The sequence below is a fragment of the Bradyrhizobium sp. CCBAU 11361 genome (assembly GCF_028128935.1).
In the GTDB taxonomy this organism is placed as follows: domain Bacteria; phylum Pseudomonadota; class Alphaproteobacteria; order Rhizobiales; family Xanthobacteraceae; genus Bradyrhizobium; species Bradyrhizobium niftali.
In genome coordinates this window covers 1-57,164 of sequence record NZ_LBJZ01000194.1, presented here as the reverse complement: position 1 = coordinate 57,164, position 57,164 = coordinate 1, and the positions used below count along the sequence as shown (strand labels likewise).

At 65.9% G+C, this 57,164-nt stretch carries 53 protein-coding genes and 1 tRNA gene (1 of these 54 running past the window's edge); 22 read left to right on the top strand and 32 right to left on the bottom strand.

What is annotated here, in order from left to right:
• The 10 genes from XI08_RS34445 to XI08_RS34400 all read right to left on the bottom strand — a co-directional run.
• On the bottom strand, positions 1-156 hold the 5' portion of the coding sequence (locus tag XI08_RS34445) for a hypothetical protein (RefSeq protein ID WP_027546244.1). The gene continues 57 nt to the left of window position 1, outside the view; 156 of the gene's 213 nt are visible here — the first part of the coding sequence; it begins with the start codon at positions 154-156; its stop codon lies beyond the left edge, outside the window.
• A 387-nt stretch (positions 157-543) separates the two neighbouring features.
• Positions 544-2,394 carry a putative bifunctional diguanylate cyclase/phosphodiesterase gene (locus XI08_RS34440; RefSeq protein WP_271577824.1) on the bottom strand — a complete coding sequence of 617 codons (1,851 nt, stop codon included), beginning with the start codon at positions 2,392-2,394 and terminating at the stop codon, positions 544-546.
• Between the two features lie 238 nt (positions 2,395-2,632).
• Positions 2,633-3,370, bottom strand: coding sequence for a ribulose-phosphate 3-epimerase (gene rpe / locus XI08_RS34435; protein WP_271577823.1), 738 nt, complete (start codon positions 3,368-3,370; stop codon positions 2,633-2,635).
• A complete protein-coding gene (gene cbbX / locus XI08_RS34430) occupies positions 3,367-4,299 on the bottom strand; it encodes a CbbX protein (protein WP_271577822.1) in 933 nt (310 codons plus the stop codon). The genes rpe and cbbX overlap by 4 nt, the downstream gene beginning before the upstream one ends.
• A 99-nt stretch (positions 4,300-4,398) precedes the next feature.
• Positions 4,399-4,803 carry a ribulose bisphosphate carboxylase small subunit gene (locus tag XI08_RS34425; protein WP_271577821.1) on the bottom strand — a complete coding sequence of 135 codons (405 nt, stop codon included), beginning with the start codon at positions 4,801-4,803 and terminating at the stop codon, positions 4,399-4,401.
• A gap of 11 nt (positions 4,804-4,814) precedes the next feature.
• A complete protein-coding gene (locus XI08_RS34420) occupies positions 4,815-6,275 on the bottom strand; it encodes a form I ribulose bisphosphate carboxylase large subunit (protein ID WP_027546249.1) in 1,461 nt (486 codons plus the stop codon).
• A gap of 31 nt (positions 6,276-6,306) precedes the next feature.
• Positions 6,307-7,392 (bottom strand): class II fructose-bisphosphate aldolase, encoded by a 1,086-nt coding sequence (gene fba, locus XI08_RS34415; protein ID WP_271577820.1) that lies wholly within the window; start codon positions 7,390-7,392, stop codon positions 6,307-6,309.
• A gap of 12 nt (positions 7,393-7,404) precedes the next feature.
• Entirely contained in the window at positions 7,405-9,423 is a 2,019-nt protein-coding gene (gene tkt / locus XI08_RS34410) for a transketolase (protein WP_271577819.1), read from the bottom strand.
• Positions 9,424-9,439: 16 nt separating this feature from the next.
• Positions 9,440-10,315 carry a phosphoribulokinase gene (locus tag XI08_RS34405; RefSeq protein WP_027546252.1) on the bottom strand — a complete coding sequence of 292 codons (876 nt, stop codon included), beginning with the start codon at positions 10,313-10,315 and terminating at the stop codon, positions 9,440-9,442.
• An 11-nt stretch (positions 10,316-10,326) separates the two neighbouring features.
• Complete coding sequence (locus XI08_RS34400; protein ID WP_271577818.1) at positions 10,327-11,364, bottom strand: class 1 fructose-bisphosphatase; 1,038 nt, start codon at positions 11,362-11,364, stop codon at positions 10,327-10,329.
• Between the two features lie 120 nt (positions 11,365-11,484).
• On the opposite strand from XI08_RS34400, the gene XI08_RS34395 reads away from it, so the two are divergent.
• Complete coding sequence (locus XI08_RS34395) at positions 11,485-12,462, top strand: LysR family transcriptional regulator (RefSeq protein ID WP_271577817.1); 978 nt, start codon at positions 11,485-11,487, stop codon at positions 12,460-12,462.
• A gap of 257 nt (positions 12,463-12,719) precedes the next feature.
• On the opposite strand, the gene XI08_RS34390 is transcribed toward XI08_RS34395, so the two are convergent.
• The 5 genes from XI08_RS34390 to XI08_RS34370 all read right to left on the bottom strand — a co-directional run bounded on the left by XI08_RS34390 (position 12,720) and on the right by XI08_RS34370 (position 17,925).
• Entirely contained in the window at positions 12,720-12,929 is a 210-nt protein-coding gene (locus XI08_RS34390; RefSeq protein WP_271577816.1) for a hypothetical protein, read from the bottom strand.
• Positions 12,930-13,067: 138 nt separating this feature from the next.
• Positions 13,068-13,487 (bottom strand): DUF4118 domain-containing protein, encoded by a 420-nt coding sequence (locus XI08_RS34385; protein WP_271577815.1) that lies wholly within the window; start codon positions 13,485-13,487, stop codon positions 13,068-13,070.
• Positions 13,488-13,609: 122 nt separating this feature from the next.
• Positions 13,610-14,809, bottom strand: a complete 1,200-nt coding sequence (locus XI08_RS34380; RefSeq protein ID WP_271577814.1) for an MFS transporter — start codon at positions 14,807-14,809, stop codon at positions 13,610-13,612.
• A 51-nt stretch (positions 14,810-14,860) separates the two neighbouring features.
• Positions 14,861-15,415, bottom strand: coding sequence for a TetR/AcrR family transcriptional regulator (locus XI08_RS34375; protein WP_271577813.1), 555 nt, complete (start codon positions 15,413-15,415; stop codon positions 14,861-14,863).
• A gap of 1,550 nt (positions 15,416-16,965) precedes the next feature.
• Complete coding sequence (locus tag XI08_RS34370; protein ID WP_271577812.1) at positions 16,966-17,925, bottom strand: N-carbamoyl-D-amino-acid hydrolase; 960 nt, start codon at positions 17,923-17,925, stop codon at positions 16,966-16,968.
• A gap of 249 nt (positions 17,926-18,174) precedes the next feature.
• On the opposite strand from XI08_RS34370, the gene XI08_RS34365 reads away from it, so the two are divergent.
• Together XI08_RS34365 and XI08_RS34360 are read left to right on the top strand one after the other, a co-directional pair.
• Entirely contained in the window at positions 18,175-18,399 is a 225-nt protein-coding gene (locus XI08_RS34365) for a hypothetical protein (protein ID WP_027547857.1), read from the top strand.
• A 202-nt stretch (positions 18,400-18,601) separates the two neighbouring features.
• Entirely contained in the window at positions 18,602-18,928 is a 327-nt protein-coding gene (locus tag XI08_RS34360) for a hypothetical protein (protein WP_271577811.1), read from the top strand.
• A 9-nt stretch (positions 18,929-18,937) separates the two neighbouring features.
• On the opposite strand, the gene XI08_RS34355 is transcribed toward XI08_RS34360, so the two are convergent.
• Positions 18,938-19,183, bottom strand: a complete 246-nt coding sequence (locus XI08_RS34355; protein WP_027547855.1) for a hypothetical protein — start codon at positions 19,181-19,183, stop codon at positions 18,938-18,940.
• A gap of 306 nt (positions 19,184-19,489) precedes the next feature.
• Positions 19,490-19,566 (bottom strand) — tRNA-Pro (locus XI08_RS34350).
• A 68-nt stretch (positions 19,567-19,634) separates the two neighbouring features.
• Between XI08_RS34350 and XI08_RS34345 the strand changes: the two genes are divergently transcribed.
• From XI08_RS34345 to XI08_RS34320, 6 genes are all read left to right on the top strand, one after another.
• A complete protein-coding gene (locus XI08_RS34345; protein WP_271577810.1) occupies positions 19,635-20,624 on the top strand; it encodes an L-threonylcarbamoyladenylate synthase in 990 nt (329 codons plus the stop codon).
• Positions 20,625-20,645: 21 nt separating this feature from the next.
• Complete coding sequence (locus XI08_RS34340; RefSeq protein ID WP_271577809.1) at positions 20,646-22,073, top strand: FAD-binding oxidoreductase; 1,428 nt, start codon at positions 20,646-20,648, stop codon at positions 22,071-22,073.
• A 2-nt stretch (positions 22,074-22,075) separates the two neighbouring features.
• Entirely contained in the window at positions 22,076-22,510 is a 435-nt protein-coding gene (locus tag XI08_RS34335) for a GNAT family acetyltransferase (protein WP_271577968.1), read from the top strand.
• Between the two features lie 20 nt (positions 22,511-22,530).
• Positions 22,531-23,112, top strand: coding sequence for an NUDIX domain-containing protein (locus XI08_RS34330; RefSeq protein WP_027543580.1), 582 nt, complete (start codon positions 22,531-22,533; stop codon positions 23,110-23,112).
• Between the two features lie 370 nt (positions 23,113-23,482).
• A complete protein-coding gene (locus XI08_RS34325) occupies positions 23,483-24,412 on the top strand; it encodes a glycine/sarcosine/betaine reductase selenoprotein B family protein (protein ID WP_271577808.1) in 930 nt (309 codons plus the stop codon).
• Between the two features lie 37 nt (positions 24,413-24,449).
• The gene (locus XI08_RS34320) at positions 24,450-25,643 is read left to right on the top strand and encodes a CaiB/BaiF CoA transferase family protein (protein WP_271577807.1); all 1,194 of its coding nucleotides are present in this window, start codon (positions 24,450-24,452) and stop codon (positions 25,641-25,643) included.
• Positions 25,644-25,823: 180 nt separating this feature from the next.
• Here XI08_RS34320 and XI08_RS34315 read toward each other — a convergent pair whose 3' ends face one another.
• Positions 25,824-26,588, bottom strand: coding sequence for an SOS response-associated peptidase (locus XI08_RS34315; RefSeq protein ID WP_271577806.1), 765 nt, complete (start codon positions 26,586-26,588; stop codon positions 25,824-25,826).
• Between the two features lie 63 nt (positions 26,589-26,651).
• Between XI08_RS34315 and XI08_RS34310 the strand changes: the two genes are divergently transcribed.
• The 4 genes from XI08_RS34310 to XI08_RS34295 all read left to right on the top strand — a co-directional run bounded on the left by XI08_RS34310 (position 26,652) and on the right by XI08_RS34295 (position 28,561).
• Entirely contained in the window at positions 26,652-27,152 is a 501-nt protein-coding gene (locus XI08_RS34310; protein WP_027543584.1) for a hypothetical protein, read from the top strand.
• Between the two features lie 34 nt (positions 27,153-27,186).
• The gene (locus tag XI08_RS34305) at positions 27,187-27,621 is read left to right on the top strand and encodes an NUDIX hydrolase (RefSeq protein ID WP_271577805.1); all 435 of its coding nucleotides are present in this window, start codon (positions 27,187-27,189) and stop codon (positions 27,619-27,621) included.
• Positions 27,622-27,666: 45 nt separating this feature from the next.
• Entirely contained in the window at positions 27,667-28,044 is a 378-nt protein-coding gene (locus tag XI08_RS34300) for a TIGR02301 family protein (protein ID WP_011085347.1), read from the top strand.
• Between the two features lie 250 nt (positions 28,045-28,294).
• Positions 28,295-28,561 (top strand): hypothetical protein, encoded by a 267-nt coding sequence (locus XI08_RS34295; protein WP_007594892.1) that lies wholly within the window; start codon positions 28,295-28,297, stop codon positions 28,559-28,561.
• A 165-nt stretch (positions 28,562-28,726) separates the two neighbouring features.
• Here the strand turns inward: XI08_RS34295 and XI08_RS34290 are convergent, their stop codons facing one another.
• The 5 genes from XI08_RS34290 to XI08_RS34270 form a co-directional block, all read right to left on the bottom strand.
• Complete coding sequence (locus XI08_RS34290) at positions 28,727-29,047, bottom strand: cupredoxin domain-containing protein (RefSeq protein ID WP_027543587.1); 321 nt, start codon at positions 29,045-29,047, stop codon at positions 28,727-28,729.
• 10 nt (positions 29,048-29,057) lie between these two features.
• On the bottom strand, positions 29,058-29,591 hold the full coding sequence (locus XI08_RS34285; protein WP_027543588.1) for a DUF4142 domain-containing protein: 534 nt from the start codon (positions 29,589-29,591) through the stop codon (positions 29,058-29,060).
• A gap of 87 nt (positions 29,592-29,678) precedes the next feature.
• Entirely contained in the window at positions 29,679-30,368 is a 690-nt protein-coding gene (locus XI08_RS34280; RefSeq protein WP_027543589.1) for an RNA polymerase sigma factor, read from the bottom strand.
• A gap of 106 nt (positions 30,369-30,474) precedes the next feature.
• A complete protein-coding gene (locus XI08_RS34275; RefSeq protein ID WP_271577804.1) occupies positions 30,475-31,344 on the bottom strand; it encodes a sulfurtransferase in 870 nt (289 codons plus the stop codon).
• Between the two features lie 168 nt (positions 31,345-31,512).
• Positions 31,513-32,847 (bottom strand): dihydroorotase, encoded by a 1,335-nt coding sequence (locus XI08_RS34270; RefSeq protein ID WP_271577803.1) that lies wholly within the window; start codon positions 32,845-32,847, stop codon positions 31,513-31,515.
• Between the two features lie 101 nt (positions 32,848-32,948).
• Between XI08_RS34270 and ygfZ the strand changes: the two genes are divergently transcribed.
• From ygfZ to XI08_RS34240, 6 genes are all read left to right on the top strand, one after another.
• On the top strand, positions 32,949-33,830 hold the full coding sequence (ygfZ, locus tag XI08_RS34265) for a CAF17-like 4Fe-4S cluster assembly/insertion protein YgfZ (RefSeq protein WP_271577802.1): 882 nt from the start codon (positions 32,949-32,951) through the stop codon (positions 33,828-33,830).
• On the top strand, positions 33,827-34,453 hold the full coding sequence (locus XI08_RS34260; RefSeq protein WP_011085340.1) for a DNA-3-methyladenine glycosylase I: 627 nt from the start codon (positions 33,827-33,829) through the stop codon (positions 34,451-34,453). Before ygfZ ends, XI08_RS34260 begins: the two co-directional genes overlap by 4 nt.
• Positions 34,450-35,064 (top strand): HD family hydrolase, encoded by a 615-nt coding sequence (locus XI08_RS34255; protein WP_271577801.1) that lies wholly within the window; start codon positions 34,450-34,452, stop codon positions 35,062-35,064. The genes XI08_RS34260 and XI08_RS34255 overlap by 4 nt, the downstream gene beginning before the upstream one ends.
• A 143-nt stretch (positions 35,065-35,207) precedes the next feature.
• Entirely contained in the window at positions 35,208-35,714 is a 507-nt protein-coding gene (locus XI08_RS34250; RefSeq protein ID WP_027543594.1) for a tyrosine phosphatase family protein, read from the top strand.
• 19 nt (positions 35,715-35,733) lie between these two features.
• On the top strand, positions 35,734-36,702 hold the full coding sequence (locus XI08_RS34245) for an NUDIX hydrolase (protein ID WP_027543595.1): 969 nt from the start codon (positions 35,734-35,736) through the stop codon (positions 36,700-36,702).
• 50 nt (positions 36,703-36,752) lie between these two features.
• On the top strand, positions 36,753-39,449 hold the full coding sequence (locus XI08_RS34240) for a DUF2339 domain-containing protein (protein ID WP_271577800.1): 2,697 nt from the start codon (positions 36,753-36,755) through the stop codon (positions 39,447-39,449).
• A gap of 3 nt (positions 39,450-39,452) precedes the next feature.
• On the opposite strand, the gene XI08_RS34235 is transcribed toward XI08_RS34240, so the two are convergent.
• The 8 genes from XI08_RS34235 to XI08_RS34200 all read right to left on the bottom strand — a co-directional run bounded on the left by XI08_RS34235 (position 39,453) and on the right by XI08_RS34200 (position 51,005).
• Positions 39,453-41,141 carry a methyl-accepting chemotaxis protein gene (locus XI08_RS34235; protein WP_271577799.1) on the bottom strand — a complete coding sequence of 563 codons (1,689 nt, stop codon included), beginning with the start codon at positions 41,139-41,141 and terminating at the stop codon, positions 39,453-39,455.
• A 272-nt stretch (positions 41,142-41,413) separates the two neighbouring features.
• Positions 41,414-43,384, bottom strand: a complete 1,971-nt coding sequence (locus XI08_RS34230; protein WP_271577798.1) for a methyl-accepting chemotaxis protein — start codon at positions 43,382-43,384, stop codon at positions 41,414-41,416.
• A 206-nt stretch (positions 43,385-43,590) separates the two neighbouring features.
• Entirely contained in the window at positions 43,591-45,297 is a 1,707-nt protein-coding gene (locus XI08_RS34225; protein WP_271577797.1) for a methyl-accepting chemotaxis protein, read from the bottom strand.
• 179 nt (positions 45,298-45,476) lie between these two features.
• Complete coding sequence (locus tag XI08_RS34220; protein ID WP_271577796.1) at positions 45,477-47,219, bottom strand: methyl-accepting chemotaxis protein; 1,743 nt, start codon at positions 47,217-47,219, stop codon at positions 45,477-45,479.
• A 233-nt stretch (positions 47,220-47,452) separates the two neighbouring features.
• Positions 47,453-47,686 (bottom strand): DUF6894 family protein, encoded by a 234-nt coding sequence (locus XI08_RS34215; RefSeq protein WP_027543599.1) that lies wholly within the window; start codon positions 47,684-47,686, stop codon positions 47,453-47,455.
• Between the two features lie 163 nt (positions 47,687-47,849).
• Positions 47,850-48,449 (bottom strand): hypothetical protein, encoded by a 600-nt coding sequence (locus XI08_RS34210; RefSeq protein WP_135179127.1) that lies wholly within the window; start codon positions 48,447-48,449, stop codon positions 47,850-47,852.
• Positions 48,450-48,561: 112 nt separating this feature from the next.
• On the bottom strand, positions 48,562-49,548 hold the full coding sequence (acuI, locus tag XI08_RS34205) for an acrylyl-CoA reductase (NADPH) (RefSeq protein WP_271577795.1): 987 nt from the start codon (positions 49,546-49,548) through the stop codon (positions 48,562-48,564).
• Positions 49,549-49,754: 206 nt separating this feature from the next.
• Entirely contained in the window at positions 49,755-51,005 is a 1,251-nt protein-coding gene (locus XI08_RS34200) for an MFS transporter (protein WP_027543602.1), read from the bottom strand.
• Between the two features lie 341 nt (positions 51,006-51,346).
• Here XI08_RS34200 and nadA point away from each other — a divergent pair, with 341 nt between their 5' ends.
• The 3 genes from nadA to nadC all read left to right on the top strand — a co-directional run bounded on the left by nadA (position 51,347) and on the right by nadC (position 55,137).
• Positions 51,347-52,465: a quinolinate synthase NadA gene (nadA, locus tag XI08_RS34195; RefSeq protein WP_271577794.1), complete on the top strand. Its 1,119-nt coding sequence runs from the start codon at positions 51,347-51,349 to the stop codon at positions 52,463-52,465.
• A gap of 174 nt (positions 52,466-52,639) precedes the next feature.
• Positions 52,640-54,247, top strand: coding sequence for an L-aspartate oxidase (locus XI08_RS34190; RefSeq protein WP_271577793.1), 1,608 nt, complete (start codon positions 52,640-52,642; stop codon positions 54,245-54,247).
• A gap of 11 nt (positions 54,248-54,258) precedes the next feature.
• Entirely contained in the window at positions 54,259-55,137 is an 879-nt protein-coding gene (gene nadC, locus XI08_RS34185) for a carboxylating nicotinate-nucleotide diphosphorylase (RefSeq protein WP_271577792.1), read from the top strand.
• Between the two features lie 124 nt (positions 55,138-55,261).
• Here the strand turns inward: nadC and XI08_RS34180 are convergent, their stop codons facing one another.
• Positions 55,262-56,716, bottom strand: coding sequence for a cell wall hydrolase (locus XI08_RS34180; RefSeq protein WP_271577791.1), 1,455 nt, complete (start codon positions 56,714-56,716; stop codon positions 55,262-55,264).
• Positions 56,717-57,164 lie beyond the last annotated feature (448 nt).

Below are 57,164 nucleotides of genomic sequence, written 5' to 3'. Positions count from 1 at the left end.
CACATTGCACGCATCGAAATGCGCCTTGAGCGCGAGCTCGGCGAGATATTCGAAATGTTCGGCCTGGCCGAGGAGTTCCCAGTTCTGGAGCGGCCGGTAGGCCGCCTGCTGGCGACAGAGGGACGCCAGCGCACGGTAGCGACGTACGTTCTCCATGAGAATCTCCCTCTCGGTCACACCCGGCTTATTTCTCCGGTTTGCGTCAGGGGCATTGCACTTGTGCGAAACTTTTTCTGCGCAATGCCAGTCGGTCTCGGGAATGTTAACGTGTGCTGCAACGCGGCCGCTTTGCTTTGGCGCAAACTTTACAAATGTTTGGCGATGGATCTCAGCAGCGTACGGCTCAACGCAGAACCAGCCACAAAGTTACGGCATGTGTGAGGCAAAGCACAGCCCCACGTCCTTATCGCGCGTATAAATTTTTGCGTATGGCCGCAAACAAGGTAACGGCGGTACACCACGGCTACGCTATCAACGCAGCCTGCGACTTTGGAGCCGTGCGGGCATGGAACCGGCGGCTCATTTCGTTTCTGGCGGCGATGGCTAGGCGTAGAGGCGGCGCTCCACGGTCACGCCGACCAGGTCGAGATAGCGCTCGATCAGGTCGGGTCTGCCGACGAGATAGCCCTGCATCTGCTCGCAGGCCTCGTGCGCCAGGAAGGCACGCTGCGCCTCCGTCTCCACCCCTTCAGCGATGACCGGGATATTCAGCGCGTGCGCGAGGCTGAGGACGGCGCGGACGATCTCGGCCGATTGCGGCGTCGCCTCGAGGTTGGAGATGAAGCTGCGATCGATCTTGATCTTGTCGAACGGAAACGACTGGAGATAGGACAGCGAGGAGTAGCCGGTGCCGAAATCGTCCATCGCTATGCGGATGCCGAGTGCCTTCAGCCGCCGCAGCAGATTGAGCGCGCGGGTAAAATCGCCGATCAGCACGACCTCTGTGATCTCGACCTCGAGCCGCGTCGGCGTAAGCCTCGTCTCCAGCAGAACCTGGTGGATCGAGCGTTCGAGGTCGCCGGCCTGGAACTGGACCGGCGACAAGTTGACCGCGACCTGCAGCGGCCGCGGCCAGGATGCCGCCTCGCGGCATGCTTCGCGCAGAACCCATTCGCCGATCTGGATGATCAGCCCGTTCTCCTCGGCGAGTGGAATGAACTGGTCCGGCGGCACGAAGCCCCGCGTCGGGTGATTCCAGCGCAGCAGCGCCTCGAAGCCGATGACCTCGCCCTCCATCCGCGCCTGCGGCTGGAAGTAGAGGAGGAACTGGTTCTGCTCCAGCGCCTGTCGCAGATCGTGCTGCAACAGCCTGCGATCACGCAGCTCCTGGTCCGTCTCGGATTCGAAGAAGCAGACCCGGGCCCTGCCCTCGCGCTTGGCGCGATAGAGCGCGGAATCGGCGTTGGCAAGCAGCGTCGCGGGATCCACGCCGTCATCGGGGTAGACGGCGATGCCGACGCTGACGCCCACCTGGGAGAGATAGTCGTCGACCTCGAGCTCCTTGCGGATCACCTCGACCAGGCGCTCGGCCAGCGTCAGGACGTCCTCGCGGCGCGCGTTGTCGGGCATCAGGATCATGAACTCGTCGCCGCCAATGCGGGCGACGAAGGCGCCGTCGGCTTCCGCGGCAAGACGATCCGCCGCTGCCCGCATCAGCATGTCGCCGACGGGGTGGCCTAACACTTCGTTGACCTCCTTGAAGCGGTCGAGATCGAGGCTGAGCACTGCAAAGCCGGTCGATGCCTCCTGCGCCCGCTCCAGCCGCTCGTCCAGCTCCACGTTGAAGGCGCTCCGGTTCGGCAGGTCGGTCAAGGCATCATGATGGGCAAGATGACTGATGCGCTCATGGTTCGTGACGCGTTCGGTGACATCCTCGATCACGCCGACCAGATATTGCGGATCGCCGGCGCCGTCCCTGATCAGCATCTTGCGCGAATTGACGACGCGATCGTGGCCCTTGACGCCGACCTCGAGCAGGTGTTCCTCGAGGAACATCGGCATTCCACTGGCGACGACCCTGCGGTCCTGCTCGTTGACCACGTGGGCAACGTCTGCCGGAAAAATCTCCTCGGGAGTCCTGCCCAGCATCTGTTCGCGGGGCAGGCCGTAATAGTCCTCGCCGGCGCGGTTGAGCAGAATGTAGCGGGAATCCTTCGCGCACTTTGCGAACACGGCAATCGGGATATTCTCGACGATCGTATCGAGGAACTCGCGGGTCCGAAGCAAGTCCTCTTCGACCTGATCGTGCGTCTGGGCGCGCGCGTCGGCCATCCGCTGGCGATCGCGGTCGCTTGCCTCGTAGGCCGCGCTGACGAGTTCGCCCAACTTGTCGAGATCGACCTGTCCGGTCACTTCGGTGGCACAGCGAAGCTGCTCAGCGAACAAGCGATGCATGCTCATGCCACCCCAACTGGCCGAGTGCAGGCCTCATGCCCGCAGATATCTCGCGTTCCTGAACCGCAGATTGAGACTCTTAGCATTGCGCGGGCGTTAATCGAGCGTTCGCCTCGGACGCGGTGGTTACCCCGGCCTGAAGGAATCCGATCGCCTTGTGAGGCAAGTTCCGTGGAACCCCGGAGCAAAGTGGCACGCGTTGGCACAAGCGACACCTGGAGTGCACGGCTCCCGTAGTCTACCGGAGACGCGCGCTTTCGCCGATACGCAGCGGCTGCGCGGAATTATCCTGCGCTTGTGGAACCCGGCCGGCCTCGGCGGCGATGCGAATAGCTGCAATATTGCCGGCATAGTCGGCGCTGCTCTTGCCGCGGAACACCGCGGAACCCGCCACGAGCGTATCGGCACCCGCGGCGGCCACGGCAGCAGCGTTGTCGCGCGTGACGCCGCCATCGACCTCGAGCCGGATCGGCCGGTCGCCGATCATGGTTCGAATGCGCCTGATCTTGTCGAGCTGGGATTCGAGGAAGGACTGGCCACCGAAGCCCGGATTGACCGTCATCACCAGCACCAGATCGACGCGATCGAGCACGTATTCGATCGCGCCTTCCGATGTCGCCGGGCACAGGCTGACACCGGCCTTTTTCCCGAGCGCGCGGATCGCCTGCAGCGTGCGGTCGAGATGCTGGCCCGCTTCGGCATGAACGGTGATGACATCGGCCCCGGCCTTCGCGAACGCCTCGAGATAAGGGTCGACCGGCGCGATCATGAGATGCACGTCGAAGATCTTCTTCGTCACCGGCCGGATCGCCTTGATGACATCGGCGCCGAAGCTGATGTTCGGGACGAAATGTCCGTCCATGACGTCGCAATGGATCCAGTCGGCGCCGGCCGCGTCGATGGCTGCGATCTCCTCACCGAGACGGGCGAAGTCTGCGGCCAGGATCGAGGGCGCGATAAGGATCTCGCTGGTCATGGCTTTGCACTCCGCACGTCGGCCCCGCCGCTGAAGACGCGGCTTGCCAGCACGTCCACGGGATCGATGGTTTCGAGATCGACAATTTCGAGCATCCGGTCGAGATCGGACACCAGGCGATCGGCCTGCCGCAAGCGGATGCGGTCGACGGCATTGCGGATCGAGCGCGCGTTGGAGAAGAACGGCTGGGTCCGGCGCAGCGCGATGTACTTCTCGAACGCCTCGCGCGCGGCCGCCGAGAAGCGATAGCCGCGCTCCTTCAGCATCAGCTCGGCAATGACGAGCAGCTCCGCTTCCGCATAGTCCGGAAATTCGATGTGGTGGGCGATGCGCGAACGGAAGCCGGGATTGGAGGCGAAGAAGCTGGTCATTCGCTCGCCGTAGCCGGCAAGGATCACGACGAGATCCTCGCGCTGGTTCTCCATCACCTGAAGCAGGATCTCGATCGCCTCCTGGCCGTAGTCGCGCTCATTGTCCGGCCGGTGCAGATAATAGGCCTCGTCGATGAACAGCACGCCGCCCATCGCCTTCTTCAAGATCTCCTTCGTCTTCGGCGCGGTGTGGCCGATATACTGGCCGACGAGGTCGTCACGCGTCACGGAGATCACCTGACCGCGCCGCACGAAACCGAGCCCGTGCAGGATCTTCGCCATGCGCAGCGCCACGGTGGTCTTGCCGGTGCCGGGATTGCCCGTGAACGACATGTGCAGCGTCGGCGGCGCGGAGGCGAGGCCCGCACGTTGCCGGATGCGCTCGATCAGCAGGAGCGAGGCAATCTGGCGTACGCGATTCTTGACCGGCCGGAGGCCAACCAGCTCCTGCTCGAGCTGCTGCAGCGTATCCGTGATCCCGGCCGCTTCGGCTTCCTTGCGGAGATCGAAATTGGTCGCGCCGCCTTCGGCGGTCGTCGCATGGGGCACGTCAAGCATCGGCACCTCGAAGAAAAAAGCTTCGCCGCGGGGGGAAGCGGCGAAGCAGTGGTCCGCCAAGGATACGGAGCAGGGAGAGCTCCGCGCGGAAGCGGATGACTAGGACACGTGTGCAGGCGTCTTTCGCACGGTGGTGTAGCGGATCGCGCGCCCCCCCACTTCCTGGCGCACCAGTTCGAATTCCGCTTCCTGCGGCGGCCGGTTGACGAGGAACGAGATTCGCACCGACTCCCAGCCATGGCTGGAATCGAAGCCGCTGATACGGATGTATCGGTCGCCGTACACCCTGCGGCATTGGGCGAGCTCCATCATCACGCCGGCGGCGTCCTGGAGGTCGAACATCGGCAGGCCCCACATCTCCCAATAGGTGTTGCGGGGGTGCGGATCGTCGGTGAACTCGATATTCACCGCCCAGCCGTTTGAGAGGCAATACTGCACCTGCTTGGCGATCTGATCGTCGGTGAGGTCGGGCAGGAACGAAAAGCAGCCCTGGGTGAGTTTCATGTTGCGTCTCCTCAAACGGTTTCGAGCGCAGTCGGCACGAAGTCCGGCGTGTCGGTGGATTGATAGTTGAAGGTGACGTCCTTCCAGACTTCGAGCGCCGCCTTCAGCGGCGTGCAAGTCTCGGCCGCCCTGGCCAGAATCTCCGGCCCTTCATGGACGTAGTCGCGGCCCTCGTTGCGGGCGAGGATCATCGCCTCCAGCGCCACGCGGTTGGCGATCGCGCCCGCCGCGATGCCCATGGGATGGCCGATCGTGCCGCCGCCGAATTGCAGCACGACGTCTTCGCCCAGGAGATCGAGCAGCTGGTGCATCTGGCCGGCATGGATGCCGCCGGAGGCCACCGGCATCATCTTGTTCAGGCTCGCCCAGGACTGGTCGAAGAACAAGCCATGCTCGAGCTTGGTCGGGTTGAAATCCTCGCGGCAGACATCGTAATAGCCGCGCGTGGTGTTCGGATCGCCTTCGAGCTTGCCGACCACCGTGCCGGCATGGATGTGATCGACGCCGGCAAGCCGCATCCATTTGGCGATGACGCGGAACGACACGCCGTGGCTCTTCTGCCGCGTATAGGTCGAGTGACCGGCGCGGTGCAGATGCAGGATCATGTCGTTGCGCCGGGCCCATTTGGCCATGGACTGGATCGCGGTGTAGCCGATCACGAGGTCGATCATGACGATGCACGATCCGAGCTCCTTGGCGAATTCCGCGCGCTCGTACATGTCCTCCATCGTTCCCGCGGTGATGTTCAGGTAGGTGCCTTTCACCTCGCCGGAAGCGGCCTGCGCACGGTTCACCGCCTCCATGCAGTAGAGGAAGCGATCGCGCCAATGCATGAAGGGCTGCGAGTTGATGTTCTCGTCGTCCTTGGTGAAGTCGAGCCCGCCCTTCAACGCCTCGTAGACCACGCGGCCGTAATTGCGCCCCGAAAGCCCGAGCTTCGGCTTCACGGTTGCGCCCAGCAGCGGCCGGCCGAACTTGTCGAGCCGCTCGCGCTCGACCACGATGCCGGTCGCCGGCCCCTGGAACGTCTTCACATAGGCGACGGGGAAACGCATGTCCTCGAGCCGCAGCGCCTTCAGCGGCTTGAAGCCGAACACGTTGCCGATGATCGAGGCCGAGAGGTTGGCGATCGAGCCCGGCTCGAACAGGTCGAGATCGTAGGCGATGTAGGCGAAATACGAGCCCGGCGTGCCCGGCACCGGATCGACGCGATAGCATTTCGCGCGATATTTTTCGGCGGCCGTCAGCCGGTCAGTCCACACCACCGTCCAGGTCGCGGTCGAAGACTCGCCGGCAACCGCAGCGGACGCCTCGATCGGATCGACGCCTTCCTGCGGCGTGACGCGGAACAGCGCGATGACGTCGGTGTCCTTTGGCGTGTAGTCGGGCTCCCAATAGCCCATGCGCTTGTATTCCATGACGCCCGAGCGATAGCGCTCCTTGCCGCGAACCGTGCCGGTATGTGCGTTCATGACTCTCTCCTGTTCTTCTCTCTCTGAATGACTAGGCGGCGACCGACTCTCGGGCGTCGACGCGCGGATCGAGCTCGCCGGCGCGATAGCGCCGCGCCATCTCGCTCAAGGGAACGACCTTGATCCTGCTGGCGTGGCCCGCGGTGCCGAACTGCTCGAAGCGCTCACGGCAGAGCTCGCGCATCGCGTCCATCGCCGGCTTGAGGAATTTGCGCGGATCGAACTCATGGCGGCTCTGCGCCGCGACCTTGCGGAACACGGCAGTCATCGCCAGGCGGCAGTCGGTGTCGATATTGACCTTGCGCACGCCGCTCTTGATGCCGCGCACGATCTCTTCCACCGGCACGCCCCAGGTCTGCGGCATCTCGCCGCCGAACTGGTTGAACATGTCCTGGAGCGGCTGCGGCACCGAGGATGAGCCGTGCATGACGAGATGCGTGTTCGGCAGCCGGCGGTGGATCTCCTCGACCACCCGCATCGCCAGGATATCGCCATCGGGCTTGCGGCTGAACTTGTAGGCGCCGTGCGAGGTGCCCATCGCAATGGCCAGCGCATCGACTTTCGTCGCGCGGACGAAATCGACGGCCTGGTCGGGATCGGTCAGCAGCTGGTCGTGGCTGACCTTGCCCTCGACGCCATGACCGTCCTCCTGCTCGCCGCCGCCATGTTCGAGCGAGCCGAGCACGCCGAGCTCGCCTTCGACCGAGGCGCCGACCCAATGGGCGAGATCGACGACGCGGCGGGTGATCGCCACGTTGTAGTCGTAGTCGGCCGCGGTCTTGGCGTCGGCCTTCAGCGAGCCGTCCATCATCACCGAGGTGAAGCCGTGCGCGATGGCGGACGCGCAGGTCGCCTCGTCATTGCCGTGGTCCTGGTGCATGCAGAGCGGGATGTCGGGATAGGTCCGCTCCAGCGCGTCGATCATGTGGGAGAGCATGAGATCGCCGGCGTAGCTGCGCGCGCCGCGCGAGGCCTGGATGATCACCGGCGCATCGACCTCGGCGGCCGCCTGCATGATCGCGATCCCCTGCTCCATGTTGTTGATGTTGAACGCCGGCACCGCGTAGCCGTGGCTGGCGGCGTGATCGAGCAGTTGGCGAAGGGTGATACGGGCCAAGGGTCGTCCTCCTTATTGGCTTTTGCGGGCGATCGCCCGGCGGGCGGCTGCCGCAATGTTTTGCGGCGTGATGCCGAATTCGCGGTACAGCACCGGTGCCGGCGCCGAAGCGCCGAAGCCGCGCATGCCGACGAATTCACCGTCGGCACCGATCCAGCGCGGCCAATCGCCGGGCACGGCCGCCTCGATCCCGACGCGCGGCGCGGTGCCGAGCACGGCGGTGCGGTAATCCTCCGGCTGCTCCTCGAAGAGCGCGAAGCAGGGCGCCGAGACGACGGCCGCGCGGATGTGCTCGGTCGCGAGCAGGCGGGCGGCTTCCAGTGCGATCGAGACTTCCGAGCCGGTCGCCATCAGCGTCACATCGCGGCCGCCATCCGGCGAGACCACGAGATAGGCACCGCGCGCGACACGGTTTCTGCCGCGCGCATCACTGCGGAACGTCGGCAAGGCCTGCCGCGACAGGCAGAGCACGGAGGGACGATGCTCCGCCGCAAGGGCGCAGTCCCAGGCCTCCAGCGTCTCCACCGCGTCGGCGGGACGGAACACCAGGAGGTTCGGGATCACGCGCAACGCGGCGAGATGCTCGACCGGCTGGTGCGTCGGGCCGTCCTCTCCGAGACCGATGGAGTCGTGCGTCATCACGTGGATGACGCGCAGCCGCATCAAGGCCGCAAGGCGGATCGCCGGCCGGCTGTAGTCGGAGAACGCGAGGAACGTGCCGCCATAGGGAATGAAGCCGCCGTGCAGCGCGAGGCCGTTCATCGCGGCGGCCATACCGTGCTCGCGAATGCCGTAGTGGATGTAGTCGCCGGCGAACGCCCCACTCTTGACGGGAGCTTGCGCCTTGGCATGGGTCAGATTCGAATGCGTCAGGTCCGCAGAGCCGCCGACGAGGCCCGGAATTGTCCCGGCGATGCCGTCGAGCACCTGTTGCGAGGCCTGCCGCGTCGCGAGCTTCGGCCGCTCGCTCGCAAAGCGCTCGCGCAATTTCGCCGCCGCCAGCGCATAGGCGGCCGGCAGGGCGACGACCTTGCCTTCGACGAACAGGTCGCGCTGCTCGGGCGAAGCACTTTCATAGCGATCGAGCCAGGCGAGACGCTCGACCTGTCCCCGCTGCCCGATCATGCGCCACGCCTTGAGGATCGGGATCGGCACCACGAAGGGCTGATAATCCCAGCCGAGCGTCCGGCGCGCCGCAGCGGTCTGCTCGGTGCCGAGCGGCGCGCCATGCGCCTTCTCTGTGCCCTGCCGGTCCGGTGCGCCATAACCGATGACGGTGCGGCAGGCGATCAGCGACGGCCTTGTGGTCTCGCGCTCTTCGGCGATCGCCTGCGCAACTGCTTCGGGATCGTGCCCATCGACGCGGCGCACCGACCAGCCGGAGGCTGCGAAGCGCGCGAGCTGGTCGTCCGATGTCGCAAGCGACGTCGGTCCGTCGATGGAGATGCCGTTGTCGTCGAACAGCACGATCAGGCGGCCGAGCTGGAGATGGCCGGCGAGCGAGATCGCCTCCTGGCTGATGCCTTCCATCAGGCAGCCGTCGCCCGCGATGACATACGTGAAGTGGTCGACGAGCCCATCGCCATGCCGCGCATTGGCCATGCGCTCGGCGAGCGCCATGCCGACGGCCGTGGCAATCCCCTGCCCCAGCGGCCCCGTCGTGGTCTCGACCCCTGGCGTATGGCCGTATTCGGGATGGCCCGGTGTCTTCGAGCCCCATTGCCGGAAGGCCTTGATGTCATCGAGGCTGACGGCGCCGCCGGTGAGATGGAGCAGTGCATAGAGCAGCATCGAGCCGTGGCCCGCGGAGAGCACGAAGCGATCGCGATCCGGCCAGTTCGGGTGCGCCGAGTCGAACTTCAGGAAGCGCGAGAACAGCACGGTCGCGACATCGGCCATGCCCATCGGCAGGCCGGGATGGCCGGACTGCGATGTCTCGATGGCATCGACCGCGAGGAAGCGGACGGCGTTGGCGAGATCGTTATGTGCGACAGCCGTGAGGTCGGCTTCGGCATGGACGGAGATGTTCATCGCATTCTCTCCTTGTTCACTTCAGGTTTCGCTTGCGCTCGATGAGCTGCATGATCAGCGGCGTCAGGATCAGCTGCATCGCGAGGTCCAGCTTGGCGCCGGGGCACACGATCGAATTCGCGCGCGACATCCAGCTGTGGGGCAGCATCGAGAGCAGATACGGGAAGTCGATGCCGCGCGGGTTCTTGAAGCGGATCACGACCATCGATTCGTCCGGCGTCGGGATCCAGCGCGCGATGAACGGATTGGACGTGTCCACCGTGGGCACGCGCTGGAAATTGATGTCGGTCTCGGTGAATTGCGGACAGATGTAGTGGATGTAATCCGGCATCCGCCGCAGGATGGTGTCGGTGACGGCCTCGGTCGAATAGCCCCGCGCGCTGCGGTCGCGGTGCAGCTTCTGGATCCATTCGAGATTGATGACGGGCACGACGCCGATCTTCAGGTCGGCGTAGCGCGCAACGTTGACCTTGTCGGTGACGACGGCGCCGTGCAGGCCTTCGTAAAACAGCAGGTCCGAATTCTCCGGCAGCCGCTCCCATTCCGTGAAGGTGCCGGGAGGCGCGCCGTGCAGCGCGGATTCCTCGGCATCGTGCACATAGTGTCGCGTCACCGCCGTGCCGGTCTCGCCGTAGTCGCGGAAGGCACGCTCCAGCTCCTCGAACAGGTTGGTCTCGGGGCTGAAATGGCTGAAATGCCTGTTGCCGCGCTCGGCCTCCTTCGCCATCTGCGTGCGCATCTCGGCGCGGTCATAGCGATGGAAGGCGTCGCCCTCGATGTAGACGGCGTTGACCTTCTCGCGGAAGAAGATCTGCTCGAACGTCTTCTTGACCGAGGTCGTGCCCGCGCCGGAGGAGCCGGTGATGGAGATGATCGGATGCTTCCTGGACATGTGTCCCCTCCTCACAGCCGGAAGAAGCCGCGCCGCGCGAACAGCGGCGCCGAGACGCTGGCAACCAGCAGCGGATCGCAATGCAACTCTTCGACGCGCCGCACCTCGTTGCTCGAGCCCATGATCAGCGGCACGCGCTGGTGCAGGCTTTGCGCCGACAAATCGAGGATGCGCTCGCGTCCGGTCGAGGCCGAACCGCCGGCCTGCTCGATGATGTAAGCCATCGGATGCGCCTCGTAGGTGAGGCGCAGGCGGCCGTCGCCATAGCCGGGCCGCGCGTCCGAGGGATAGAGGAACACGCCGCCGCGGGTGAGGATGCGATAGGTCTCCGCGACCAGCGAGCCGATCCAGCGCATGTTGAAATCGTGATTGGCGAGGCCTTCGACGCCGGCGAGGCACTCGTCGATGAAGGCGCGCACCGGAGGATCCCAATGCCGGCGGTTGGACGCGTTGATCGCGAACTCCTCGCCCGCCTCGGAGATCTGCACGGCGCTGCGCGCGAGGCGGAAGCAGCCGGATTTGCGATCGAGCGTGAAGATGTCGACGCCGTCGCCGAGCGTCAGCACCAGCGAGGTCTGCGGACCGTAGGTGACGAAGCCCGCCGCGAGCTGCGCCGAGCCGCGCTGATGGAAGGCGAGCGCGAGATCGTCAGGCGCGGGCAGGATCGAGAAGATCGTGCCGACGGTCATGTTGATGTCGATGTTGGAGGAGCCGTCGAGCGGATCGATCGCGACGCAGATCCGGGCCGCGCGGTCGACGATCTGCGGCTCGCGCATCTCCTCGGACGCCAGCGCTGCGATCGGCAGCTTGCCGAGACAGCGGCGCAGGATTGCATCCGCCTGGACGTCGAGATCCCGCTGGACGTCGCCGTCGCTGTTGCGGCCCGTGGTCAGGCCCGAGGCGTCCGCGAGATCGCCGGTGCCGATGAGGTCGGCGATCTCGATCGCCGCCGCCGCGATGGCATCGACTGCGGTCGCCACCGCCAACGCGTGGGGTGCGGTCTCCGAATACCGTTGAAGGTGGTCATCCAGCCTGAGTTGCCCGGTCATCTGCGTCCATCCCCTGGCCGGCGCCGCATCCATTTCCCTCCCCGGTGGAGGCAGGTCGCGGTCGGTCCCGGCATGAGGAGATTGACAGGGGTGGCTTAATAAGGAAAATTTCTATTCATAATGAGCGCTAAAGAATTTTCTTATAATGGCCCTGGCCATGCGGCGGCCCAGCTCCGGCATCTGACGATCCGGCAGCTTCGCTCGCTCGCGGCGCTTTCGGCCAAGGGCAGCGTGACGGCGGCCTCCGGCCATCTCGGCCTGACGCAGCCGGCCGTGACCCAGCAGTTGCGCCAGCTTCAGGACCTCGCCGGCCTGCCTTTGGTGCAGCGGACCGGTGACGGCATGCTGCTGACGGAGGCGGGCAAGGAGGTCCTGGCGCTCGCCGAACGGGTCGAAGCCGCGATCATGGACTGCCAGGGCGCGCTCGACCTGCTCGCCGGGCGGACCGGCGGCACCGTGCATCTCGGCGCGGTCTCGACCGCGAAGTATTTCGTCCCGCATGCGATTGCGGCGTTCACCAAGCGGTACCCGAAGATCGAGATCAGGCTGACCATCGGCAATCGCGAGGAGATCCGCGAGGCCATGCACGGCTACGACCTCGATTTCGCGGTGATGGGTCGGCCACCGGCCGACGTCAGCGTCGACGTCCGTCAGCTCGGGCGCAATCCGCACATCATCGTCGCGCGCAAGGGGCACTGGCTGGAGAAGGATTCCGGCCTCAGCCTGACCGACCTCGTGCACGAGACCTTCCTCACCCGCGAGCCGGGATCGGGCACGCGCACGCTCATGGAGGGCATGTTCCAGAAGTCGGACCTCGAGCCGGTCATCGGCATGGAGATGAGCAGCAACGAGACCATCAAGCAGGCGGTCATCGCCGGGCTCGGCATCGCCTTCATCTCGGCCCACACCGTGGCGCACGAGCTTGCCGAGGGCCGCCTGATCGTGCTCGACGTCGCCGGCCTTCCGATCGTGCGGCAATGGTACGTGATCCGCCGCAGCGACAAGGTGCTGCTGCCGCCGGCGCAGGCGATGTTCGATTTTCTGGGCTCGGAGGGGTCGAACTATCTGCCCGACGTGCCGGAGTTCGGCGAGCGCTAGCCCGCCGATGCTTACCCCATCAGCTTCATCGCAATCGTCGCCGCGAGAATGACGATGATCTGCAGCAGGCGCTCTGTCGTGAAGATGCGGTTGAAGGTGGTCATCGCTCGCCCCCGGCCGACGTGAAGGAGATCCGGGCGACTTGCTATCATACGCAGGCGCCGGGGTAACCCCGTAGTCGCCACGGATTCCGCTCCCGACCAGAACCGGCGATCGCCGATGTTCGCCGCCGATCTCCTTGCGGCGATGGTTAACGATCAGGCCGCCCGCGGAGCGGCGTAATCCATGCGCGTGGCGAAATAGGCTTCCAGCTCCGACAGCGCCCGCGCTTCCCAATCCCTCGCCTGCTCCAGCAGCGACCAGCTCTGGCCCGGGCGGAATGCAGCGGTCTGGCGATAGAGCGATGCGATGCCGCGATAGCGGCGCACGTTCTCCAGGATAGCGTGCCCGTTGACTTGGCCGTTCATGTCCGAAAACTCCCTCGTCATTCCCGGGGGAGAAATTGCGGCCAAATCTTTTTCGAAAAGTTAGCGGCGCGCGGCAAGCGCGCGAATGGTTGCCGGACTGTTGCGCGGGCGCAACGTCGGCGCGCGCGCATCGCCGATTTATTGCGAATTCGTTGCCGCGCTCTCGCCCGAACGCGTCAGCCCGCCGCGGCTGATGATCGACATCGTTTCGCGGCAGAGATCGGCAAGGCCGATCAGCAGCACGGCGAGGAGGCAGAACAGGTTGATGGAATCCGCATTGGCGCTGGATAGCGGGGTGAACTCGAAGAACGGCGGAATGAACGCCCACCACACCAGCGGAACGGTGAGCAGCGCGGCGAATGCCGCCGCCGGCGCACCCGCGACAAGTCCGAGGACGAACAGGCTGGGCAGAAATGCCGCGAAATAGAGTTTTGCGCCGAGCGCGACGCAGATGCCCTGAAGCACCGCCGATAGTCCGACAACGACTAATCCCAGCAGAAACGCCTGCCACGACCATGGCCGTACCCGCGGTACGGCAAACAGCCCCGCACGTCTCATCAGCCTCCCCCTGCCGCCCGTTAACTGGGCCCGCTTGCGACCAAAGTACTACAGCGGCAAGAAAATCGCGAGGCGGAAAACGCACGCCCGGGCGCTTGGTAAACAGCCGCATCGCACAATTTTCACCGCCACTCGGTGGCCGCATAGAGCAGGCCCGCGACGGGCAGAGCGAGGCCGATTCCCGATGCGAGCGCCCAGCCGCCCTGCGCGAAGGCCCAGGCGCCGATCGCGGAGCCGGCAGCGCCGGCGGCGAAGAACGTCGCCATGTAGAGGCCGTTGAGGCGGCTGCGGTGTTCATGCCCGAGCGCGAAGATGGCGCGGAAGCCGAGCACGACGTTGCCCTGGACGCCGATATCGATGGCGATCGCGGCCACCACCAGGCAGGCGAGATTCAGCATCGAGCCGGCCGCGCCGACATAGGTCACGAGGAAGCCCGCAGCCGCGAGCAGCATCGCAATCAGCGTCGCGATACGGCTATGGCCGTGGTCGGCGAGCCGTCCCGCGATTGGCGCGGCGAACACGCCGGCGACACCGGCGAGGGCAAACAGCGCGATGCCGCGCTGGGAGAAGCCGAACTCGGAGGCGAGCTGAAGTGGCGCGACCGTCCAGAACAGGGTGAAGCAACCGAACAGGCTCGCCTGGTAGAGCGCGCGGCGCCGGAGCAGCGGCATGGTGCGCACCAGATGCGGCATCGACAGCAGCAGCGTTCCGTAATGCATGCGCGCGACGGGCTTGCGCGTCGGCAGCACCATCCGGAGCACGGCTGCGAGCACGATCATCAGCGCGGCGGAGCCGAAGAACACCGCATGCCACGACGACGCCGCGGTGACGAAGCTCGACACCGGCCGCGCCAGCATGATGCCGAGCATCAGGCCGGTCGAGACGTTGCCGACGACGCGGCCGCGGATGGCCTCGGGCGCCAGATGCGCCGCATAGGGAATGATGATCTGCACCGCGACCGAGCCGAGCCCGATGAACAGCGCGGCGATCAGGAACGGCAGCGCGTGCGTTGCGAACGCGGCGGCGAGCAGGGCCGCGGCGCCGAGCGTGATGACGGAGCAGATCAGGGTACGGTTCTCGACGAGATCGCCGAGCGGCACGATGAAGAGCAGCCCGGTGCCGTAGCCGATCTGCGTCATGGTGACGATCAGCCCGGCGGCGGCGTGCGACAGGCCGAGCGCAGCGCTGATCGGGGCGATCAGCGGCTGGGCATAGTAGATATTGGCGGCGACCATGCCACAGGCCGCGGCAAGCACGAAGGTCAGGCGCTGCGACACCGCATCCGGCTCGGGCGCGGTCTCGATGGTGGCGTTCATCGTCATCGACACGGTCTCCAAAGATTGGGAACGATCGTTCCCTAATATGACAGGAATTCAGGCGAGCAGTTTCATCGCGACGCCGACGAGGCGCGCCCCGTCCAGCGGCAGGCGCGCCTTGCCGACGACGCGCATTCCCTGCGTGATGCAGATCATCAGCCGCGCGGTGTCGTCGGCCACGACATGGCGGGGAATCGAGCCGTCCGCCTGGCCCTCGCGAATGAGGCCGGCGATGAAGCTCTCGTTGGTGGCGAGCTGCGCATTGACGCGGGCGCGGACCACCGGATCGACCGCGGAGAGCTCGACCGCGCTGCCGACCACGATACAGCCGCGGCGCCCCTCGCTGCCCTGGGAGTGCTCGACATAGGACAGCAGCACATGGCGCAGCCGCTCGCGGCCGTTCGCACCGCGCGCGGCCGCGCCGCGGGTCTGCTCCCGGCGCACCGTGGCGTAGCGCTCGAAGGCGGCGAGGAACACGGCATGCTTGTCGCGAAACGCCTTGTAGACGCTGCCGGTGGCAAGCCGCATCGCGGCGGTGAGGTCTCCGATCGACGTGGCATGATAGCCGCGCTCGCAAAACACCCGCACCGCCCCGTCCAGGGCAGTGTCCATGTCAAACTCCCGGGGACGGCCGGGCGGCTGAGCTATGGCTTGCGATCGGCGTGCGGGTTTTTGCATTGCGGGATAATAGGGAATGATTGTTTCCTAATCAAGACACCTGGTTGTGATTGGGGAAGAGACTGGCCGCATGCCGTTGCGCGGGGGTGACGGTGATGGAGTGGCGCTCATTGTCGCAACGACGGCGTATGAGGCATCGATTTCGTCCTCCAAATACAACTGTCATTCCCCGCGACCCGGCTACGCCAAGGCTTCGCCGGGGTTGAGGTTCAGGGGCGCCGAAGCCTTAGCGTAGGCGGCAGGCGGGGAATCCAGTACGCCGCAGCTTCTCGATTCAATCACCGCCGTCTCGGCGTACTGGATCGCCCGGTCAAGCCGGGCGATGACGCCGAGTGTGGGGCGAACTGTCTCCACACCGTCATTGCGAGCACAGCGAAGCAATCCAGACTGTCCCCGCGGAGGGATTCTGGATTGCTTCGCTGCGCTCGCAATGACGGAGGATGAGGTATGGGCTGGTTCTCCAGATGACACTGTCATTCCCCGCGAAGGCGGGGGATCCAGTACGCCGCGACCTATCGGCTGAACCACAACTGTCTCGGAGTACTGGATCGCCCGCCCCAGTGCGCAAGTGCGCACAAGGCGGGCGATGACAGCGAGGGTGTAGTCGCAGACACGCCTTCGCGATCTCGCGGCGGATTTCGCCCGAGCTTTGCTTGATCTCTTCGCCCTCTAGACCAAGAGGGCGCAGGGAAGGCCGGGTGCCGGCCGGCACCCGCGGTCTGCTGCGCGAAAAGCACACGCAGAAGAAACCGCACAGCAGCATACAGGTGTGGCCAATCACTCGGCCTTCCCTGCGCAATGGTTGGACGGCTTATGCCGTGCTCTCCCGGGAGCCGAGTTCGTTCTGGCCTCCCTCGCCTTCGCGGAATTCACCGGCATCGCGCCGGTTGACGCGACTGCCGCCTCCGCAAGAGCTTGACCGTAGCAACGACGGTCAGGACCACACGGTTTTGCCGTACGCACGGCCCGCCATTTCGCCGCAGTCTTCCCAGCCCTGTCGACTGAGCCGGAAACTTACAGGCGAGACGAACCTGTCAGCGCCGTTCGTCCGCACGAAGTCTTGGGCTCACGGAGAGCAATCCGCCCTGCCCGCAACTCTCGCGCCCGACGCTGCCGCGTCCACCGCAAAGCCCGGCTCGCGAAAATGACGACCACATGATCGCCCCTCAAGGATGAGCCGGGATGGGCGACACATACGACAAATCCGAATTTCGGTAAAGTGGAATATTTTTGCGCGGGCGGGTTGACAGGTTCGCCAAGTGTTTTGCCCGTCGGGCGACTGGGCTGTGGGCATTTGGGAATGGGCTTTCGCGTCAGCCGTCGTCCTGGCGAAAGCCAGGACCCATACCGCGAGGTCTATCGATTTAAGGCAGTATTAGTCCCGCCCAACCAGTCTTCGCCAAACCTCTCCCTGTGGTAATGGGTCCTGGCTTTCGCCAGGACGACGCTGGAGAGACGGAAACGCAAGACAATGGGCGGAAGCATCACCCCTTCGTCGGCACTTGTGTCCCATCCGCCATCGTGGTCACGCCCTTGCGTTCGACGATCATCCCGTAGGCGCGGGGCTGGCGGTGGACGTCGAAATTGAAGGTGGTGCGCTTGTAGGAGTTGCAGAGATCGAGGTCGCAGCGCGCCAGCGCGATCTCGTCGCCCTTGGTGGTGCACGCCGCGACGATCTCGCCCGAAGGCGCGATGATGCAGCTGCCGCCGATGTGGTCGACGCCCTCCTCGATGCCGGCCTTGGCGACGCCGACCACGAAAGTGCCGTTCTGGTAGGCGCCGGCCTGCATCACCAGGTGATTGTGGAACAGCGAGAGATCGTCGTGCTCGGGCGCGGGCGGATTGTGCACCGGCGTGTTGTAGCCGATCATCACCATCTCGACGCCCTGGAGGCCCATCACGCGATAGGTCTCGCTCCAGCGGCGGTCGTTGCAGATCGCCATTCCCATCACGCCACCGAAGGCATTGGTCACGCCAAAACCGCTGCCGGGCTCGAAGTAACGCTTTTCCAGATGCTGAAATTCGCGCCATGGCTCATGCTCGGCATGGCCGGGCAAATGGACCTTGCGGTATTTCGCGACGATCGCACCGCTCTTGTCCACCAGGATGGAGGTATTGTAGCGCCTGGTGACGCCGGTCTCGACCGTCAGCTCGGCATAGCCGAGGTAAAGCCCGATGCCGATGTCGCGCGCGAGGTCGAACAGCGCTCGCGTCTGCGCCCCCGGCATCTCGCGCTCGAAGAAGGCGTCGATCTCCGCCTGGTCCTCGAAATACCAGCGCGGAAAGAACGTGGTCAGCGCGAGCTCGGGATAGACGATCAGGTCGCAGCCGCAAGCCTTCGCCTGGCGCATCAACGCCATCAGCCGCGCCACGACCTCGGTCCTCGTCTCCGCTCGAGCAATCGGGCCAAGCTGGCCGGCCGCAACATTCACAAATCTCGCCACGCGTTTTTCCTTCGCTTCCTCGACCGGCGTCGCCGCGCGTTATCGCGCGGCGCGCCGTCGCGACCGCCGACATGCAGATTCCGCACCTATGGCGCTCGTCGCGCAAGGGCGAGCCGGCTTGCACATCCAGTCGGGGAACCATCGTTGCCGATATGCAACGGTTCCCCACGGTCTGAAGCCGGACAAGAGAAACTCCCATTGCGGCCACGAACCCCGCTCACAACGCCGTGAGACTACAGGGGAACTACGATGCGTGCACAACGCGTTTGGAAAGTGAACGGGGCCGCCAGCATCGGGCAGCTTCAATCGCGACTGGACGATCTGAACAAGCGTCTCAGCCAGCTCGAAAGCCAGCATCCTGAGAACTGGAAGGTCGAAGAGCTCAGATCAAGCGCACTCAGCCTGTCGCGCGAGATCGACGACATCCGCTGTGCCGAGGCGACGGCGGCGCTGAGCGAGCTGCTGCGGAAGTAGGCGGGACGGCGGCGATTCGGCGTTGCGTCGGGAACCAACCTCCGCCGCCGCCATTTCCATCAGAGCATGGAGCAAATCATGACCAGGCACCTGACGCGGGCCCATCTCGCGCGCGGCGTGGCCGGCGCGGTTTCCACGCTGGTCCTGTGCGCGACGGCGGCATTCACCATCGCGCACCACTTCGCGCTGTGAGGGATTTCGCATGACATCCGACCCCGAGGAGTCGGTGAGGCTGCAAGGTTTTGGCGAGATGACGTTGCGCACGGCGATCGCGACGCTGATGGCGCTGGCGCCACGCGCGCGATCGGAGACCGCCATCTTCCGCGTCCGCGACGGCTCGCGTTTGGCCGCGAGCGAGATCGCCGACCTCGCGTCGGATTGGGGCATGACGCCGATGGCGGAAGTCAGGTCGCCAAGGCTGGTGCCGGAGCAGCACTGGTCGGAGATCGTCCGCAGCATGGTGCGCGAGGCGCCGCTGCCGGCGCTGATGGTGGCGTTCCTGGTAGGCGTGCTGGTGGCGCGGCGGTAGTGCCGCGCCTCAAGCGGCGCGCGCCGATTTCGCGCGCTCCTCCAGTGCATTTATCGTCGACACGAGATTGTCACGTCGTACCCGAAGGGTTGCCGCGAGCAACGGATAGGACGGGTGCTGCCTGTCGAACACCCCGGCCTTGGCCTCTTCCTCGAGGATGTCGGAATTCATGAGCTGAACGCGCCACCACAGATCCGCGATCAGCGCGCTAAGCCGAAGCTCTCCAGTGGAGCCGAAACGGGACACTTCTGTCATTGTTTGCCTCAACCTGAAACAGTCCCTCCGCTAGGGGCTGTGTTTGGTCCTGACTGAGCAAACGGAGTGCCAGGGCTGCAGGCGGGTCAGATGCGCCAACCTGGACGATCGCGCGGCCTGCACAGGGGCGATCGCAATCGGCATGGCCAAGGCGCATCGGTCGCGGGAGCCATGCCACGCGCACAGACGTCCCTGCCTGGGCGAAATCGGCCGTGGACCCGCCCTGAAAATCGTTGCAAAAAGGCGCTCCCGAGGCGCCGGCGGCCGGTCCGCCAAGCCTCTGGAAAACGTCGACTTTTGGAAGAATGGTCGGAGTGGCAGGATTCGAACCTGCGACCCCTGCGTCCCGAACGCAGTGCTCTACCGGGCTGAGCCACACTCCGACAAGAGGCCGGCTTATAGCGTTGGGTTTGGCGCACCGCAAGCGGCCGAGTTGAGGAATTTTATCCCTGTGAAAACGGGTCTTGAAACGCTGATTCTACCGGCGGGCGATGCCGCCGCAGGGGCCGCCGCCCGGACGCTGGCGGCCGGCGGGCTGGTCGCGTTTCCGACCGAGACGGTCTACGGGCTCGGCGCGGACGCCGCCAATGCCACCGCGATCGCCCATCTCTATGCCGCCAAGGGGCGGCCGGCCTTCAATCCGCTGATCGCCCATGTCGCGGACATTGCCGCTGCGCAGGCCATCGGGCGGTTCGACGCGCGCGCCCTAGAGCTGGCGCAGGCGTTCTGGCCGGGGCCGCTGACGCTGGTGGTGCCGAAGACGGACGGCTGCCCGGTGGCCGATCTTGCCACCGCCGGGCTCGACACGGTCGCGATCCGCATTCCCGCCCACCCGGTGGCGCAGGCGATCCTGCGTGCCTTTGGCGGCGCCGTGGTGGCACCGTCGGCGAACATCTCCGGGCACGTCTCGCCGACGCTGGCCGCCCATGTCGAGAGCGACCTTGCGGGGCGAATCGACCTGATCGTCGATGGCGGACCGGTCGCGGTCGGCGTCGAATCCACCATTGTCGGCTGCTTCGACGCGCCGATGCTGCTCCGGCCCGGCGGACTGTCGCGCGAGCGGATCGAGGCCGTGCTCGGCGCAGCCCTGGCGCGGCCGCCGGCGGAGGCCGAGAGCGACGACAGCCAGCCGCTGGCGCCGGGCATGCTGGCCTCGCATTACGCGCCGCGCGCCAATGTGCGGCTCCGCGCGCAGGACGTTGCGCCGGGCGAAGCGCTGCTGGCGTTTGGCCCCGCGCGGCTGCCCGGCGTTGACGCTGCTACGGCCGTCATGAATTTGTCGCCCACCGGTGATCTCGATGAAGCCGCCGCCAACCTGTTCGGCTATCTTCGCACCCTCGATGCGAAGGGCCCACGAGCGATCGCGGTGATGACGATCCCCGAGGAAGAACTTGGCGAAGCGATCAACGACCGGCTGCGCCGGGCTGCGGTGGCGAGATAAGAGCGAAGTAGAGACGAGACAATGAACATCAATAAATCTACCACTCCTCCGCTTGCGCCCGAGCTGATCGAACAATTCCGCAAGATCGTCGGCGACCGCCACGCGATCACGGACGCGGCCGACATCGAGGCTTACGTCACCGAGGAGCGCAACCTGTTCCACGGACGCTCGCCGCTGGTGCTGCGGCCGGGCTCGACCGCGGAGGTCGCCGAAATCTGCAAGCTCGCTTCCGCGCACAGAATCGCGCTGGTGCCGCAGGGCGGCAATACCGGCCTCGTCGGCGGCCAGACCCCGCACAATGGCGAGGTGGTGGTGTCGCTGCGGCGGCTGGACAAGATCCGCGAGGTCGACACCGCCTCCAACACCATGACCTGCGAGGCCGGCGTGGTGCTGCAAATCGCGCAGCAGAAGGCCGCCGACGTGGACCGACTGTTTCCGCTCTCGCTCGGCGCGGAAGGCAGCTGCACCATCGGCGGCAATCTCTCGACCAATGCCGGCGGCACCGCCGCGCTCGCCTATGGCGTCGCGCGCGAGATGGCGCTGGGGCTGGAAGTCGTGCTCGCCGACGGGCGCGTGCTCAACGTGCTGTCGAAGCTCAAGAAGGACAACACCGGCTACAATCTGCACAACCTCTTCATCGGCGCCGAAGGCACGCTCGGCATCATCACGGCGGCGACGCTGAAGCTCTTCCCCAAGCCGCGGGCGGTCGAGACGGCGTTCGTCGGGCTGAAGTCGCCGGCCGCGGCGCTCAAGCTGCTGACGATCGCGCAGGGCGAAGCCGCCAACGCGCTGACGAGCTTCGAGCTGCTGTCGGAGATGGCGGTCGACTTCTCGGTCCGGCACGGCATCGACGTGCGCGATCCGCTGGAAGCAAAGCATCCCTGGTACGTGCTGATGGAATTGTCCGCAGCCAGCGAGGATGCCCGCACGCCGCTGGAGGCGATCCTGACCCGCGCCATGGAAGACGAGATCGTCGACGACGCCGTGATCGCGGCCAACCTCACCCAGCGCAACGGCTTCTGGAAGCTGCGCGAGGAGATGTCGTCGGCGCAGAAGCCGGAGGGCGGCTCGATCAAGCATGACATCTCCGTTCCCGTCGCCGCCGTGCCCGCCTTCATCGACGAAGCCAATGCCGCGGTCGTCAGGCTGATCCCCGGCGCGCGGCCGGTGCCGTTCGGCCATCTCGGCGACGGCAATCTGCACTACAATGTCAGCGAGCCCATCGGCGCCAACACCGCGGATTACCTGGCGCGCTGGCACGAGATGAATGCGGTGGTGTTCGAGATCGTGCTGCGCATGGGCGGCTCGATCTCCGCCGAGCACGGCATCGGCGTGCTCAAGCGTGACGAACTGCCCGAGGTGAAGGACAAGACCGCGATCGAGCTGATGCGGTCGATCAAGGCGATGCTCGATCCGCTCGGCATCATGAATCCGGGGAAGGTACTGTGAGCATGTCCCTCACGATCGATGCGATCAGCGACGCCGATGTCGAGCCGGTGGTCGCGCTGTGGCAGCGCTGCGGCCTGACGCGGCCCTGGAACGACCCGCATGCCGACATCGCTCTGGCGCGGCGGCGCGACAACTCGACCGTGCTGGTCGGCCGCGATGGCAGCGCGATCGTCGCCACCGTCATGGTCGGCCATGACGGCCACCGCGGCTGGGTCTATTACGTCGCCGTCGATCCTGATGGCCGCAAACGCGGCCATGGCCGGGTGATCATGGCCGCGGCCGAGGACTGGCTGCGCCAGGCAGGCATCGCCAAGCTCCAGCTCCTGGTCCGCCGCGAGAACGCGCAGGCCAATGCGTTCTACCAATCGCTGGGCTTCGAGGAATCCACCTCGGTGATGTTCCAGAAGTGGCTCGACGGCCGCGAGCAGCCCCGTTAGTTCTCACCCGGAAAACAGCAATGACCATTTCCGACCGCGTCCGCATCAAGGACGTCCGCGTGCTCTCCGACAACTGGACCATCCTGAAGAACACGACGTTCGAATACCGGCGCGCCAATGGCGAGTGGCAGACGCAGCACCGGGAAACCTATGAACGCGACAACGCCGCCGCCGTGCTGCCCTATAATCGCGCACGGCGCACGGTAATCCTGGTGCGCCAGTTCCGCCTGCCGGCGTTCATCCGCGGCTACGACGATCTCCTGATCGAGGCGGCCGCCGGGGTGCTCGACGATGCCTCTCCCGAGGTGCGCATTCGCGCCGAGGCCGAGGAGGAAACCGGGTATCGCCTGCACCACGTCCACAAGGTGTTCGAGGCCTTCATGAGCCCGGGCGCCATCACCGAAAAACTGCATTTCTTCGTCGCCGAATACGAGCCGGAGATGCGCGTCAGCGACGGCGGGGGCCTCGAGCATGAGGGCGAGGACATCGAGGTGCTGGAGCTTTCCATCGACGAGGCGCTGGCGATGATCGCGGACGGACGGATCATCGACGCCAAGGCGATCATGCTGCTGCAATATGCGGCGCTGCATATTTTTCGCTAGGTGATTTCTTCACCTCGCCCCGCTTGCGGGGAGAGCATAGGCCGCCTAGGCGGCCGTTTTTAGAAACGCCGAAGCAGAGCTTCGGCTATGCGCGAAGCGATCGGGTGAGGGGGAGCCTCCGCGAGTCTCACTGTTGCCGTCCTCGCGGAGGCTCCCCCTCACCCCAACCCTCTCAGCGCGAGCGAAGCTCGTCGCGCCCCCGCATCCGCCTTCGCCAAGGCTTCGGCGGACAAGAGCGGGGCGAGGGAGCGCACCTGCCGCGCGGCGAGCCATCGCGGCAAGCAATTCTGCCCTGCGCCGCCCCTCCCCCGTTGAGCTCACCGCCGACTATCTCTAGTCTGGCCCCAACCAAGAACCAGGAGACGCGCCCATGTCCGCTTCGCGCGACGACGAATTCGGCTTTGCGCCCGACTATGACTCTGCCGTCCCCTATATGCAGCGCACCCGGGACTATTACGCCGCAATCGGCTACACCACGCCGTACCGCTGGGCGCATCACACCGAGGCGCCGTTCCAGCCGCTGAAGAAGCAGCTTTCGCAATCGCGGGTCACCATCATCACCACGGCTGCGCCGTTCGATCCGACCAAGGGCGACCAGGGGCCGGGCGCAGCGTATAACGGCAGCGCGAAATTCTACCAGGTCTACGACGGCGACACCGCCGAGCAGCACGATTTGCGCATCTCGCATATCGGCTACGACCGCAAGCACACCTCGGCGACCGACAGCGGCACCTGGTTTCCGCTGCCGCAGCTCCTGAAGGCATCGGCCGCGGGCCGGATCGGCGAGGTGGCTCCGCGCTTCTTCGGCGCGCCGACCAATCGCAGCCATCGCGTCACCCTCGACACCGACGCGCCGGAGATTCTGGCGCGCTGTCTTGCCGACAAGGTCGATGCCGCGGTGCTGGTGCCGAACTGCCCGGTCTGCCACCAGACCACCGCGCTAGTGGCGCGGCACCTGGAGCGGAACGGCATTCCGACCGCGATCATGGGCTGCGCCAAGGACATCATCGAGCACGCCGCCGTGCCGCGCTTCCTGTTCTCCGACTTCCCGCTCGGCAATTCCGCCGGCAAGCCGCACGACGTCACCTCGCAGGCGCAGACGCTCGAGCTGGCGCTTCGGCTGCTCGAGACCGCGAGCGGCCCGCAGACGACGATGCAGTCGCCGCTGCGCTGGAGCGAGGACGCTTCCTGGAAGCTCGACTACAACAATGTCGCGCAGCTCTCGCCGGAAGAGCTGGCGCGCCGCCGCGCCGAATTCGACAAGCAGAAGGAGATCGCGCGCGGCAACCGCGCCGCCTGACGTCCTCCGACAACCAAAACAAAAAAGGGAGAGCGACGTGACGCGACCGTTCGAGGGCGTGAAGATCCTGGATTTCACGCAAGTGCTGGCCGGCCCCCATGCGAGCTACCAGCTCGCGCTGCTGGGTGCCGACGTCATCAAGGTCGAGCGGCGCGAGGGCGAGGACATGCGCCGCACGCCGCTCAGCCGCGAATGGGCCGAGCGCGGGCTGGCGCCGGCGTTCCAGGCCATCAACGGCAACAAGCGCAGCCTGACGCTCGATTTGCAGAAGCCCGATGCGATCGCCATCGTGAAGAAGCTTGCCGCCCGGGTCGACGTCGTCATGGAAAACTTCCGCCCGGGCGTGATGGACAAGCTCGGCATCGGCTACGAGGCGCTGTCTGCGATCAATCCAAAGCTGATCTATTGCGCCGTCTCGGGCTTCGGCCAGACCGGCCCGGACCGTTTGCGGCCCGGCTATGACGGCAAGATGCAGGCGCTGTCCGGCATCATGGCGATCACGGGCCACCCCCAGACCGGACCGACGCGCGCGGGCTTTGCGGTCTGCGACGTGCTCTCGGGCGCCACGGCTGCGTTCGGCGTGTCGAGCGCGCTGTACCAGCGCGACCGCACCGGCAAGGGGCAGTTCGTCGACGTCTCCATGCTGGAGGCGACGATGGCATTTCTGTCAGGACAGATCGCGGACTGGTCGGTCGCGAGCCATCGCCAGCAGCTGTCAGGCAACCAGGCCGTGAGCCGCCGGACCACGGCGAATTTGTTCAAATGCGGCGACGGCCACATCCTGCTCGCCGTCAACAACGAGAAGCAGTACCGCGCGCTGATGAGCGCGCTCGGCCGCGAGGATACGCTCGCCGATCCGCGCTTTGCCGACTGGTTCGCCCGCAACGAGAACGAGCCGGCCCTGCGCGCCATCATCGAGGCGGCGCTCGCGGCAAGGCCGGCGCGCGAATGGGAGACGATTCTGGAAGACGCCGGCGCGCCCTGCGCCAGCATCTGGAAGGTCGAGGAAGTGATCGATCATCCGCAGATCAAGGCGCGCGGTGCGATCCAGGAGCTGGATACGCCCTACGGCCGCCTGCGTTTTGCCGGCAGCGGATTCAAGCTCGCGCATGGCGGCGGCAAGCTGGACCGGATGGCACCGGAGCTGGGCGCGGATACGGATGCGGTGCTGGGAGAACTGGGGTTCAATGCGGCGGAGATCGCGGCGTTGAGGGCAAGGGAGATTGTGTGAGGGCTGGAGCTACAAACTCCCCTGTCGTCCCGGCGAAAGCCGGGACCCATAGCCACCGAATTCAATTTGGCGAAGATTGCCCACGACCATCTCGCGCCACACTTCTCCCTGTGGGTATGGGTCCCGGCCTTCGCCGGGACGACAGCGGCATTTGAGGCTGCAGTCGAATTTCGACCACACCTAAAACAGCGACCCCTGCCCGTCGTCGGATGACGCGGCCGCCGCCTTCCGCACCGCGCGCTTCGGCTTCGACGCCTCCACCTCCGCCTCGATCTCCTCCGCGCTGATCGGCAAGAGCAGCTGATCGTCGTCATTGGCGACGCGGTTGACGCGGGTGGAGACCGGGTGCCAGGCGAATTCGCCGGTGCGCGGGGCGGTCATCAGCGGCAGGATCGCGTCGACCTCGTCGCCCCTTATGTCGAGCCAGCGCTCGAAATCACCCGGGCTGATGGTGACGGGTACGCGGTCATGCAGCGCGGCGAGGTCCTCGCCCGCCGCCGCCGTGACGATCGCGACCGTATCGAGCTCCTCGCCGTTCGGCCCGGCCCAGGTCTCGAACACCGCGGCAAAGCCGAGCGGCGCGCCGTCGGCCCGATGGATGAAGAACGGCTGCTTGCGGCCATCCACCGCCTTCCATTCGTAGTACCCGTCGGCCGGGATCAGGCCGCGCCGGCGGCGAATCGCGCGTTTGAAGGCGGGCTTCTCCAGCACCGTCTCCGAGCGGGCATTGATCAGGAGCGTAAAGCCTTTGGGGTCCTTGACCCAGCCCGGCAGCAGACCCCAGCGCATCAGGCGGAAATGGCGCGCGCCATTCTCGACCAGCACGACCGGAATCGGTTGCGTCGGGGCGACATTGTACCGGGGCGGGAAATTCGGCTGCTCGACATAGCCGAACAGTTGCCGCAAAGCCGCGGGGGCCGAAGTTATGACGAAGCGTCCACACATCCTTGGGTGTCTATATAGGGTCCGTTCAGGTCCTTTTAACCCCGAACGTTAACACTGCGGCGAATGAGCTCAATGGCCTCCCAACCCGCGCGGGCGCATGTACAGACGGGCCCCGAGGCTGCGGCCTGGGCCGAACGGCTGCGCGTGGCCAACATCAACCCGCGGACCGGGCTTGCCACCGACTATCTCAACCATTTCAATGAAGCCGTGATGCTGCTCGAAATGGTGCCGGACATGCCGGAATGCGCCGAAGACTTTCTGACCTGGTCGCCACTGTCCTATGCCGAGCATTTCACGGCGTCGAACTTCAAGGCGCGCGACCTCGCCATCGAAGCCTACGAGAAGGCCGATCCCAACGTGCGCGCGCAGTTCGACCACATCACCGACACCATGACCTCGATCCTGACCGCGGTCGGCTCGGCCATGCGCGAGGTCGAGAAGGACACGACCCGCGTCCGCCTGGCCGAGCAGGCCACCCTCTGGGTCAAGCCGCTGATCGCCGCCTGCGGCGGCATCATCAATGGCGGGGCGGAAGCCGACGTCGACACCATCATGTCGAACTGAGCCAGATCATTTAAGAACCAGGTCCTTTAAGAAAATGACCGCAGTCGTCCAGTCCCAGCGTCCCCAGATCGCGGTCAGCGCGGCGATTTTTCGCGACGGCAAGGTCCTTCTGACCCGCCGCGCCCGCTCGCCCGCCAAGGGGTTCTATTCGCTGCCCGGCGGCCGGGTCGAGTTCGGCGAATCGCTGCACCAGGCCCTGGCGCGCGAGGTGGATGAGGAAACCGGGCTTAAGATCGAGATCATCGGCCTTGCCGGCTGGCGCGAGGTGCTGCCGGCCACGGCCGGCGCCGGCCATTACCTGATCATGTCCTTTGCCGCCCGCTGGGCGGCCCGGGAGCCGGTTTTGAACGACGAGCTCGACGACTACCGCTGGATCGCCCCGGATGCCCTGGCGAGCCTCGGCGACCTCAAGCTGACCGGGGGGCTGGAGGAGGTCATCCAGTCGGCCGCGCGCCTGATCGGACACTGACCCCCGCCTTGCGCCCGCCGCCTTGAGGGGGCATACACCCCGCCGATGTCCACGCGATTTCTGGCCATTTTCGCCCTGATTCTCGCCTGCGCCTCCGTGCCCACGAGGGCCCAGGACGTGGCGGCGCCGTTTGACGCCGATTTGCAGCGGCTGGCGGAGATCCTCGGCGGCCTGCACTACCTGCGCGGCATCTGCGGGTCCAACGAGGGCAACAAATGGCGCAGCGAGATGCAGGCGCTGATCGATGCCGAAACCCCCTCCGGCGAGCGCCGCACCCGCATGATCGCCGGATTCAACCGCGGCTATAATGGTTTTCAGCAGACCTACCGGAGCTGCACGCCGGCCGCCACCGTCGCGATCCGCCGCTACATCGAGGAAGGCTCGAAGATCTCGCGTGACCTGACGGCGCGCTACGCGAACTGAACTCTCTCCGTCATTCCGGGGCGCGACGAAGTCGCGAGCCCGGAATCCATCGGGCGTCAGAGTTGGTGGCACGATGGATTCCGGGTTCGCGCCACACGCGCCCCCGAATGACGGCGACGGGGACCCTGTCATCGTCTTTGTTCACAGCCATTAACCGTTCCTAAAGATGTAGCCTAGCGGGCGTTAATACGCGTGCTACACCACTCGCACAGCGCATCGCCGTGGATCGCGCCCAGCCTGATCGAGTTTCATGAGCCATCCAGTGTCCTACGCCCCCGCCCGCGCGCCGCTGCCCGATCACGAGCAGAAACAGGCCGCGCTGAGCTATCTCAACGAGGCCTGGGCCGAAGCGCGCCACGACGGCGTCGACGGCGACTGCCTGGCGCAGGCAAGCCTGTTTGCCGCCCTTGCCGAGCTCGTCGGCACCTATGGCGAGGACGCGGTAGCGAAATTCGTCGAGGGCTTTCCCGGCCGGATCCGCAACGGCGAATTCTCCGTCGACATCTCCCGGCAGTAACCGCCTTTGGAAAATGACCCCGCCACGCGGGCGGGGCCAGTTGACGGATGAATGACTTTGCGACACCTCGCGAAGTCTGTGGTGTTTATCGCACGGAAGCCGCTCCCTGCGGCCAAGCATTAGTCTCGCTGCGGGCGGGAGATATTCCCGATGCAATCGGGAATGCTACGGCACGACCTTGAGTGTCGCCTTCATGTTGGGATGAAAGCGGCAGTAATACTCCACCGTTCCCGCCTTCTTCACGACCGTCGTGCCTGATTTCTTCGCCGGCAGGTTCACGTCGAAGTCGCCGCTTCCAGCGGTTGCGGTGTGCGCGAATACGTCCTTGTTAATCCACTCGACAGTGTCGCCGACCTTCGCGGACGCATCATTCGGCGATATTTCTAGATTCTCCATCGTGATCTGAATTGTCGCGGCGCATGCCGGGACGACCATCGTTGCGAAGACGACCGCCATTGCAGTCGAGCACACCCGTCCCGGCATCATATCCGCTCCCCTATTTCAGCTCGGCCGCGACATGCTCGGCGTGCTGCTGATGGCCCTGGAATATCTTCAATCCGGTCTGCAACAGGCTCTTCAGCTCCGCATTGCTGGCAGAGGGAATGAGCTGGCTTTCCAGCGCGCCGTTGACCGCCTTGTGATAGGCGACCTCATTGGCGACATAGGCCTTGTCGAAGGCTGCGCCGTCCAGCTTGTCGAGCTCGGCAAGCTTGTCGCTCGCCTGCTTCGACAGCGTGCGGCTGGTGTCGTTGTCCTCGGGCGTGACGTTCAGCTTCTTGACCAGCGCGAGCGCCTGCTTGTTGACCGCCTCGTGGTCGCGCAGCATGTCCTCGGCAAACGCCTTGACGTCCTTGTTCTTGGCCTTTTTCTGCGCCTGCTTGGCCGCGTTGATGTCGATCACGCCCGCGGTGTAGGCGATGTGGGCGATCTGCGGATCGGTGGGCTTGTCGGCTGCGCTGGCGCCCCCAAACAGCGCGGGACTCGACAACAGAATTGCCGCGGCGAGCGCCGCGCTCCGTCGGGTGAACATGTTTGACACTCCTGTGCTGCCGGACGGTTGCCGGCGTCGCTTCACAGGCATTGGATGGGATTTTCGCGCAAACGTTCCCGAAAAATTTCAGCAGCCGCTGCCGAGCCGCTTCAGCACTGATACGGTCAGCCGCTCGCAGCGCCACCCGGCGAACGGGAACGCATCCATCACCACCGGACCGATCTCCTTCTCGACGTTCTCGCGCAGCATGGTGCGCGCACGGTGCAGCCGCGTCTTCACGGTCTCGGGCTTGACGCCGAGCAGATCGGCGGTCTCCTCGATGTTCATCCCCTCCATGACGCGCGCGACGAAGACCATGCGGAAGACATCCGGCAGTTCGTCGATTGCGCGTTCGACGACGCGCTGGATTTCACGTTGGGCCATGGTCCTTTCCGGATCGCCTGCGGGAGAAACGGGAAATCTTATGATCTGCGCGTCGAGCGCCCCTTCCGGCAGCGCGCCGAGCTCGACATGCGGCCTGCGGCTTCGCGCCCGGCCAAGCGCCTCGTTGATGGCAATGCGCGACAGCCAGGTCGACAGCCCGGACTCGCCGCGAAAGCCGTCGAGATGGGTGAAGGCCCGGACATAGGTCTCCTGCACCACGTCCTCGGCTTCGCTGTCGCTGCGCAGGATACCGCGCGCAAGACGGTAGAGCCTGCGGTTGTTGGCCTGCATGATCTCGCGCAGCGCGGCCTCGTCACGGCCCCGCGCGCGGTCGACAAGTTCGGCTTCCGATGCTCTGGCGCCGGCGGACAGGCCGGCTGCGGTCCGCTGCATGGTGGTCACCTGTTTCCATTCGTTCCGGACATTGGATGCAGGCGCGGGGAAAAGGTTCCCGATTTTCTTACCTTCCCCGCCGGGGTCTCCCCAGGGAGGGTAAGAGCTAGTCCGTCTCGATCGGCAGTGCCGGATCCCTTGCCCATTCGCCCATGGAGGCATCGTACAGCGTCAGCTTGTCGTAGCCGAGCTGCGTCAGCATGAGCAGGTCGATCGTCGCCGAGATGCCGCCGCCGCAATAGCAGATCACGGTCTTGTCGCGCGTAACGCCCTGGGCCGCGAATTTCGCTTCGGCATCGGCAAGCGTCGTCAGCGTCTTATCGGCATTGGCAAGCGTCGCGGCGGGCACGTTGACGCTGCCGGGCACGCGGCCGGGCCGGCCGTAGCGGCTCGGCTCAAGGCCTTGATGGAATTGCGGCCCGAGCGCGTTGACGATCACGGTCGAGGGGTCGCCGATTCGCGCCTTCACAGTGGTCTTGTCGACGAAGAAGCCCGCGCGCGGCGTCGCCTTGAAGGTCGTGGCGGGATAGCCCTTCGGCGCGCCCGTCTCGACCGGCCGCCCCTCGTCCTTCCATTTGTCAAAACCGCCGTCGAGCACCAGTGCATCGACGCCGAGCGAGCGCAGCATCCACCAGAACCGTGTCGACCACATCATCGTGCCGATGCTGTAAAGCACGATGGTCTTGGATGCGTCGGCGCCATGGCGGCCGAAGGCGGCCTCTAGCTGGGGCACGCCAGCCATCATGAAGAGCGGCCCTGCGGAGGTGTCGGAGAACTCGCCTTGCAGGTCGAGGAAATCGGCGCCGGGGATGTGGCCGGCCGCGAAGGTCTTGTCGCCGGGGACTGCCCGATAGGGCACGTCGCTGCCCGGCGGCACCGGTTCGTTATAGGTCGTGCAGTCGTAGAGGCGTAAGGCGGGATCGTCGAGGATGGCGGCGAGTTGTTCGGTGGAGACGAGGGGTGCCGGTTGGGACATTGCTCTCTCCCAATTTGAGCCTACGCTTCCTGGCACTCTGTCATTGCCCGCGAAGGCGGGCAATCCAGTATTCCAGAGGCGGCGGTGATCGAACCGAGAAGCCGCGGCGTACTGGATGCCCCGCCTCCGCGGGGCATGACAGCCGAGCGAGAAGCGGGACCGCGCCCGCTACTGCTTCAGCGTCTCCAGAAACCGCACCGGCTCGCCTTGCGATGGCGTCACCAGTTCACCCTGCCACATCACGCGGCGGCCGCGGATGAAGGTGCCGACGGGCCAGCCGGTGACGCGAACGCCGTCGTAAGGGGTCCAGCCGGCCTTGGACGCCACCCATTTGTTGGTGATGGTTTCGCTGCGCTTCAAGTCGACGATGGTGAAGTCGGCGTCGTAGCCGGCGGCGATGCGGCCCTTGCAGGCCATGTTGTAGAGACGCGCGGGGCCGGCGCTGGTGAGATCGACAAACCGCGCCAGCGACAGGCGGCCGGCATTGACGTGGTCGAGCATCAGCGGCACCAGCGTCTGCACACCGGTCATGCCGGAGGGCGAGGCCGGATAGGTCTTCTGCTTTTCTTCCAGCGTATGCGGGGCATGATCGGAGCCGAGCACGTCGATGATGCCCTGCTCGATGCCGCGCCAGATGCCGGCGCGGTGATCGGCCCCGCGCACCGGCGGGTTCATCTGCGCCAGCGTGCCGAGCCGCTCGTAGCATTCGGGCGCGACCAGCGTGAGATGATGCGGCGTCGCCTCGCAGGATGCGACATCCTTGTGGTCACGCAGGAACTCGATTTCTTCCTTGGTCGAGATGTGCAGCACGTGGATGCGCTTGCCCGTCTCATGCGCGAGCTTGACCAGGCGCTGCGTCGCCATCAGCGCCGCGGTCTCGTCGCGCCAGACCGGATGCGAGCGCGGATCGCCCTCGATGCGCAGCGGCTTGCGCTCGTTGAGGCGGTATTCGTCCTCGGCGTGGAAGGCGGCGCGGCGGCGGATCACCTGGAAGATGCGGCGCAGGCTCTCGTCGTCCTCCACCAGCAGCGCGCCGGTCGAGGAGCCGATGAACACCTTGACGCCGGCGCAGCCCGGCGCGCGCTCCAGCACGGGCAGGTCCTGCACGTTCTCGCGGGTGCCGCCGATGAAGAAGGCGAAGTCGCAATGCATGCGGTGATGGGCGCGCTTCACCTTGTCGGCAAAGGCGGCCTCCGTCACGGTGAGCGGCGATGTGTTCGGCATCTCGAACACGGCGGTGACGCCGCCCATCACGGCGCTGCGCGAGCCGGTCTCGAGGTCTTCCTTCTGCTCCAGTCCCGGCTCGCGAAAATGCACCTGCGTGTCCATCACGCCGGGTAGGATGTGGAGGCCCTTGCAGTCGATCACTTCGGCGGCGGAGGCTTGCGACAGCGCGCAGATCTCGGCGATGCGGCCGCCCGCAATGCCGATGTCCCGCAGCCCCTCGCCGTCCTGGTTGACGACGGTGCCGCCCCTGAGGATCACATCGAAACGCTGGGTCATGGCTGAAGGCCCCTCTCATCCCCAAGCGCAGGGCTCGAGGTCTTGTCGTTTATGCGCTGCGGGCTTACGTTCCGGAGCAACATGTCGCAAGAGATTTTCGCATGAAATCAGCGTTTCTTCCCGACCGGGGCGTGGTCAAGGTCGCGGGCGAGGATGCGCGCAACTTCCTCAACGGCCTCGTCACGACCGACCTCGACAGGCTCAAGCCGGGCCTGGGGCGATTCGGGGCGCTGCTGACGCCGCAGGGCAAGATCATCGTCGATTTCCTGATCACGGAGGCGCCGGCCGGCCACGGCGGCGGGTTCCTGATCGATTGCCCCAAGGCGCTGGCCGATGGCCTCGCCACGAAGCTGAAATTCTACAAGCTGCGCGCCAAGGTCACGGTGGAAAACCTCTCCGGCGATCTCGGCGTGCTCGCCGCCTGGGGCGGTGCGCTCGCGGCCCAGCCGGACCTTGCCTTCGCCGATCCGCGCCATGACGAGCTCGGCTACCGCATTCTGATCCCCGAGGATCTCAAGCAGAAGCTGTCCGACCTCATCGGCGCCGAGCTGGTCGATGCGGCCGCCTATGAGGCCCATCGCATCGCGCTCGGCGTGCCGCGCGGCGGGCTCGACTTCATGTACAGCGATGCGTTCCCGCACGAGACCAATATGGACCGCCTTGCCGGCGTCGATTTCGACAAGGGTTGCTATGTCGGCCAGGAGGTCGTCTCGCGCATGCAGCATCGCGGCACCGCGCGCACCCGCAGCGTCAAGGTGTTGCTCGATGACATCTCGCCGGAAGTCGGCGTCAGCGTGTTGGCCGGCGACAAGCCGGTCGGCACCATGGGCTCGTCGGCGCGAGGCAAAGGCATCGCGCTGGTGCGCATCGACCGCGTCGCCGACGCGCTCGATGCCGGCCAGCCGCTCACCGCCGGCGGCCTTGCCTTGACGCTCGCCGAGCCTGAAGTCGTGCGCATTCCAGCCAAGCAGCCCACCGCATGAGCCGCGCCCCTCGCCTGCATCCCGACGGCCTGACCCGCTGCCCCTGGCCGGGTGAAGATCCGCTCTATGTCGCCTATCACGACACCGAATGGGGCGTGCCTGAGTATGACGACCGCGCGCTCTACGAGAAGCTGATCCTCGATGGCTTTCAGGCCGGCCTGTCCTGGATCACGATCCTGCGCAAGCGCGACAATTTCCGCAAAGCCTTCGACGATTTCCAGCCGGAGAAGATCGCGCGCTACAATGCCAAGAAGGTGCACGCGCTGATGAACGATGCCGGCATCGTGCGCAACCGCGCCAAGATCGACGGCGCGATCCTGAGCGCGAAGTCCTATCTGGATATCATGGAGAAGGGGCCGGGCTTCTCGAAGCTGCTGTGGGACTTCATGGACGGAAGGCCGAAGGTCAACAACTTCAAGACCACGGCGAGCGTGCCGGCCTCGACGCCGCTGTCGGTGCAGATCTCCAAGGAGCTGTCCTCGCGCGGCTTCAAGTTCGTCGGCCCGACCATCGTCTATGCCTTCATGCAGGCGACCGGCATGGTCAACGACCATCTCGTCGACTGCCATTGTCACGCAAGCTGCGGCAAGACGCAGCGCAAGCCGCGCCTCAAGGTCAAATGACGGCGAAGAAGTCGGCACGCGGCGCGGAGTCCCGCGCCTGGCAGCGCATGCTGTCGGGCCGGCGGCTCGATCTGCTCGATCCCTCGCCGCTCGACGTCGAGATCGCCGACATCGCCCATGGGCTGGCGCGCGTGGCGCGCTGGAACGGACAGACCATCGGCGCGCACATCTTCTCGGTCGCGCAGCATACGCTGCTGGTGGAGACCGTGATGCGGCACGAAACGCCGCGCGTCGACCAGCGCGTGCGGCTCGCAGCGCTGCTGCACGACGCGCCCGAATACGTGATCGGCGACATGATCTCGCCGTTCAAGGCCGTGCTCGACGGCCACTACAAGGCGGTCGAGAAGCGCCTGCTCGGCGCCATCCACATCCGCTTCGGCCTGCCGCCGGTGCTGCCCGACGAGATCACGCTGGCCATCAAGGCCGCCGATCGCGGCGCAGCTTACCTCGAGGCGACCGAGCTTGCCGGCTTCAGCGATACCGAGGCGAGGCGCCTGTTCGGCAAGAATCCCGGCCTGCCCGACAGCGTCCGGCGCGACTATCTCACGCCCTGGACGGCGGCGCGGGCCGAGAAGCAGTTCCTGGAGCGGTTTGGCGCGGTGTTTGCGTAGCATCATCCCTTCGTAGGGTGGGCAAAGCGAAGCGTGCCCACCAAACAAGCGAGATGAGCGCAGTTGCGAAATGGTGGGCACGGCACGATGCGCCTTTGCCCACCCTACGAGCGCTCGCTATAATCGCGGCAAAAAGGTCCGCCATGATCCACGTCTGTTCCCTTGCCGCGCTCCCCGAAACCGTCCGCCTCACCAAGGCCAGCCATGTGCTGACCGTGATGGCCAATGTCGAGCAGGTGGCGCGTCCGGTGTCGGTGCTGCCGGCCAACCATCTCAAGGTGTCGATGGACGACATCACCGAGGAGATGGACGGCTTTGTCGCCCCATCGGAGACGCATATCGACCAGGTGCTGAACTTCGTGCGCGGCTGGGACCGCAGCGCGCCGCTGGTGGTGCATTGCTACGCCGGCATCAGCCGCTCCACCGCAAGCGCCTTCGCCGCCGTCTGTGCCCTCAATCCGCATCGCGACGAGATCGAGATCGCGAAGAAGATCCGCGCGGCCTCGCCGATCGCATCGCCGAACCGGCGCATCGTCAGCCTCGCCGACCGCGCGCTGGGACGCGAGGGCCGCATGCTGCGCGCGCTCGACGAGATGGGCCCGGGCGCGATGATGGTCGAGGGCCGCCCCTTCGTGATCGAGCTCGAATGACAGCAGCGAAGTCGGCCGCATGAGCGAAACGCTGCTCACGCCGATCGAGATCGGCCTGACCGCCGCGATCGTCGCGATCGAGGACCATGAGCCGCTGATCCTCACCGCGCGCGGCAGCGACGGGCTGGCCGGCCTGCCGTTCGGCCCGTTCGATGCGCTGAGCCATCGCACCTTCGAGATCGGCCTGCGTGCCTGGGTCGAGGAACAGGCGGGCTTGCGGCTCGGCTATGTCGAGCAGCTCTACACGTTCGGCGACCGCGGCCGTCATGCGGAGGCCGGCGACACCGGCGCGCACATGGTGTCGATCGGATATCTCGCACTCACCCGCGCCGTTGACGGCGAACTCGCAGCGACCGGAGCGAGCTTCGAGCCGTGGTATCGCTTTCTCCCCTGGGAGGACTGGCGCGAGGAGCCGCCCGCGATCATCGCCCGCGACATCATCCCGGCGCTGACAAATTGGGCGGAACAGGAGACGCCGGAGACGACGCGCGCATTGCCGCGCAGGGACCGTGTGCGATTCTATTTCGGCCTCGACGGCGCGCCCTGGGACGAGGAGCGCGTGCTCGACCGCTACGAACTGCTCTACGAGGCCGGGCTGATCGAGGAGGCGCGGCGTGACGGCCGCCCTGCGGCATTAGCGCGCAAGTCGCTTCCCGCACTCGGCACATCCATGCGGTTCGATCATCGCCGGATCCTCGCCACCGCGATCGCGCGGCTGCGCGCAAAACTGAAGTATCGTCCTGTGGTGTTTGAACTTTTGCCCGCCGAGTTCACACTCACCGAATTGCAGCATACGGTGGAGGCAATCTCCGGCCGACACCTGCACAAGCAGAATTTCCGCCGCCTGGTCGAAACGGAAGCCCTGGTCGAACCGACCGGCGTGATGTCGACACAGACCGGCGGACGGCCGGCAGCGCTCTACCGCTTCCGCCGCGACGTGCTCCAGGAGCGGCCCGCGCCGGGCTTGCGTATGCGCTCCCGGCGCTAGATACGACATTTGCGCGGTCGGCCCCTGCCCGCCGGTTGCCTGGAGGCTTCATGTTCGACGGCCCGTTTGACCTCTTTGCGCTGATCATTGCGATCATCGCCTTCCTGATCGCGATCAAGGCCTCCAGCCAGGCGGCCGAGCTGCGCCGCCGGCTGAGCTCGCTCGAAGAGATGGTTTACGCGCAACGGCAGGTGCAGCCGCCGCCGCTGATGCCCGCACCGGTGCAGGCTGAAGCACCCGCAACAACTCCGGCCGAGCCACCGCCGCTTGCGCCCGAAGCCGAGGCGCCGCCGCCGCTCGTCACCGAAGAGGCTTCGCCGCCACCGCTCGAAGCGGACACCGGGGCCGATGCACCGCCTCCGCTGCCTGCGCCGGCGCCCGGCTTCGAGGAACAGCTCGGCACGCGCTGGGTGGTGTGGATCGGCGGCCTTGCGCTCGCGCTCGGCGGCTTCTTCATGGTGCGCTATTCGATCGAGGCCGGCCTCGTCGGTCCCGGCGTGCGCGTGTTCCTCGGCGGCCTGTTCGCGCTGGCGCTGCTGGGCGCCGGCGAATGGTCGCGGCGCAAGGAGAGCATCTCCAACATCGCGGCGCTGCCGATCGCCAACATTCCCGCGATCCTCACCGCGGCCGGCACGGCCGTGGCGTTCGCGACCATCTATGCCGCCTACGCGCTCTACGGCTTCCTCGTGCCCGCGACCGCCTTCGTGCTGCTCGGCCTCGTCGCACTCGGTACGCTTGCCGCCGCACTGCTGCACGGGCCCGCGCTTGCGGGCCTCGGCGTGGTCGGCGCGTTCGTGACCCCGCTCCTCGTCTCCAGCGGCAAGCCGGACTATTGGGCGCTCTACATCTATCTTGCGATCGTCACCGCCGCGAGCTTCGGCCTTGCCCGCATCCGGCTGTGGCGCTGGCTTGCGGTGACCACGATCGCCTTCGCCGTGCTCTGGATCTTCCCGGGTCTGGACACCAGTGACGTGCAGGTCGCACCGCACGCCTTCCATGCCATCGCGGGCTTCGTGCTTGCAGCGCTGCTCGTCGTCTGCGGCTTCATGTTCGGTCCGACCATCGAGGACGGCGAGATCGAGCCGGTGTCGTCAAGCTCGCTCGGCGCCTATCTGTTCGGTGCCATGCTGATCGTGCTGTCGAGCGCGCATGCGGATCTGGCGCTGATCGCGTTCACGCTTCTGGTCGGTGCGACGCTGTTCGTCGCCTGGCGCGCGCCGGCGGCGACCGGCGCGCTCGGTGCGGCTGCTGCAACCGTCTTCATCGTCTTCGCCGAATGGGCGGTGCGCGCCAATCCGGACATGCTGGTGCTGCCGGGCGGCCCGATCTCCGGCATCGGACCGGCCGCGACCGACAGCTCCGTGACGCTGCATCTGGTGATGGCCGCGATCTTTGCCGCCGGCTTCGGCGTCGCCGGCTTCCTCGCCCAGGGCCGTTCCAGTTCGGTGATCATTCCGGTGGTGTGGTCGGCGGCGGGTGTCGCCACGCCAATTGCGATCCTCGTTGCGCTCTATGCGCGCATTGCCCATCTCGATCGCTCGATCCCGTTCGCGATCCTCGCGGTGCTGCTTGCCGCGGCCTTTGGCGCCGCCACCGAAGCCCTCGCGCGCCGTGAAGATCGACCGGGGGGTGCGACCTCCACTGCGCTGTTCGCGACCGGCACGCTCGGCGCGCTGGCGCTGGCGCTGACCTTCGCGCTGGAGAAGGGCTGGCTCACGATTGCACTGGCGCTGATGTCGCTCGGCACCGCCTGGATCTCGCTGCAGCGCCCGATCCCGGTCCTGCGCCGGCTCGCGGCCATTTTCGCCGCGATCGTCGCCGCGCGCATCGTCTATGATCCGCGCATTGTCGGCGATGCCGTCGGCACGACGCCTATCTTCAATTGGCTGTTGTGGGGCTACGGCCTGCCTGCGGCGTCGTTCTGGGCGGCGAGCATCTTCCTGCGCCGCCGCGGCGACGATGCGCCGCTGCGCATGGTGGAAGCCGCCGCGATCCTGTTCACTGCGCTGCTTGCCTTCATGGAGATCCGGCACTTTGCGACTGGAGGCCAGATGACGTCTGCGCCGTCGCTGCTCGAATGCGCGCTGCAAGTCTGCATCGCGTTCGCCATGGCGATCGGGCTGGAACGCTTGCGGCTGCGCAGCCGCAGCGTCGTGCACAATGTCGGCGCGGTCGTTCTGACGGCGATCGGCGGGCTCATCAGCGTGTTCGGCCTGCTGATCCTGGAGAACCCGCTGCTGTGGCGTATCGACGTCGGCGGCGCCGTATTCAACCTGCTGCTGCTCGGCTATGCGCTGCCGGCGGTGCTGATGCTGTTGCTGTCCTATGCGGTGGTCGGCGAGCGTGGCAAAGCCTATGCCAACACCATCGCGGGCGGCGCGCTCGTGTTCGCGCTCGCCTATGTCACGCTGGAGATCCGCCGCTTCTATCACGGCCCGATCCTGTCCAGCGGCGAGACGACGGGGGCCGAGCAATATAGCTACTCGATCGGCTGGCTCGCCTTCGGCGTGGTGCTGCTCGGCGTCGGCATCCTGGTCAACTCGGAGCGCGCGCGACTTGCGTCCGCCGCCGTCATCGCGCTGACGATCCTGAAGGCCTTCGTCATCGACATGTCGACGCTGACAGGCGTCTACCGCGCGCTGTCGTTCATGTGCCTCGGCGTCGTGCTGGTCGCGATCGGATGGCTCTACCAGCGCATCCTGTTCCGGCGGCAGGCCCCGCCGCCGGCTCCACAGACGGGAAGTTGAAGATCAGGCCGCGCGGACCGAATCCAGGAACTGCGCGACCTCGACCTTGAGGCGCGTGCTGTCGGTCGCCAGCGATTTCGCCGCCGACAGCACCTCGGACGAAGCCTCGCCGGTCTCGATCGCACCGCGCTGCACGTCGGTGATGTTCGCCGAGACCTCCTGCGTGCCGACCGAGGCCTGCTGGACGTTGCGCGAGATCTCCTGCGTGGCCGCGCCCTGCTCCTCGACGGCGGCGGCAATCGCCGCGGACACTTCGGACAGCCGCTCGATGGTGCCGCCGATCTCCTGGATGGCGCTGACGGATTCCTGCGTTGCAGCCTGGATGCCCGAAACCTGCGCCCCGATCTCGCCGGTCGCCTTCGCGGTCTGCTCGGCCAACGCCTTGACCTCGGAAGCGACGACCGCAAAGCCGCGGCCGGCTTCGCCCGCGCGCGCCGCCTCGATGGTCGCGTTCAGCGCCAGCAAATTGGTCTGGCCGGCGATCGTGTTGATGAGCTCGACGACGTCGCCGATGCGGGAGGCGGCCTGCGACAGCGCGTTGACGCGCTCGTTGGTCCGCGCCGCCTGCTCGACGGCTTCCGCGGCCATCCGCGCCGAATCCTGCACGCGGCGGCTGATCTCGGTGATGGAGGACGACAGCTCCTCGGAGGCCGAGGCCACGGCCTGGACGTTGGTGGAGGCTTCCTCGGAGGCTGCCGCGACGACGGTCGCGAGCTCCTGCCCGCGCCGCGCGGTGCTGGTCAGCGTCGATGCCGACGCCTCGAGCTCGGTCGAGGCCGAGGAGACGGTGCCGACGACTTCGCCGATCATGGCTTCGAACTTGCGGGTAATGGCATCGACACGGCGGCCGCGCTCGATCTTGGCTTCGGCGTCGGCCGCAGCAGCCTCGTCGGCGGCCTTCTTGGCGATCAGCGCTTCCTTGAAGATCTGGAGCGCATCCGCCATCGAGCCGATCTCGGTCTTCTCGCCGCGATGCGGCACCTCGGCCGAAAGGTCGCCCTCGCCGAGCGACTGCATCGGCTTGATGATCGAGGCAATTCCACGCGAGACGTCGCGCACGAGATAATAGGCGGCGGCGATCGCGATCACGACCGAAAGGACGATGATGCCGACCAGCACCCGGAAGATCGTGGCGTAGCTGTCGGCCGCCTGCTTGGTTTCCAGCTCGGCGCCGCGGTTGTTGAGCTCGATGCCTTTCTGGAGCAGCGGGTCGGCCGCTTGCGCCATCTTCGCGACCTTGGTCTGCAACAGCTCGTTGGCCTCGGTGGGGAAACGGCCGACGCTCTTGCGCGACAGCGCCATCACGTCCTGCACGCCGTTCAGATACTCGGCCCATGCCTTGGCCCACTGCTCGTAGAGCGAACGCTCTTCGGCGGAGGTGATCAGCGGTTCGTAGACCTTGCGGGTCTTCTCGATGCGCTCCTGCAGCGAGGCGAGGCGCTTCTCGGCCGCGTCCTTGCCTTCGGCGGTTTCCTGCATCAGGTGCAGACGGAGCGCGACGCGCAGCTCATTGATGTCGGCGCGAAGCGAACCGAGCGCGCGCACGCTCGGCAGCCAGCTCTCCGCAATCTCGACCGTATGCGCATTGATGTTCTGCATGGTGCCGATCGCAGTCACGCCGACGCCGGCGAGTGACAGCACGAGGACCGACAACACGGCCAGAAGCTTGAAAACGATCGACAACTTCGACATCACGACAAATCCCGATGATACCTAGCAACGCGTGAATCACCTGCGCCGCAATCGTCGCGACGGACGACAGGGCGGAAGTCAGTTCATCAATGCTGGCTGGTTCTTATCCCGTGAGATTGCACCCATAATTGCAAGCAGGCGTTAACAGGAACCTACGTAAAATTACGGGACCGCCCGCCTCGTCGTTATTTTCCCCGCAACCATCTGTTGCGCCCGCACCGATATCCCGTGCTGTGACGCGGTGGATGCATCGCAGCACCCGAACGAGGCCGTCACGCCGCCCGCACCGACTCCAGGAAGCGCGCGACCTCGCCCTTCAGCCGGTTGCTCTCCTGCGACAGCGACTGCGCGGCCGAATGCACCTGCGCCGAGGCGGCTCCGGTCTCGCCGGCGCCGCGCTGGACGTCGCCGATATTCGCCGAGACTTCGGAGGTGCCCTGCGCCGCGTGCTGGATGTTGCGGGAGATCTCCTGCGTCGCGGCGCCCTGCTCCTCCACCGCGGCCGCGATGGTCGACGAGATCTCCGACATCCGCGCGATGGTGTCGCCGATCTCCTTGATCGCGCCGACGGAGTCCTCCGTCGCGGCCTGGATCGCACCGATGTGCTGGCCGATCTCGCCCGTGGCTTTCGCGGTCTGCTCGGCGAGCGCCTTCACTTCGGTTGCGACCACCGCGAAGCCCTTGCCGGCTTCGCCCGCCCGCGCCGCCTCGATCGTCGCGTTCAGCGCCAGCAGGTTGGTCTGGGCGGCGATGGTGTTGATCAGCTCGACCACGTCGCCGATGCGGGAGGCGGCCTTCGTCAACTCGCCGACGCGCGCATTGGTGCGCTGGGCCTGCCCGACCGCCACGTCGGCGACGCGCGCCGATTCCTGCACCTGGCGGCTGATCTCGGAGATCGAGGAGGTCATCTCCTCGCTCGCGGAGGACACCGACTGCACGTTGGCGGACGCCTCCTCGGAGGCCGCCGCCACGGCGCTGGCAAGCCCGTTGCCGCGCTCCGCGGCCCGCGTCAGCGTGTTGGAGGACGCCTCGAGCTCGGTTGCCGCCGACGACACGGTCTCGATGATCTCGCCGACTGCGCCTTCGAACCTGTCGGCGAGCCGCTGCATGTCGGCCTTGCGCTGTTCGCGCCCGCGCGCGTCCGTTTCGGCCTGTTCGGCGCGCAGCCGCTCGGCCTCCGTCATGTTGGTCCTGAACACCTCGACCGCACCGGCCATCTCGCCGATTTCGTCCCTGCGGCCGACGCCGGGAACGGAAATCGAGAGCTCGCCGCGCGCAAGCCTGGTCATCGCACCGACCATGGCACCGAGTGCCTTCGAGATCGAGCGTCCCAGCAGGAAGCCGACCACGGCGAGCACGACGACGGTGATGCCGAAGGCGACGGCCATCCACAAGCGCACGGCCTCGCGGGTCGCCGCCTCGGCCGCGTCAGCCTGCCTGTACATGGCATCGACGGCGGTCCGCACCTCGACCATCACAGGGTCGATTTCGCGGAAGGTCTTCATCATGGCGGCGTCGAGAGCCGCACTTTGTTGTGCGGTCTCGGCCCAGGCAGCGAACTCGGACTGGTATTTCTGGAGCTTGGCCGTGATGTCGTTCATCGCCGCCGCAGGGATTGCGACGACCTCTATCGCCTTGGAGAATTCAACCGCGGCCTTCTTCACCTCGGCAATGTATTTGGGGTCGCGCCGTAGCATGAAATCCTTCTCGTGCCGGCGCATCATCAGCATCCAGGTCGTCGTCCTGGGATCGTCGATCTCCTTCAGCTTGGCCTCGATGTCGTGCACGGCGGCGCGAAGCGAGCCGGACAGGCCAAGCGTCTCGTTCAGGCCGAGCCTGGTCTCGGCAGCCACCAGCGACGCGAAATCCGACGCGTAACGCTTGAAGCCGTCCTGGGCCTGCTTCATCTTGTCGGACAGCGCGCTCATGCCGCCGGCCGCCATCAGCCGCTCCACCTCGTCGAAATCCCGGTTGATCGGCCCAATCAGCTCGGCATGCGCCTTGGCGTAGCTCTCGGTCCGGCGCTGCTGGAAGTTCTTCTCGTTGCGGCGTGCCTCCAGCATCTCGATCGAGAGCTGCTTGTTCAGGTCGGCGATGGCACGTGCGCGGTTGGCAATATCGCGGGATGCGTCCTGCGAGAGGCTGCCGATCTCGTAGATCGCGCCGAAGGCGACCAGACCCAACAGTCCGAACAGTCCGATCGCCATGACCTTATGGGTGAGGCGAATGGAAGGGCCACTCATGGAATGTGCTCCGAGACGATTGATACGCAATACAGGGAGGGCGACAGGGCGTGCGGAATATTGCGGAGATCATGCCTGCGTCGCTTTTCCGGAAGGTTAACCGTGGAACTCTTCTGATCGCGCATCCAGCCGCGAACGCATGCGAACCACCGCGCGTCCTCGCGCGGCGGTTGCAGCCGTCGGGTGACCGGTGAGGACGGGCGCCCTCAGGCGGCGCGCACCGTGGTGAGGAATTTGCCGACCTCGAGCTTCAGGCGATTGCTGTCGCCGGACAGCGACTGTGCCGCCGAGAGCACCTGCGCGGACGCCGAGCCGGTCTCGCTCGCACCGCGCTGCACGTCGGTGATGTTGGACGACACCTGATGGGTGCCCTCCGCCGCCTGCTGCACGTTGCGGGAGATCTCTTGCGTCGCTGCGCCCTGCTCCTCGACTGCGGCCGCGATCGCCGAGGAGATCTCCGACAACCGTTCGATGGTGTCGCTGATGTCCTTGATGGCCCCAACCGATTGCTGGGTAGCGGACTGGATGCCGGAAATCTGCTGGCCGATCTCTCCGGTCGCTTTGGCGGTCTGCTCGGCAAGCGCCTTCACTTCGGAAGCGACGACGGCGAAGCCACGGCCGGCTTCACCTGCACGCGCAGCCTCGATCGTGGCATTGAGCGCCAGAAGGTTGGTCTGGCCGGCGATCGTGTTGATCAGCTCGACGACATCGCCGATCCGCGTTGCCGCCTTCGACAGTTCGCTGACACGCTCGGTCGTGGTGCGGGCCTGGCCGACCGCCTCGCTGGCGACGCGCGCCGATTCCTGCACCTGGCGGCTGATCTCGGTGATCGAGGATGACAGCTCCTCGGTCGCTGAGGCCACCGACTGCACGTTGGTGGAGGCTTCCTCAGAGGCTGAAGCGACCACGGTCGCGAGCTGCTGCGCATGCTCGGCGGTCGAGGTCAGCGTCGTGGCGGAAGCCTCGAGCTCGGTCGAGGCCGAGCTGACGGTCTCGATCACCTCGCCGACGGCGCTTTCGAACTGATCGGCAAGGCGGAGCATGTCCTGGCGGCGCTGCGCCGCGCTGCGCTGCTCAATCTCCTTCTGCTCGGCTTCCATGCGGATCTTGGCAAGGCCGTTCTCCCGGAAGACTTCCGCGGTCTTGGCGACTTCGCCGACCTCGTCCTTGCGATCGAGGCCGGCGATATCGACCTGATAGCGGCCGGCGGCAAGCTCCTGGAGCACACCGACGATCATGCGGATCGGCCGCGCAATGCCGTACTGACCGATGATGAAGCCCAACGCGCCGCCGATGACGACACCGAGGCCTGCGAGGATGATCAAGAAGCGTGACGTCGATTCATACTGCTCGCGCGCTTCCTTGCTCTTCTCCTCGACGCGCGCATTCAGCCGATCGGCGAGTTCGCGAATCTTGCCTTGAAGGTTCTCCGCAGCGGCCCTGCTCTTCATCGCGGTGTCGCGCAGCTTGTCAGCGCTGTCACTGAGCTTCGCTGACTTCTCGGCATCGACGGCCGCAAGCGTCGTGTCCATCTGGCTCTTGTAGGCCGAGAACGCCTCGCGCACGCCCGGGAGCAGCGTCTTGGCCTTCTCGTCCGGGGTCTGGCTGACCTCGTCGAAACGTTCCTGATACTGCTTGAGCTGGGCGTTGATGACATCACGCGCGGCCAGGCGATTGTCGTCACGCGGATCGAGCGCACTGCGGAACTCAGCGCGGTTCAGCGCGATGACGTTCTGGTTGGCGCGCGCGGCGAGCAGGGCCCGCTTGGCCGCGGTCGACATCACGCCGGCCTTTTCGCTGAGATCGCTGAGGGCGGAGACGCCAAGCCAGGCGATCGCAGCACCGATCCCGCACAGCAGGACGACGATCCCGAGGATCTTGCTCAGGATGCGGAAGCGGCCGAGAAAATGCATGACTGGAACCCTTCATGGACGTTGCCGCTCAAGCGGCTGAATTCCCATGAACTTCGTCCAAAACCATTCCGCATCCCTTAACCACGTTTGCCGTAGAAACACGGAGTTTTCATCGTGATCGACGCCGCTCATGCGTTCCGAGAGTTGCGCAGGGAGCAAGGCTCTCCCTGCGGTTTTGGTCAGGCAGCGCGCACGGTGTCGAGGAACTTGCCGACCTCGAGCTTCAGACGATTACTGTCACCGGACAACATCTGCGCAGCGGACAGCACTTGCGAGGACGCCGAACCGGTCTCACTCGCACCGCGCTGCACGTCGGTGATGTTGGACGACACTTGATGTGTGCCGTGCGCCGCCTGCTGCACGTTGCGGGAGATTTCCTGCGTCGCGGCGCCCTGCTCTTCGACGGCAGCCGCGATGGTCGAGGAGATCTCCGACAGCTTCTCGATGGTGTCGCTGATGTCCTTGATGGCGCCGACCGAATACTCCGTCGCGGTCTGGATACTGGCGATCTGCTGGCCGATCTCGCCCGTCGCCTTCGCGGTCTGCTCGGCGAGGGCCTTGACCTCGGAGGCCACCACGGCGAAGCCGCGGCCGGCCTCACCGGCGCGTGCCGCCTCGATCGTGGCGTTGAGTGCCAGGAGGTTGGTCTGACCCGCGATGGTGTTGATCAGCTCGACCACGTTGCCGATCCGCGTCGCGGCCTGGGACAGTTCGCTGACACGCTCGGTCGTGGTGCGAGCCTGGCCGACGGCCTCGCTTGCCACACGCGCGGATTCCTGCACCTGCCGGCTGATCTCCGTGATCGAGGACGACAATTCCTCGGTCGCCGATGCCACCGACTGCACGTTGGTTGAGGCTTCCTCCGAGGCTGCTGCAACCACGGTCGTGAGCTGTTGCGTGCGCTCGGCGGTCGATGTCAGGGTCGTGGCGGACGCCTCGAGCTCGGTCGAGGCTGACGACACCGTGCCGACGATCTCGCCGACGGCACCTTCGAAGCTGTCGGCGAGCCTGTGCATCTCGGCCTTGCGCTGTTCGGCCGCGATCTGATCCTGCCGCATCTTGGCCTCCGCTTCCTCGCGCGCCTTCTGCTCGGACACGACCTTGAATTTCTCGACGGCACCGGCGACCTCGCCGACTTCGTCCTTGCGGCCGAGGCCTGGCAACACCACGGAAAAGTCACCGCCGGCGAGCTTCTCCATCGCTGCCGTGAGTGCGCGCATCGGCCGCGCGATGCTGAAGACGGAGAAGATGCACGCGCCGATCAGGACCAGCGCGACCAGGATGCCGGTGACGAATGACGTCCGGGCAACCGACGCCGCCTCGGCTTCCGCCTCCGCGCGCGCCTCGACGCTCTTCTGCTTGGCGAAGTCGATGATCTGATTGGTCAGCTCGGAAATCTCTTCGTTGATCGGCGCCAGCGTCCCCTTGCGGATGCGGTCCACCTCGGCCACGAGTTTTGCCAGCTGCGCCGCCGCTTCGCCGTCCTTCTTCCCGTCGAGTGCAAGCTCCTGCTTGCGAATGTCTTCGATCTGTTGCTCGCCCTTGCTGAAATTGCCGATCAGCGTGGTCAGGCGATCGATCCGCTTGTGGTTTTCGGGCGAATGCGACAGTCGCGCCATTTCGCCCGAGAATTTCAGGGCCGCCGTCTGCCGGTCATTGAAATAGGTGACGGCCTTCTGCACCTCGGCCGGCGAGCTGGACGTCAGGATGTCACGAATGCCGATCTGCATGCCGCGCACCGAGGCCTTCGCCTCCGCTGCGTTCTGCGCGATCGTCTGCTGTTGCGATGCCGCAGTGCCAAGCTTCTGAGCTTCGGTGCTGCCGCTCATCTGGAGGAAGATCATCAGCGCGACGAGCCCGATGGTCAGCGCGGAGGTGATGGCGAGCTTGGTGCCGATTCGCAGGTTCTGAATGAACGACATTGAACGATTTCCCGGGATACGCATTGCCGCGACGAAGCGCTTGAACATCCCAGGAAAGCTAACCGGCAGGTTACTCATTAACGTTAAGCGGGCCCCCCGCGTCTTAGGTAGAAGTACTGAAAACGCGACTTAAATCCGTGGACTTCCACACGTTTCACGCGCAGCGAAATGAAGCCTCGCGGATTTGCATGCTTCGCGTTCGTTAACGCCGACGCCATCATTTGCGGATGGTGTCACCTCACCGCCTCCCCGACGAGGCTGATGCGAAACACCGGCTTCTTGTTCTCGTCGAGCAGCTCCATGCACCACTCGGCGTTCGGCTTCAGGCCGCGCGAGATGCCACCGAGCAGATTGGCGCAGACCTCGGTCATCTCGGTCCACGCGGCTGCGCGATTCTCGAACTCGTACGGCTGATCGGCGGCGCCGGAATAGCGACCGGTACTGATGCGAAAGAAGTACAGCGACATCGTTGAACCCTTGTCTAGGGCCGCACCCCCCGGCCGTACGCAAACTGGGGCGCTAGTCGCTACCAACGCATGAAAGCCGCCGACCGTATGACTACGGCGCGGCGGCTTCGTGTTCGATGGTCGTCTTCAACGAGAAAGTGCGCGGATGGCCCCGCGCAGCCGCTCACTGGGTCGAGCGGCGCAGCTCCAGCGGACCCTCGTTCCTGGCGGGCTCGGACTTTGCTTCCGACTTCACCGGCTCGAGCCGGCCGCTCTCGACACGCGGGGTCTCGACGCGCGCGGCGACTTCGGTGTTCGAGGTGGCGACCGATCCGGTGTGCTCGGAGGAGCGCAGCGAACGCGGACGCGCGACAGCACGCGCCATCAGCATCTGGTTGCCGCCCTGATGGTGGAAGTCGCAATAGGCGAAGCCCATGCCCGACACCGAGCCGCGGAAGCTGCGGTCGTCGGTCTTCTCCAGGTTGAAGCAGGGCTCGAACGGAATGCCCTTGATCGAGGCGCAGACGTTCTGGCCGCGGATCTGGAGCGTGTTGCCGGGCAGGCGGAGATGCTTGACCGGGCCTGCACCCGAGAACTGCACGGCCCCGGCGGCGCCGAGGTCGTCCAGGATGCGGCCTGCACCGCGGGTGCCGTCGAAACAGGTGAAAGCGAACACCTTGCCGGCGACGAAGCGGCGCGCCTCGTCGGCATTCATGCTTCCAGCAATGGCCGGCGCAAACGTCGCTGCCGCCGTGACAGCCCCCAACACAATACGCGCAAGCATGCTCAACTCCGAACCGACCCCAGCGCGGGCGATGCCTTATCTCTTTACCCGCTGCTTACCATACTAACCATGGCGACATTGAAGCAGCTTGGTTGGTAAAGTCTGAACGCCGTTAGACAATTTTTACCACGATCCGGCCGCGGACCTGGCCGGAGAGGATTTTCACGCCCCATTCGGAAACCTCGGCGAGCGGGATTTCGTGAGTAATTTCAGATAGTTTCGACCGGTCCAGATCGGTCGCCAGACGCTGCCAGGCTGCCTTCCTGGGCTCGATCGGGCACATCACGGAATCGATGCCGAGAAGGCACACCCCGCGCAAAATGAAAGGCGCGACAGAGGACGGCAGGTCCATGCCGGCGGCAAGGCCGCAGGCCGCGATCGCGCCGCCGTACTTCGTCATCGACAGGAGGTTGGCGAGCGTGGTCGAGCCGACGCTGTCGACGCCACCCGCCCAGCGCTCCTTGGCGAGGGGCTTGCCCGGCGCCGACAATTCGTTGCGATCGATGATCTCGGCAGCGCCGAGATGCCTGAGGTAGTCGGCCTCCGAGGTGCGGCCGGTCGAGGCGATGACGTGATAGCCGAGCTTGGACAGCACGGCGGTCGCGACCGAGCCGACGCCGCCGACCGCGCCCGTCACCACGACGGGGCCGCTCTTCGGCGACAGGCCGTGCTTCTCCAGCGCCAGCACCGAGAGCATTGCGGTGAAACCGGCAGTGCCGATCGCCATGGCGTCGCGCGCCGACAGGCCCTGCGGCAGGGCGACCAGCCACTCACCCTTCACCCGTGCCTTCTCGGCATAGGCGCCGAGATGGGTCTCGCCCATGCCCCAGCCGGTGCAGACGACCTTGTCGCCCGCCTTCCATTGCGGATGCGAGGACTGCTCGACCGTACCGGCGAAGTCGATGCCGGCGATCATCGGGAAGCGGCGCACCACCGGTGCCTTGCCGGTGAGCGCAAGGCCGTCCTTGTAGTTCAGCGTCGACCATTCGACGCGGACGGTGACGTCGCCCTCCATCAGCTCGGCTTCGTCGAATTGCGTAAGCTGCGCGGTGGTGCCCTTGTCCGCCTTGTCGATCCGGATCGCCTTGAATGTGGCCACGGCTGAACTCCCTGACTTGTTTCAGGGGATGTTTAGCCGATCAGGCAGGCTGCGCAACTGGCGCTCCAATTCCGAAGTTCGCAAACCGTATCGGCACCACCGGTGCGAACTTCGGAATTAAGAGGAGCGCCAGCAAATATATGATCCTAGTGCCGGTTATCGATTTGAAGTTCCTGAACGAATCCGCGGCTTGCTCTGGAGGAACTTCAAATCGCCGGCACTAGCCGCTCGACGGGTTTCTCCACGATCGGAAGATTGATCAGCGCCGAGAGCACGCCGAACAGAATCGAGAGCCACCAGATCGGCGTGTAGGAACCGAACCGCTCGAACACGACGCCGCCGAGCCAGACGCCGAGGAAGCCGCCGACCTGATGGCTGACGAAGGCGAAGCCATAGAGCGTCGCAAGCCAGCGCGTGCCGAACATCAGCGCCACCAGCGCCGAGGTCGGCGGCACCGTCGACAGCCAGGTCAGGCCGGAGACCGCACCGAACGCGATCGCCGAGAACGGCGTGATCGGGAACGAGATGAAGGCCAGCGTCGCAAGCGCGCGGGTGAAGTAGATGGTCGAGAGGATGTAGCGCTTGGGCAGCGAGTTCTGGAGATAACCGACGCTGAGCGAGCCGATGATGTTGAAAAGGCCGATCGCCGCGATCACCCAGCCGCCGGTTTGCGTCGAGATGCCGCGATCGACAAGGAACGCCGGCAGATGCACCGTGATGAAGGCGAGCTGGAAGCCGCAGGTGAAGAAGCCGAGCACCAGCAGCACATAGGAGCGATGGCCAAAGGCTTCCGCGAGCGCCTTCATGAAGGTCTGCTCGTCCGCCGGCGCCGCGTTAGCCGTGCTTGCGACCGGCGGCGTCGAGAGCGCCAGCGACAGCGGAATGATCAGCAGCATCAGGAAGCCGAACACGCTGAGCGCCTGCTGCCAGCCGAAATTGTCGATCAGCGCGACGCCGATCGGCGCGAACAGGAACTGTCCGAACGAGCCCGCCGCCGTGCCGGCACCGAGCGCAAGCCCGCGCTTCTCGGCCGGCAACAGCTTGCTGAACGCCGACAGCACCAGGTTGAACGAGCAGCCGGCGAGACCAAAGCCGACCATCACGCCCGCCCCTAAGTTCAGCGACAGCGGCGTCGAGGAGTAGCGCATCAGGAGCAGGCCGCCGGCATAGAGCAGCGCGCCGACGCACATCACCCGGAACAGGCCGAAGCGATCGGCGACTGCGCCCGCGATCGGCTGGCCCAATCCCCACAGCAAGTTCTGGAAGGCAATTGCCAAGCCGAACACGTCGCGGCCCCAGGCGTACTCATGGCTCATCGGCTGCACGAAGAAGCCGAGCGCCGAGCGCGGGCCGAAGCCAAGCATGCCGATGGCGCAGCCGCAGAGGATGATGACGGCCGGCGTGCGCCAGGTGGAGGAACGCGAGACCGGACCGAGCTCGCCCGCTTGTGTGGACATGGTGTTCCTCATCTTCTCGTTGGCGGATCCGAAATGGGCAGCCACAGGCCAGCTTCGTTTAATGCAAATGCATGAACATCCCAAGTCAAAAATGGTTGCGTTCCACGAAGGGCTCCCGCGGGAGCACTGCGTTTCAACAAGACCTTCCGGCGCAGTGGAGTGCGACTTGACGGGAATGTGTGCGAGGAGACCTAGCAACTCCCGGCCATGCGTGATATCTTTGATCTACTCAGATTGAGCATATCTGAGCGCTGGCGACATGCGACCCGGCCTCTCGGCCGGATTTCTCAGGCTCTATATATACTCAATTTGAGTATAACAACCTTGCACGGGAGGCTTCGATGCCGATCACTGGACTTTACGGCCCTGACGACTTTACCAACCAGCCCCAGGGCCAAGCCGCCAACCCGGTCACGACCTCCCCGCGCACCGCGCCGGCGCGAACGGGATCCCCACTGCCGATGCCCTCGCTGCAATGGACCGATGAGGTCGAGCGCGCCACCGCGCCTCTCTATGAGCGCGTGAAGCACGTGATCCCGCCGATCGAGTGGCCGGTGATGGCGCCGACGATCAAGGCGATCAACGAACTGAAGCAGGCGCGCGGCGCGGTGATCCTCGCGCACAATTACCAGGCCCCGGAGATCTTCCACTGCGTCGCCGACATCGGCGGCGATTCGCTCCAGCTCGCCGTCGAAGCCACCAAGGTGAAGGCCGGGATCATCGTCCAGTGCGGCGTGCACTTCATGGCGGAGACCTCGAAACTGCTCAACCCGGACAAGACGGTGCTGATCCCGGACTCGCGCGCCGGCTGCTCGCTTGCCGCCAGCATCACGGGCGCAGACGTTCGCCTGCTCCGCGAGAAATTTCCCGGCGTTCCGGTCGTCGCCTATGTCAACACGTCGGCGGAGGTGAAGGCCGAGGTGGACATCTGCTGCACCTCGTCGAACGCGGTGCAGGTGGTCGAGAGCCTGGGCGCTCGAAGCGTGATCTTCCTGCCCGACCGCTATCTCGCGACCTACGTGGCCTCGAAGACCGACGTGAAGATCATCGCCTGGAAGGGCGCCTGCGAGGTGCATGAGCGCTTCACCGGCGAGGAGCTGCGCGGGCTTCGCGAGGCCGATCCCTCCGTTCAGATCATCGCCCATCCCGAATGCCCGCCGGACGTTCTGGCGGAGGCCGACTTCACCGGCTCGACCGCGCACATGATCAACTGGGTGCGCGCAAAGCGGCCGCGGCGGCTGGTGATGATCACAGAATGCTCGATGGCCGACAATGTGCGCGCCGAGCTGCCTGACGTGGAGATGCTACGTCCGTGCAATCTCTGCCCGCACATGAAGCGCATCACGCTCGCCAACATTCTGGAGAGCCTGCTGACGCTGCGCGAGGAGATCACGATCGACCCCGCGCTCGCGATGCGCGCGCGACGATCGGTCGAGCGGATGATCGATCTGAAGAATTGAAGAGCAACACGCAGCAACAAACACCGCTGTCGTCCCGGCGAAGGCCGGGACCCATAACCACAGGAAGATGTGGTTGCGAAGAACGACGTCGAACAGCTGCGCGCAACAATTACCGCCGCGGCGTATGGGTCCCAGCCTTCGCCGGGACGACGGTGGAGAACTCGGAGAAAGCTAATGCAAGACAACATCCCCAACCTCACCCGCAACGCCGACGACGTCATCATCGTCGGCGGCGGCCTTGCCGGACTGTTTTGCGCGTTGAAGCTCGCGCCGCGGCCGGTGACGCTGATCTCGGCGGCACCGCTCGGACAGGGTGCATCGTCCGCATGGGCGCAAGGCGGCATCGCCGCAGCGGTGGCCGAGGGCGATACGCCTGAAGCCCATGCCGCGGATACGATTGCCGTCGGCGGCGGTCTCGTCGACGAAGCAGTCGCGCTTGGGATCGCCCGCGAGGCTGCGCCGCGCATCCACGACCTCCTCGCCTATGGCGTGCCGTTCGATCGTGATCTCGAAGGCAGGCTCGCGGTCGGGCGGGAAGCTGCGCATTCGGCGCGCCGCATCGTGCATGTCCGCGGCGACGGCGCGGGCGCAGCGATCATCGCGGCGCTGGGCGAGGCCGTACGCCGGACGCCGTCGATCCGGCTGATCGAAGGCTTCGTCGCCGAAGCACTGTTGACGGAAGACGGCACCGTTGCCGGCCTTCAATTGCGCGCTGCCGGCAATCCGGCCGCCCCGCCGGTCCTGCTCGCCTCGCGCGCGGTGGTGCTCGCGACCGGCGGGCTCGGCCATCTCTATGCCGTCACCACCAATCCGATTGAAGCGAGCGGATCGGGCCTTGCGATCGCCGCGCGCGCCGGCGCCGTGATCGCCGATCCTGAATTCGTGCAATTCCACCCCACCGCCATCATGGTCGGCCGCGATCCGGCGCCGCTTGCGACGGAGGCGCTGCGCGGCGAAGGCGCAACGCTGATCAATGGCCATGGCGAGCGTTTCATGCTGACGCGTCATCCGCTCGCCGAGCTCGCGCCGCGCGACATCGTGGCCCGCGGCGTGTTCGCCGAGATCGCGGCCGGGCGCGGCGCGTTCCTCGACGCGCGGCAGGCGCTGGGCGCGCGCTTCGCCGACAAATTCCCGACCGTGCATGCGAGCTGCATCGCCGCCGGCATCGATCCCGCCACGCAGGCCATCCCGATCGCGCCGGCCGCGCACTACCACATGGGCGGCATCGCCGTGGACGCGCGCGGTCGCAGCTCGATCGACGGGCTCTGGGCCGGCGGCGAAGTGTCCTCCACCGGTGCGCATGGCGCCAACCGCCTCGCCTCCAATTCGCTGCTGGAGGCCGTGGTCTACGCCGCGCGCATCGCCGACGACATCGCCGGCCGCGCGATCCCCGCGCCTGCCCGCCTCCCCGACGCGCTCGTGACGTCGCGTGACAACGCGCCGGATACTGCGGCCGTGAAGCGGCTGCGCGCGATGATGAGCGCGCATGTCGGCGTCATCCGTCACGGTGACGGGCTTGCGGAGGCCGTGCGCAGCTTCGCCGCGCTCGAACGCGACGCAACGAGCAGTGCTGTCCGCAACATGGCGACATCGGCCCTGCTCGTCGCCGCTGCGGCCTGGACGCGGTGCGAGAGCCGCGGCGCGCATTTCCGCATCGACCACCCGGCCGATGTCCCCGCGCTGGCCCGGAGAACGATGACCACCCTCGCCGCAGTGCGCGAGGTCGCCGACAGCTTGAACGAGCGCGCATCGCCGCGCATTGCGCAACCCGTGATCGCCTGATGGAGTCCCTTATGATCACCCCGACATCCCTGCTCTATCCCGACGCCTTCCTCTCGCCGCTCGCGATCGACGAGGCCGTGCACCGCGCGCTCGACGAGGACCTCGGCCGCGCCGGCGACATCACCTCGCTGGCAACGATCCCGGAGGCGACGAAGGCACAGGCGATCCTGGTCGCGCGCCAGTCCGGCGTGATCGCGGGCCTGCCGCTGGCGCTGGCGACGCTGCAAAAGCTGTCCCCCGACATCGAGGTGCGGGCGCATGTCCGCGATGCCGCCCGCGTGTCCCGTGGGCAGCACGTGCTGACGATCTCGGGCCCCGCGCGCGCCATTCTCACCGCGGAGCGGACCGCGCTGAATTTCGTCGGCCGGCTGTCTGGCGTTGCGACGCTGACGGCGGACTATGTCGCGCGCACCGAAGGCACCAGGATGCGGATCTGCTGCACGCGAAAAACCACGCCGGGCTTGCGCGCCCTGGAGAAATACGCGGTGCGCTGCGGCGGCGGTTTCAACCACCGCTTCGGTCTCGACGACGCGATCCTGATCAAGGACAACCACATCGCGGTCGCCGGCGGCATCCGCCCCGTGCTGGAGCGCGCACGTGCCCACGCCGGCCATCTCGTCAAGATCGAGATCGAGGTCGATACGCTGGCGCAATTGCGCGAGGTGCTGGACACGGGAATGGCTGACGCCGTGCTGCTCGACAACATGGACCTTGCGACGCTGCGCGAGGCGGTGCGGATCAACGAGGGCCGGCTCAAACTGGAAGCATCCGGCGGCGTCACGCTGGACTCGATCGCCGCGATCGCGGCAACAGGCGTCGACTATGCGTCTTCAGGCGCGCTGACGCATTCCGCGCCGAATTTCGACTGTGCGCTGGATATCGAGGCGTGATTGGAGCTCTAAAGCCTCCACAACGTCATGGCCGGGCTTGTCCCGGCCATCCACGCCTCGTCCCGCAGCACAAAGAACGTGGATGCCCGGGACAAGCCCGGGCATGACGAACTTCTGGAATTGACTACCGCCGCTCGGTCGCGCCCATCTCGGCGGAGCTCTTGGCCTGCTGCGCGAGTTCGGCGGAGAGCGCGGCGGTCTGTGCCGGGGAGCCCCAGCTCGGCTCCTCGCTGCCGTCGCCCCAGGCGCGCGGGCGATAGAAGGTATGCACGCCCGTCTTGTACATCTTCTTCATCTCGGCGACCCAGGACGGGCGCACCCAGTAGGCGTGGTAATGCGTGGACTTGCCGACCTCGGGCAGCCAGATCTGGCCGTCGAGCATCGCCTTCGCGATCTTCTTGGCGCGCTCCCACATCTCGGGCTCGCGGATCACGTCGGCATTGTTGTCGCAGGCAAAGGTGAACTGGCAGGCGAGATGGCGGTGCTTGTTCTGATAGACCGCTCCGCACACCGTATCAGGGTATTTGCCTGAGAACACGCGGTTCATCACCACCTGTGCGACCGCTATCTGGCCGCGCACGGCCTCGCCGCGGGATTCGAAATAGACGGCTTCGGCGAGGCACTTCTCGGATTTCGCGCGCGTCTTGTCGTCGAGCGCGAGCCGTTCCGCCGGCGACCTGGCGCGCTGGTTGTCGGCGTTGACCTCGCCCTTCGGCGCGACGCTCTCGCCGCTCTCGATGTCCTTGGCGATCTCCTCCGTCGGCGGCGACAGCGAGGCCGTCACCTTCATGTCGGGGTCGGGCATCACGATCAGCGGCTCGGCCCCGGGCTGCCAGCTCTCGATGCTCTCCAGATTGCCGCCGAGCGAGGAGCTGCCGAAGAACAGGTTCGACGTCTTGACGCTGAAGGGATCGCGCGCAGGCGCGGCCGGCGCAGTGGCCCGCTTAAGCGCCTCCAGCGGCTGAACCGCGAACGAGCGCGCGAGGTCGCTGGCCTTCGGCGGATTGGCATATTGCGGCAACGGCGGCGCGCGCAGCGCTTCCTGGAGCTCGGGGTCGAGCGCGGCTGCGGACTCCGGCGACATCGCTTGCGGCAACGCGGCGGTCTTGGCGCCGAACACCGAGCTGTTCGACGTCGCGGGATCTTCCTGCGCGGGCGCTGCGGCCGGTGCGGCAGCGTCGGGAGACGTCGTCGGTGTAGCGATCGCGAGGCGATCACCCTTCATGGAGCGATCGACCTTGGGAAAGTCGGCGGCCTGGTAACGCGGCGGCGCCTGAAGCGCCGGATTGCGGCTGATCGCGCCGGTGACGTCGCGGCCATCGAGGCTTGCGAGGCGAACCATCGCGCTCTGCGGAACCGAGGTGCCGATGGGGCGGGAAAAACTGTAGGTGGCGAGCTGGATCGAGGACGCCGCGGAATACACCTGCTTCTGCCAACGCTCGGCGACGCCGGGCTGACGCGCCAGCAGCGAGGCAATATCCTGATAGCCGGTCTCTCTCGGCATCAATGCGAAGATGCAGAGACCGATGCCGAAGGACGCGAACCGCGCGCCCTTCGGATGGTTACGCAACACTGACATCGATACGCTCACGCTACGCTTACGCCCGAAAAACCGAACCGCAGTACATCCGTGCAATTCGATCTTTCTCGTAAGTATCCAATTTAGGTTGCCGGGGCGTTAATCGGCGTTGCGCGCCGGGCACACACAAGCGATCGCAAGTGTTTTCACGGGGCAATGACGCGCATTGGTAAATGCCGCCCCACGTAAAGCGGTAAACATCCGGTCAACGCGAATGGTGAAGAAACTCTTGCGCGCGCGTATCATTACGGGACGCGTGATGAGTTCCAGGTCTTGCGAGAAGTGTCTCCACGTCCACCACTGTCATGCCCCGACTTGATCGGGGCATCCAGTACGCCGCGGCTTCTCAGTTCAATCACTGATGTCTCGGCGTACTGGATCGCCCGGTCAAGTGTTCAGCCCGGGGACATGACCGACGGGTGTTCGGGGACATAGCCGACACTTTTTC

Coding starts and splice junctions, on each gene's coding strand:
- XI08_RS34230 (WP_271577798.1), bottom strand. CDS start 43,384: ATGAGTGGCCCTTCCATTCGCCTCACCCATAAGGTCATGGCGATCGGA.
- XI08_RS34210 (WP_135179127.1), bottom strand. CDS start 48,449: ATGCTTGCGCGTATTGTGTTGGGGGCTGTCACGGCGGCAGCGACGTTT.
- XI08_RS34400 (WP_271577818.1), bottom strand. CDS start 11,364: ATGACCGGGCAACTCAGGCTGGATGACCACCTTCAACGGTATTCGGAG.
- XI08_RS34190 (WP_271577793.1), top strand. CDS start 52,640: ATGCAAGACAACATCCCCAACCTCACCCGCAACGCCGACGACGTCATC.
- rpe (WP_271577823.1), bottom strand. CDS start 3,370: ATGACCAGCGAGATCCTTATCGCGCCCTCGATCCTGGCCGCAGACTTC.
- XI08_RS34365 (WP_027547857.1), top strand. CDS start 18,175: ATGCGTGCACAACGCGTTTGGAAAGTGAACGGGGCCGCCAGCATCGGG.
- XI08_RS34280 (WP_027543589.1), bottom strand. CDS start 30,368: ATGCAGCGGACCGCAGCCGGCCTGTCCGCCGGCGCCAGAGCATCGGAA.
- XI08_RS34360 (WP_271577811.1), top strand. CDS start 18,602: ATGACATCCGACCCCGAGGAGTCGGTGAGGCTGCAAGGTTTTGGCGAG.
- XI08_RS34300 (WP_011085347.1), top strand. CDS start 27,667: ATGTCCACGCGATTTCTGGCCATTTTCGCCCTGATTCTCGCCTGCGCC.
- XI08_RS34340 (WP_271577809.1), top strand. CDS start 20,646: ATGAACATCAATAAATCTACCACTCCTCCGCTTGCGCCCGAGCTGATC.
- XI08_RS34380 (WP_271577814.1), bottom strand. CDS start 14,809: ATGACGATGAACGCCACCATCGAGACCGCGCCCGAGCCGGATGCGGTG.
- cbbX (WP_271577822.1), bottom strand. CDS start 4,299: ATGCTTGACGTGCCCCATGCGACGACCGCCGAAGGCGGCGCGACCAAT.
- XI08_RS34245 (WP_027543595.1), top strand. CDS start 35,734: ATGAGCGAAACGCTGCTCACGCCGATCGAGATCGGCCTGACCGCCGCG.
- XI08_RS34290 (WP_027543587.1), bottom strand. CDS start 29,047: ATGATGCCGGGACGGGTGTGCTCGACTGCAATGGCGGTCGTCTTCGCA.
- XI08_RS34405 (WP_027546252.1), bottom strand. CDS start 10,315: ATGTCCAGGAAGCATCCGATCATCTCCATCACCGGCTCCTCCGGCGCG.
- XI08_RS34385 (WP_271577815.1), bottom strand. CDS start 13,487: ATGAGACGTGCGGGGCTGTTTGCCGTACCGCGGGTACGGCCATGGTCG.
- XI08_RS34375 (WP_271577813.1), bottom strand. CDS start 15,415: ATGGACACTGCCCTGGACGGGGCGGTGCGGGTGTTTTGCGAGCGCGGC.
- ygfZ (WP_271577802.1), top strand. CDS start 32,949: ATGAAATCAGCGTTTCTTCCCGACCGGGGCGTGGTCAAGGTCGCGGGC.
- XI08_RS34225 (WP_271577797.1), bottom strand. CDS start 45,297: ATGCATTTTCTCGGCCGCTTCCGCATCCTGAGCAAGATCCTCGGGATC.
- XI08_RS34220 (WP_271577796.1), bottom strand. CDS start 47,219: ATGTCGTTCATTCAGAACCTGCGAATCGGCACCAAGCTCGCCATCACC.
- XI08_RS34180 (WP_271577791.1), bottom strand. CDS start 56,716: ATGTCAGTGTTGCGTAACCATCCGAAGGGCGCGCGGTTCGCGTCCTTC.
- XI08_RS34395 (WP_271577817.1), top strand. CDS start 11,485: ATGAGCGCTAAAGAATTTTCTTATAATGGCCCTGGCCATGCGGCGGCC.
- XI08_RS34440 (WP_271577824.1), bottom strand. CDS start 2,394: ATGCATCGCTTGTTCGCTGAGCAGCTTCGCTGTGCCACCGAAGTGACC.
- XI08_RS34325 (WP_271577808.1), top strand. CDS start 23,483: ATGTCCGCTTCGCGCGACGACGAATTCGGCTTTGCGCCCGACTATGAC.
- XI08_RS34215 (WP_027543599.1), bottom strand. CDS start 47,686: ATGTCGCTGTACTTCTTTCGCATCAGTACCGGTCGCTATTCCGGCGCC.
- XI08_RS34310 (WP_027543584.1), top strand. CDS start 26,652: ATGAGCTCAATGGCCTCCCAACCCGCGCGGGCGCATGTACAGACGGGC.
- XI08_RS34335 (WP_271577968.1), top strand. CDS start 22,076: ATGTCCCTCACGATCGATGCGATCAGCGACGCCGATGTCGAGCCGGTG.
- XI08_RS34240 (WP_271577800.1), top strand. CDS start 36,753: ATGTTCGACGGCCCGTTTGACCTCTTTGCGCTGATCATTGCGATCATC.
- XI08_RS34295 (WP_007594892.1), top strand. CDS start 28,295: ATGAGCCATCCAGTGTCCTACGCCCCCGCCCGCGCGCCGCTGCCCGAT.
- XI08_RS34390 (WP_271577816.1), bottom strand. CDS start 12,929: ATGAACGGCCAAGTCAACGGGCACGCTATCCTGGAGAACGTGCGCCGC.
- XI08_RS34250 (WP_027543594.1), top strand. CDS start 35,208: ATGATCCACGTCTGTTCCCTTGCCGCGCTCCCCGAAACCGTCCGCCTC.
- XI08_RS34305 (WP_271577805.1), top strand. CDS start 27,187: ATGACCGCAGTCGTCCAGTCCCAGCGTCCCCAGATCGCGGTCAGCGCG.
- XI08_RS34315 (WP_271577806.1), bottom strand. CDS start 26,588: ATGTGTGGACGCTTCGTCATAACTTCGGCCCCCGCGGCTTTGCGGCAA.
- XI08_RS34235 (WP_271577799.1), bottom strand. CDS start 41,141: ATGTCGAAGTTGTCGATCGTTTTCAAGCTTCTGGCCGTGTTGTCGGTC.
- XI08_RS34270 (WP_271577803.1), bottom strand. CDS start 32,847: ATGACCCAGCGTTTCGATGTGATCCTCAGGGGCGGCACCGTCGTCAAC.
- XI08_RS34200 (WP_027543602.1), bottom strand. CDS start 51,005: ATGTCCACACAAGCGGGCGAGCTCGGTCCGGTCTCGCGTTCCTCCACC.
- XI08_RS34275 (WP_271577804.1), bottom strand. CDS start 31,344: ATGTCCCAACCGGCACCCCTCGTCTCCACCGAACAACTCGCCGCCATC.
- XI08_RS34355 (WP_027547855.1), bottom strand. CDS start 19,183: ATGACAGAAGTGTCCCGTTTCGGCTCCACTGGAGAGCTTCGGCTTAGC.
- nadA (WP_271577794.1), top strand. CDS start 51,347: ATGCCGATCACTGGACTTTACGGCCCTGACGACTTTACCAACCAGCCC.
- XI08_RS34285 (WP_027543588.1), bottom strand. CDS start 29,591: ATGTTCACCCGACGGAGCGCGGCGCTCGCCGCGGCAATTCTGTTGTCG.
- XI08_RS34425 (WP_271577821.1), bottom strand. CDS start 4,803: ATGAAACTCACCCAGGGCTGCTTTTCGTTCCTGCCCGACCTCACCGAC.
- tkt (WP_271577819.1), bottom strand. CDS start 9,423: ATGAACATCTCCGTCCATGCCGAAGCCGACCTCACGGCTGTCGCACAT.
- XI08_RS34330 (WP_027543580.1), top strand. CDS start 22,531: ATGACCATTTCCGACCGCGTCCGCATCAAGGACGTCCGCGTGCTCTCC.
- XI08_RS34255 (WP_271577801.1), top strand. CDS start 34,450: ATGACGGCGAAGAAGTCGGCACGCGGCGCGGAGTCCCGCGCCTGGCAG.
- XI08_RS34420 (WP_027546249.1), bottom strand. CDS start 6,275: ATGAACGCACATACCGGCACGGTTCGCGGCAAGGAGCGCTATCGCTCG.
- nadC (WP_271577792.1), top strand. CDS start 54,259: ATGATCACCCCGACATCCCTGCTCTATCCCGACGCCTTCCTCTCGCCG.
- XI08_RS34260 (WP_011085340.1), top strand. CDS start 33,827: ATGAGCCGCGCCCCTCGCCTGCATCCCGACGGCCTGACCCGCTGCCCC.